This is a genomic window from Comamonas sp., from assembly GCF_009360615.1.
Lineage (GTDB): Bacteria > Pseudomonadota > Gammaproteobacteria > Burkholderiales > Burkholderiaceae_C > Comamonas.
Map to the genome: position 1 here is coordinate 1 of NZ_SPEY01000018.1, position 57,671 is coordinate 57,671.

Annotated in this window: 46 protein-coding genes, 1 pseudogene and 1 riboswitch (1 of these 48 running past the window's edge); of the genes and pseudogenes, 37 read left to right on the top strand and 10 right to left on the bottom strand. The window is 64.4% G+C overall.

What is annotated here, in order from left to right:
- The 11 genes from E2583_RS04760 to E2583_RS04810 all read left to right on the top strand — a co-directional run.
- Positions 1 to 1,445: carboxyl transferase domain-containing protein (locus E2583_RS04760; RefSeq protein ID WP_291593592.1), on the top strand; the 1,445-nt coding region annotated here is incomplete at its 5' end.
- 18 nt (positions 1,446 to 1,463) lie between these two features.
- Positions 1,464 to 2,399 carry an alpha/beta fold hydrolase gene (locus E2583_RS04765; RefSeq protein WP_291593594.1) on the top strand — a complete coding sequence of 312 codons (936 nt, stop codon included), beginning with the start codon at positions 1,464 to 1,466 and terminating at the stop codon, positions 2,397 to 2,399.
- The gene (locus E2583_RS04770) at positions 2,396 to 3,178 is read left to right on the top strand and encodes an enoyl-CoA hydratase/isomerase family protein (RefSeq protein WP_003059063.1); all 783 of its coding nucleotides are present in this window, start codon (positions 2,396 to 2,398) and stop codon (positions 3,176 to 3,178) included. Before E2583_RS04765 ends, E2583_RS04770 begins: the two co-directional genes overlap by 4 nt.
- A 60-nt stretch (positions 3,179 to 3,238) precedes the next feature.
- Entirely contained in the window at positions 3,239 to 3,991 is a 753-nt protein-coding gene (locus E2583_RS04775; RefSeq protein WP_291593599.1) for a DUF4126 domain-containing protein, read from the top strand.
- 58 nt (positions 3,992 to 4,049) lie between these two features.
- The gene (locus tag E2583_RS04780) at positions 4,050 to 6,086 is read left to right on the top strand and encodes an acetyl/propionyl/methylcrotonyl-CoA carboxylase subunit alpha (RefSeq protein ID WP_291593601.1); all 2,037 of its coding nucleotides are present in this window, start codon (positions 4,050 to 4,052) and stop codon (positions 6,084 to 6,086) included.
- A 178-nt stretch (positions 6,087 to 6,264) separates the two neighbouring features.
- Positions 6,265 to 7,188 (top strand): glyoxylate/hydroxypyruvate reductase A, encoded by a 924-nt coding sequence (locus E2583_RS04785; RefSeq protein WP_291593602.1) that lies wholly within the window; start codon positions 6,265 to 6,267, stop codon positions 7,186 to 7,188.
- Between the two features lie 167 nt (positions 7,189 to 7,355).
- A complete protein-coding gene (locus tag E2583_RS04790; protein WP_291593603.1) occupies positions 7,356 to 8,264 on the top strand; it encodes a hydroxymethylglutaryl-CoA lyase in 909 nt (302 codons plus the stop codon).
- A gap of 23 nt (positions 8,265 to 8,287) precedes the next feature.
- Entirely contained in the window at positions 8,288 to 8,854 is a 567-nt protein-coding gene (locus E2583_RS04795; RefSeq protein ID WP_291593604.1) for a DUF2799 domain-containing protein, read from the top strand.
- Between the two features lie 46 nt (positions 8,855 to 8,900).
- Positions 8,901 to 9,398 (top strand): YbaK/EbsC family protein, encoded by a 498-nt coding sequence (locus tag E2583_RS04800; protein ID WP_291593606.1) that lies wholly within the window; start codon positions 8,901 to 8,903, stop codon positions 9,396 to 9,398.
- Entirely contained in the window at positions 9,395 to 9,676 is a 282-nt protein-coding gene (locus E2583_RS04805; RefSeq protein ID WP_043005389.1) for a DUF1289 domain-containing protein, read from the top strand. Before E2583_RS04800 ends, E2583_RS04805 begins: the two co-directional genes overlap by 4 nt.
- A 22-nt stretch (positions 9,677 to 9,698) precedes the next feature.
- Positions 9,699 to 10,334 (top strand): 2-hydroxychromene-2-carboxylate isomerase, encoded by a 636-nt coding sequence (locus E2583_RS04810; protein WP_291593613.1) that lies wholly within the window; start codon positions 9,699 to 9,701, stop codon positions 10,332 to 10,334.
- Between the two features lie 34 nt (positions 10,335 to 10,368).
- Here the strand turns inward: E2583_RS04810 and E2583_RS04815 are convergent, their stop codons facing one another.
- Positions 10,369 to 11,490: an NADH:flavin oxidoreductase/NADH oxidase gene (locus E2583_RS04815; RefSeq protein ID WP_291593615.1), complete on the bottom strand. Its 1,122-nt coding sequence runs from the start codon at positions 11,488 to 11,490 to the stop codon at positions 10,369 to 10,371.
- A 120-nt stretch (positions 11,491 to 11,610) separates the two neighbouring features.
- Entirely contained in the window at positions 11,611 to 11,766 is a 156-nt protein-coding gene (locus E2583_RS04820; protein WP_291593616.1) for a hypothetical protein, read from the bottom strand.
- A gap of 82 nt (positions 11,767 to 11,848) precedes the next feature.
- On the opposite strand from E2583_RS04820, the gene E2583_RS04825 reads away from it, so the two are divergent.
- Positions 11,849 to 12,769 (top strand): LysR family transcriptional regulator, encoded by a 921-nt coding sequence (locus tag E2583_RS04825; protein ID WP_291593618.1) that lies wholly within the window; start codon positions 11,849 to 11,851, stop codon positions 12,767 to 12,769.
- Positions 12,770 to 12,861: 92 nt separating this feature from the next.
- Here the strand turns inward: E2583_RS04825 and E2583_RS04830 are convergent, their stop codons facing one another.
- The gene (locus E2583_RS04830) at positions 12,862 to 14,595 is read right to left on the bottom strand and encodes a cation acetate symporter (protein ID WP_291593620.1); all 1,734 of its coding nucleotides are present in this window, start codon (positions 14,593 to 14,595) and stop codon (positions 12,862 to 12,864) included.
- The gene (locus E2583_RS04835) at positions 14,592 to 14,900 is read right to left on the bottom strand and encodes a DUF485 domain-containing protein (RefSeq protein WP_291593622.1); all 309 of its coding nucleotides are present in this window, start codon (positions 14,898 to 14,900) and stop codon (positions 14,592 to 14,594) included. The genes E2583_RS04830 and E2583_RS04835 overlap by 4 nt, the downstream gene beginning before the upstream one ends.
- 293 nt (positions 14,901 to 15,193) lie before the next feature.
- Here E2583_RS04835 and E2583_RS04840 point away from each other — a divergent pair, with 293 nt between their 5' ends.
- The 8 genes and pseudogenes from E2583_RS04840 to E2583_RS04870 all read left to right on the top strand — a co-directional run bounded on the left by E2583_RS04840 (position 15,194) and on the right by E2583_RS04870 (position 30,760).
- Positions 15,194 to 16,876 carry an MFS transporter gene (locus tag E2583_RS04840; RefSeq protein ID WP_291593623.1) on the top strand — a complete coding sequence of 561 codons (1,683 nt, stop codon included), beginning with the start codon at positions 15,194 to 15,196 and terminating at the stop codon, positions 16,874 to 16,876.
- Positions 16,877 to 17,136: 260 nt separating this feature from the next.
- The gene (locus E2583_RS04845) at positions 17,137 to 18,153 is read left to right on the top strand and encodes a porin (RefSeq protein WP_291593625.1); all 1,017 of its coding nucleotides are present in this window, start codon (positions 17,137 to 17,139) and stop codon (positions 18,151 to 18,153) included.
- Positions 18,154 to 18,375: 222 nt separating this feature from the next.
- The gene (locus tag E2583_RS04850) at positions 18,376 to 18,513 is read left to right on the top strand and encodes a hypothetical protein (protein ID WP_003059044.1); all 138 of its coding nucleotides are present in this window, start codon (positions 18,376 to 18,378) and stop codon (positions 18,511 to 18,513) included.
- Positions 18,514 to 18,662: 149 nt separating this feature from the next.
- Positions 18,663 to 24,599, top strand: coding sequence for an excinuclease ABC subunit UvrA (gene uvrA / locus E2583_RS04855; RefSeq protein ID WP_291593635.1), 5,937 nt, complete (start codon positions 18,663 to 18,665; stop codon positions 24,597 to 24,599).
- 15 nt (positions 24,600 to 24,614) lie between these two features.
- Positions 24,615 to 25,376: a hypothetical protein gene (locus E2583_RS04860; RefSeq protein WP_291593637.1), complete on the top strand. Its 762-nt coding sequence runs from the start codon at positions 24,615 to 24,617 to the stop codon at positions 25,374 to 25,376.
- A 148-nt stretch (positions 25,377 to 25,524) separates the two neighbouring features.
- Positions 25,525 to 25,638 (top strand): annotated as a pseudogene (locus E2583_RS24650) (IclR family transcriptional regulator); the annotation flags it as partial.
- A gap of 404 nt (positions 25,639 to 26,042) precedes the next feature.
- Positions 26,043 to 30,149 (top strand): Pls/PosA family non-ribosomal peptide synthetase, encoded by a 4,107-nt coding sequence (locus E2583_RS04865; RefSeq protein ID WP_291593639.1) that lies wholly within the window; start codon positions 26,043 to 26,045, stop codon positions 30,147 to 30,149.
- Complete coding sequence (locus E2583_RS04870; RefSeq protein WP_291593641.1) at positions 30,149 to 30,760, top strand: hypothetical protein; 612 nt, start codon at positions 30,149 to 30,151, stop codon at positions 30,758 to 30,760. The genes E2583_RS04865 and E2583_RS04870 overlap by 1 nt, the downstream gene beginning before the upstream one ends.
- Positions 30,761 to 30,835: 75 nt before the next feature.
- On the opposite strand, the gene E2583_RS04875 is transcribed toward E2583_RS04870, so the two are convergent.
- From E2583_RS04875 to E2583_RS04895, 5 genes are all read right to left on the bottom strand, one after another.
- The gene (locus E2583_RS04875) at positions 30,836 to 32,122 is read right to left on the bottom strand and encodes a TRAP transporter large permease (RefSeq protein ID WP_291593643.1); all 1,287 of its coding nucleotides are present in this window, start codon (positions 32,120 to 32,122) and stop codon (positions 30,836 to 30,838) included.
- Positions 32,123 to 32,306: 184 nt separating this feature from the next.
- Positions 32,307 to 32,822: a TRAP transporter small permease gene (locus E2583_RS04880; RefSeq protein WP_291593645.1), complete on the bottom strand. Its 516-nt coding sequence runs from the start codon at positions 32,820 to 32,822 to the stop codon at positions 32,307 to 32,309.
- 200 nt (positions 32,823 to 33,022) lie between these two features.
- Positions 33,023 to 34,009 carry a TRAP transporter substrate-binding protein gene (locus E2583_RS04885; protein WP_291593646.1) on the bottom strand — a complete coding sequence of 329 codons (987 nt, stop codon included), beginning with the start codon at positions 34,007 to 34,009 and terminating at the stop codon, positions 33,023 to 33,025.
- Between the two features lie 248 nt (positions 34,010 to 34,257).
- Positions 34,258 to 35,061 carry an HAD-IIB family hydrolase gene (locus E2583_RS04890; protein ID WP_291593647.1) on the bottom strand — a complete coding sequence of 268 codons (804 nt, stop codon included), beginning with the start codon at positions 35,059 to 35,061 and terminating at the stop codon, positions 34,258 to 34,260.
- Between the two features lie 151 nt (positions 35,062 to 35,212).
- Positions 35,213 to 36,841: a peptide chain release factor 3 gene (locus E2583_RS04895; RefSeq protein WP_291593648.1), complete on the bottom strand. Its 1,629-nt coding sequence runs from the start codon at positions 36,839 to 36,841 to the stop codon at positions 35,213 to 35,215.
- A gap of 286 nt (positions 36,842 to 37,127) precedes the next feature.
- On the opposite strand from E2583_RS04895, the gene E2583_RS04900 reads away from it, so the two are divergent.
- From E2583_RS04900 to E2583_RS04955, 12 genes are all read left to right on the top strand, one after another.
- A complete protein-coding gene (locus tag E2583_RS04900; protein WP_291593649.1) occupies positions 37,128 to 38,381 on the top strand; it encodes an MFS transporter in 1,254 nt (417 codons plus the stop codon).
- A 108-nt stretch (positions 38,382 to 38,489) separates the two neighbouring features.
- On the top strand, positions 38,490 to 38,585 hold the full coding sequence (kdpF, locus tag E2583_RS04905; protein ID WP_003059029.1) for a K(+)-transporting ATPase subunit F: 96 nt from the start codon (positions 38,490 to 38,492) through the stop codon (positions 38,583 to 38,585).
- 115 nt (positions 38,586 to 38,700) lie between these two features.
- The gene (kdpA, locus tag E2583_RS04910; RefSeq protein WP_291593652.1) at positions 38,701 to 40,407 is read left to right on the top strand and encodes a potassium-transporting ATPase subunit KdpA; all 1,707 of its coding nucleotides are present in this window, start codon (positions 38,701 to 38,703) and stop codon (positions 40,405 to 40,407) included.
- 64 nt (positions 40,408 to 40,471) lie between these two features.
- Entirely contained in the window at positions 40,472 to 41,185 is a 714-nt protein-coding gene (gene kdpC, locus E2583_RS04915) for a K(+)-transporting ATPase subunit C (RefSeq protein ID WP_291593653.1), read from the top strand.
- A 3-nt stretch (positions 41,186 to 41,188) separates the two neighbouring features.
- The gene (kdpB, locus tag E2583_RS04920; protein ID WP_291593654.1) at positions 41,189 to 43,279 is read left to right on the top strand and encodes a potassium-transporting ATPase subunit KdpB; all 2,091 of its coding nucleotides are present in this window, start codon (positions 41,189 to 41,191) and stop codon (positions 43,277 to 43,279) included.
- Positions 43,280 to 43,366: 87 nt separating this feature from the next.
- Positions 43,367 to 44,254 (top strand): TorF family putative porin, encoded by an 888-nt coding sequence (locus E2583_RS04925; RefSeq protein WP_291593655.1) that lies wholly within the window; start codon positions 43,367 to 43,369, stop codon positions 44,252 to 44,254.
- A gap of 29 nt (positions 44,255 to 44,283) precedes the next feature.
- On the top strand, positions 44,284 to 46,977 hold the full coding sequence (locus E2583_RS04930; protein WP_291593656.1) for a sensor histidine kinase KdpD: 2,694 nt from the start codon (positions 44,284 to 44,286) through the stop codon (positions 46,975 to 46,977).
- Positions 46,978 to 47,012: 35 nt separating this feature from the next.
- Positions 47,013 to 47,720: a response regulator gene (locus E2583_RS04935; protein ID WP_291593657.1), complete on the top strand. Its 708-nt coding sequence runs from the start codon at positions 47,013 to 47,015 to the stop codon at positions 47,718 to 47,720.
- 18 nt (positions 47,721 to 47,738) lie between these two features.
- Positions 47,739 to 47,835, top strand: a riboswitch (S-adenosyl-L-homocysteine riboswitch).
- Positions 47,836 to 47,910: 75 nt separating this feature from the next.
- Positions 47,911 to 49,341 carry an adenosylhomocysteinase gene (gene ahcY, locus E2583_RS04940; protein WP_291593659.1) on the top strand — a complete coding sequence of 477 codons (1,431 nt, stop codon included), beginning with the start codon at positions 47,911 to 47,913 and terminating at the stop codon, positions 49,339 to 49,341.
- Between the two features lie 302 nt (positions 49,342 to 49,643).
- On the top strand, positions 49,644 to 50,840 hold the full coding sequence (locus E2583_RS04945; RefSeq protein WP_291593660.1) for a TlyA family RNA methyltransferase: 1,197 nt from the start codon (positions 49,644 to 49,646) through the stop codon (positions 50,838 to 50,840).
- A gap of 117 nt (positions 50,841 to 50,957) precedes the next feature.
- Complete coding sequence (gene metF / locus E2583_RS04950) at positions 50,958 to 51,785, top strand: methylenetetrahydrofolate reductase [NAD(P)H] (protein WP_291593766.1); 828 nt, start codon at positions 50,958 to 50,960, stop codon at positions 51,783 to 51,785.
- A gap of 139 nt (positions 51,786 to 51,924) precedes the next feature.
- Complete coding sequence (locus tag E2583_RS04955; protein WP_291593768.1) at positions 51,925 to 52,602, top strand: septal ring lytic transglycosylase RlpA family protein; 678 nt, start codon at positions 51,925 to 51,927, stop codon at positions 52,600 to 52,602.
- Between the two features lie 113 nt (positions 52,603 to 52,715).
- Here the strand turns inward: E2583_RS04955 and E2583_RS04960 are convergent, their stop codons facing one another.
- Positions 52,716 to 53,582 (bottom strand): 23S rRNA (adenine(2030)-N(6))-methyltransferase RlmJ, encoded by an 867-nt coding sequence (locus E2583_RS04960; RefSeq protein WP_291593661.1) that lies wholly within the window; start codon positions 53,580 to 53,582, stop codon positions 52,716 to 52,718.
- A 332-nt stretch (positions 53,583 to 53,914) separates the two neighbouring features.
- Between E2583_RS04960 and rplM the strand changes: the two genes are divergently transcribed.
- From rplM to xdhA, 5 genes are all read left to right on the top strand, one after another.
- A complete protein-coding gene (gene rplM, locus E2583_RS04965) occupies positions 53,915 to 54,343 on the top strand; it encodes a 50S ribosomal protein L13 (protein ID WP_003059004.1) in 429 nt (142 codons plus the stop codon).
- A gap of 10 nt (positions 54,344 to 54,353) precedes the next feature.
- Entirely contained in the window at positions 54,354 to 54,746 is a 393-nt protein-coding gene (gene rpsI, locus E2583_RS04970) for a 30S ribosomal protein S9 (RefSeq protein WP_003059002.1), read from the top strand.
- 211 nt (positions 54,747 to 54,957) lie between these two features.
- A complete protein-coding gene (gene erpA, locus E2583_RS04975) occupies positions 54,958 to 55,323 on the top strand; it encodes an iron-sulfur cluster insertion protein ErpA (RefSeq protein WP_003059000.1) in 366 nt (121 codons plus the stop codon).
- A 112-nt stretch (positions 55,324 to 55,435) separates the two neighbouring features.
- Positions 55,436 to 56,860 carry a multidrug transporter subunit MdtD gene (mdtD, locus tag E2583_RS04980; protein WP_325801187.1) on the top strand — a complete coding sequence of 475 codons (1,425 nt, stop codon included), beginning with the start codon at positions 55,436 to 55,438 and terminating at the stop codon, positions 56,858 to 56,860.
- A 318-nt stretch (positions 56,861 to 57,178) separates the two neighbouring features.
- On the top strand, positions 57,179 to 57,671 hold the beginning of the coding sequence (gene xdhA / locus E2583_RS04985; protein WP_291593668.1) for a xanthine dehydrogenase small subunit. It continues 1,118 nt past the right edge of the window; only the first 493 of its 1,611 coding nucleotides appear in the window; the start codon lies at positions 57,179 to 57,181; its stop codon lies beyond the right edge, outside the window.

Genomic DNA, 57,671 nt, shown 5'->3' on the forward strand with positions numbered 1-57,671 from the left:
TGCCGCGCGAGCGCGTGCAGCGGCTGCTGGACCCCGGCACGCCATTCCTGGAGCTGTCGCCGCTGGCCGCGCTCAATATGTACAACAACGATGCACCAGGTGCCGGCGTGATTGTCGGCGTGGGCCGCGTCAGCGGCGTGGACTGCATGATCGTCTGCAACGACGCCACCGTGAAGGGCGGAACCTACTACCCGATGACGGTGAAAAAGCATCTGCGCGCGCAGGAAGTGGCCGCACAGAACCGTCTGCCCTGCATCTATCTGGTTGACTCGGGCGGCGCCAACCTGCCCAATCAGGACGAGGTCTTCCCCGATCGCGAGCATTTCGGCCGCATCTTCTACAACCAGGCCAATATGAGCGCCCAGGGCATCGCCCAGATCGCCGTGGTCATGGGGTCATGCACGGCTGGCGGCGCCTATGTGCCGGCCATGAGCGACGAGTCCATCATCGTCAAGAACCAGGGCACCATCTTTCTGGGCGGCCCTCCCCTGGTCAAGGCCGCCACCGGCGAGGTGGTCAGCGCCGAGGACCTGGGCGGCGGCGATGTGCACACGCGCCTGTCGGGCGTGGCCGACCATCTGGCCGAGAACGATCTGCATGCGCTGGCGCTGGCACGCCAGGCAGTGGCAAACCTGAACAAGGGCAAGCCCCAGTCGCAGACCGACCATGCGCCGGCCGCGCCTCTGTTCGAGAGCGAAGAGCTGTATGGCGTGATTCCCGTCGATACGCGCAAGCCCTTCGATGTGCGCGAGATCATTGCCCGCATCGTGGACGGCAGCCAGTTCGACGAGTTCAAGGCCCGCTTCGGCAACACCCTGGTCTGCGGCTTTGCGCGCATCGAGGGCATGCAGGTCGGCATCATCGCCAACAACGGCATCCTGTTTTCCGAGTCGGCCGTCAAGGGCGCGCACTTCATCGAGCTGTGCTGCCAGCGCAAGACTCCGTTGGTGTTCCTGCAGAACATCACGGGCTTCATGGTGGGCCGCAAATACGAAAACGAAGGCATTGCCCGACACGGCGCGAAACTGGTCACGGCCGTGGCCACGGCGGCGGTGCCCAAGTTCACCATCATCATCGGCGGCAGCTTTGGCGCGGGCAATTACGGCATGTGCGGTCGCGCCTATTCGCCCCGCTTCCTCTGGATGTGGCCCAACGCACGCATCAGCGTCATGGGCGGCGAACAGGCGGCCAGCGTGCTGGCCACTGTCAAGCGTGACGGCATCGAAGCCAAGGGCGGCAACTGGAGTGCGGAGGAGGAGGAGCGCTTCAAGGCGCCCATCCGTCAGCAGTACGAGGACCAGGGTCACCCCTTCTACGCGACGGCGCGTCTCTGGGATGACGGCGTGATCGATCCCGTCGACACGCGCCGCGTGCTGGCGCTGGGCCTGGCTGCTTCGCGCAACGCGCCGATTGAGGACACCCGCTTTGGTGTCTTCCGCATGTAAGCACACGAAGGCCCGAACATGATGCGCTGCTCCGTCTCCGCCCTGATGCAAGCGCTGCTGTGTGCAGTGCTGGCATGGCCGATGGTGGAGCTGGCCCGGGCCGAGGTGCAGCAGTTCGATGCACGCATTCCGGTCTGGGTGCCGGAGGCAGGCAGTGCGCCCGCACACACTGCCCAGCTCGCGGGCCATGTCTATCGTCCGCAGGGACTCGGCCCCTGGGGGCTGATCGTGCTCAGCCACGGCACACCCAGCGGCACGGAGGCCCGCAAAGCCATGACCGATCGCTACGGCGCGCAGGCCCGCGCACTGGCCGAACTGGGCTATGTGGTGGTGACGGGCTTGCGCCGCGGCTATGGCGCATCGGACGGTCCTCTGGCCGACCGCTACGGCAGCTGCGATGACCCCGACTATGGCCATGCGGCCCAGGAGGCCGCGCGCGATGTGGCGGCCATCATGGCTTACGGGCAGAAGCTTCCCTATGTCGATGGCACGCATGTGGTGCTGCTGGGCAAGTCCGCCGGCGGCTTTGCATCGCTGGCTCTGGCGGCGCAGCAGCCCGCAGGCCTGCGCGGCGTCATCAACTTTGCCGGCGGCCGGGGTTCACAGCCGCAGATGCGCGAGAAAGCAGCGGTTTGCGGCGAGGCGCAACTGCTCAAGACCGTGGCCGGCTTTGCCGCCACCAGCCAGGTGCCTCAGTTGTGGATCTATGCCGAGAACGATAGCTACTTTCGCCCGCCGCTGGTGCGCAAGATGGCTGAAAGCTATCTGGCCACAGGCCAGAATCTGAAGCTGGTGTTTGCTCCATCCAGTGGCGCGGAGGGACACCAGTTCTTTGACCGGGCCGCCCATATCGGGCAATGGTTGCCGCAGGTCCGTGAATTCCTGATGCAGCAGCTGCCGGGTACGGCGGCTGCGCAACTGCAAAGCCCTCACTCACTGGGAGACAAGCCATGACTGCTTTGACTTTGACCGTGGATGGCGGCATCGCCCGCGTTACGCTGGCTCAGCCTGCCATTCGCAATGCCTTCAGCGATGCGGCGATTGCCGAGATCACCGCCGCCTTCCTCCAGGTCGGCGAGCGTGCCGATGTGCGGGCCGTGGTGCTGGCCGCCGAAGGTCCCGCATTCTGCGCGGGCGCGGACCTGAACTGGATGCGCCGCATGGCCGATTACTCGCGCGACGAGAACCGCGTCGATGCGGGTCTGCTTGCCGAGATGCTGCGCGTCATCTACGAATGTCCCAAACCCACGATTGCGCGTGTGCAGGGCGATGTCTATGCGGGAGGCATGGGCCTGGTGGCCTGTTGCGATATGGCGGTGGCGGCCGACACGGCGGGCTTTTGCCTCAGCGAGGTCAAGATCGGCCTGATTCCCGCCACCATCAGTCCCTATGTGATCCGCGCCATGGGGGCCAGGGCCGCGCACCGCTACTTTCTCACGGGCGAGCGCTTTTCGGCGCAGGAGGCGCATCGCATCGGCTATGTGCACGAGGTGGTCGATGCCGACGGGCTGGACGCCGTGGTCGACGGCTGGCTCAAGCATTTGCTGAGCGCTGGCCCGGCCGCGGTGCGGGCCTGCAAGCGCCTGGTGCTGGACATGGCCGAGCGCGAGATCAGCGAGCAGCTGATTGCGGCGACCGTGGAGTCGATTGCCACCATCCGCGCCAGCAGCGAAGGCAAGGAAGGCGTGCAGGCCTTTCTCAACAAGCGCAAACCCAACTGGCTGCCCGGATGAGATGACAGACCTGGCGACCGGGGCGCTTCAGCCTGCGGGCTCGCATAGGAAATGAACACCATGGATATCTGGCAAACCATCATCGACTGGCTGCACCGCACCGGCCTGCATATCGACCCCGATACAGCCAGGGCCGTGGGCGATGCTGCGGGCCAGGTCGGAGAGGTGGCCGCCAGGGCCGGGCAGGCCGTGGGACAGATGGATATGACCTCCATGCTGGCGCTGGCCGCAGCCCTGGGCTGGGCCAGCGGCTTTCGCCTCTATGCGGTGGTGTTTGTCGTGGGCCTGCTGGGTGCCAGCGGCCTGATGCCACTGCCCGGTGGTCTGCATGTGCTGCAGCACCCCATGGTGCTGGTCATCAGCGGCGGTCTGCTGTTCGTGGAGTTCTTTGCCGACAAGATACCCGTGGTCGATTCGGTCTGGGACCTGTTCCAGAGCGTGCTGCGCATTCCGGCCGGTGCGGCGCTGGCGGCCTCGGTCTTTGCTGCCGACAGCACCACCATGGCCATGGTGGCCGCCTTGATGGGCGGAACGCTGGCCGCGACCAGCCAGGCGGCCAAGACCACGACGCGTGCCCTCATCAACACCTCGCCCGAACCGTTCTCCAACGTGGGAGCCAGTCTGGCCGAAGACACGGTGTCGCTGGGCGCCATCTGGCTGGCGCTGACCCATCCGCTGGTGTTTGCCGCCGTGCTGCTGGTCGTGGTGGTTGCGATGTGGCTGGTGATCTGGGCGCTATGGCGTTTTCTCAAGGCGATTTTTCGACGCCTGCGCGGCAGTGGCGATGCGCAGGAACCATTGCAAAAAACATAGCTGCTTGCGTTTGATGGATATGCGCTGAGCGGTGATTTGACCGATAACCGGAGACGATATGTTCAAGAAAATTCTGATTGCGAATAGAGGTGAAATCGCCTGCCGCGTAGCCGCCACCGCCCGTCGCATGGGTGTGAAGACCGTGGCCGTGTATTCGGATGCCGATGCCCGGGCCAAGCATGTCGCGGCCTGCGACGAGGCCGTGCATATCGGCGGTAGCGCGCCCAAGGACAGCTATCTGCGCTGGGAACGCATTCTGGAGGCCGCCAAGGCCACGGGTGCCGAAGCCATCCACCCCGGCTATGGCTTTCTCTCCGAGAACGAGGACTTTGCCAATGCCTGCGCGGCGGCCGGTCTGGTCTTCATCGGCCCGCCCGCCAGTGCGATTCGCGCCATGGGTCTGAAGGCCGAGTCCAAGCAGCTGATGGAAAAAGCTGGCGTGCCGCTGGTGCCCGGCTACCACGGCGCAGGCCAGGACCCTGCCATGCTGCACAAGGAGGCCGACCGCATCGGCTATCCCGTGCTGATCAAGGCCAGCGCGGGTGGCGGCGGCAAGGGCATGCGTCTGGTGGAAAAGAGCGAGGACTTCGCAGCCTCGCTGGAGTCCTGCAAGCGCGAGGCCATCAACAGCTTCGGCAACGATGCCGTGCTGATCGAGAAATACGTGCTGCGTCCGCGCCATATCGAGATTCAGGTGTTTGGCGATACACAGGGCAACTGCGTCTATCTGTTCGAGCGCGACTGCTCGGTGCAGCGCCGCCACCAGAAGGTGCTCGAGGAAGCGCCGGCGCCCGGCATGACGGCCGCGCTGCGCCAGAAGATGGGCGAGGCTGCCGTGGCCGCCGCCAAGGCCGTGAACTATGTGGGCGCGGGCACGGTGGAATTCATCGTCGAGCAGCCCGGCGGCTACGACCAGCCCGAAGCCATGAAGTTCTACTTCATGGAAATGAACACCCGGCTGCAGGTGGAACACCCCGTGACCGAAGCCATCACCGGCGAGGACCTGGTGCGGTGGCAACTGCTGGTGGCTTCGGGACAGCCTTTGCCCAAGGCACAGTCGGAACTCCGTATCCTGGGCCATGCGATCGAAGCACGCATCTGCGCCGAGAACCCCGAGAACAACTTCCTGCCCGCCACCGGCCATCTGGCTGTCTATCGCAAGCCCGTGTGCAGCAGCTTCGAGATCAGCGATGTGCGCGTGGACGACGGCGTGCGCGAGGGCGACGCGATCAGCCCCTTCTACGACTCCATGATCGCCAAGCTCATCGTCCATGGCGAGGACCGTGCCCAGGCGCTGGCGCGTCTGGACGCGGCACTGGCCCAGACCCATATCGTGGGCCTGACGACCAATGTGCAGTTTCTGCGCCAGGTGGTGAAGAGCCAGGCTTTCTCCAATGCCCTGCTCGATACCGCGCTGATCGAGCGCGAACGCGAGGCCTTGTTCGGCAAGGATTTCGTGGGCCGCGACCTCGCCGTCGCCGCCGCCATGGCCTGGCAACTGCAGGGCGAGCAGGCAGGCCAGGGCAGCGACCCCTTCAGCCGCCGCGACGGCTGGCGCCTGTCGGGCCGCTATGTGCGCTCCTTCGGCTTTGCCTACCGCGGCGAGGACTTCACGGCCGGCCTGGCCTATGGCCGCGGCACGCAGGCGGCGCAGACCTATCAGCTCGGCATTGGCGAGGGCGAGAGCCGCAGCGATGCCGCGCTGCAGTGGCGCGCACTGGCCGACGGGCGGCTGGAGCTGAGCCTGGACGGCAAGCGCACGGTGGTCGTGGTCCATGCCCAGGGCGACCAGCTGTCCATCTTCACCGAGGCGGGCAGCACCCAGATCACCGTGGTCGACCAGCTGGCCCACGCCGGCGATACCGGCCATGAAGGCGGCCGCCTGACGGCGCCCATGCCCGGCAAGGTGGTGTCTTTCACCGTCAAGGCCGGCGACAAGGTCAGCAAGGGCCAGCCGCTGGCCGTGATGGAGGCCATGAAGATGGAGCACACGATTGCCGCCCCCGGCGATGGCGTGGTGCTGGAGCTGCTGTATCTGCCCGGCGACCAGGTCAGCGAAGGCGCCGAGCTGCTGCGCATCGAGGTGGCCGCCTGATCCGCCCAGGGTTGAACTGTTTAACAAAAAGAGCGGCTTGCGCTGGACTACCCATGAATTCAGTCACTTTCAATGATGAAATCAATACAGGTACAGCGCAAGAAGCTTCTTTTTTGATAGCGGTCCATTTGTCATCTGCGTCTGCAGCGCGCATGGCAAAGCGTTAGGCTTGGCATCCATGAAAGTCTTATTTTGCTGTGACGATACGCGGCCGGAGCCCTGGCTCAAAGGTTTGCATGACGCGCTGCCGGGCGCGGAGATTGCCATCTGGGAGCCGGGCGCGCCCCAGGCCGACTATGCACTGGTCTGGGCCCCGCCCCAGCAGTTCCTCGACGAACAGGCGGCCGGCCTGAAGGCCATGTTCAACATCGGCGCGGGCGTGGATGCCTTGCTGCCGCTGCGCATTCCCTCCGCGCTGCCCGTCTACCGCCTCGAAGATGCAGGCATGGCCGTGCAGATGGCTGAGTACGTGGCCCAGGCCGTGATCCGCTTCTTCCGCGGCCTCGATCAGTACGAGGCCGATATGGCGCAAGGCCTGTGGCAGCATCAGCGCAACCCCAGGCGGGCGGACTATCCCGTGGGCGTGATGGGCCTGGGCAAGATGGGCGAGCGCGTGGCCAGGGCGCTGACGGTATTCGATTTCAAGGTCAATGGCTGGAGCCGCTCGCCGCGCGAGCTGCAGGGCGTCGAATGCTTCAGCGGCATGGAGAGCCTGGACCGCTTTCTGTCCGAGACGCGCATTCTGGTCAATCTGCTGCCCCTGCACGACGAGACCCGCGACATCATCAACGCCCGCACGCTGGCGCTGCTGCAGCCCGGGGCCTATGTGATCAACGTGGGGCGCGGCGGCCATGTGGTCGATGCCGACCTGATTGCGCAGATCGAGTCCGGCCATGTCAGCGGCGCCATGCTGGATGTGTTCCGCGAGGAGCCCTTGCCCGAGAATCACCCGTTCTGGAAGCAGTCCAGAATCATCCTCACCCCCCATACCTCGGCCCGCACGCTGGCAGCGGACAGCATTGCCCAGATCGTGGGCAAGGTCGCCGCCCTGAGCCGGGGCGAGCCCGTCACAGGTCGGGTCGACCTGAGAAAAGGGTATTAACCCCCTGAGCCGTTGCGCCTAGGCGGCTTAACGGCTTCCCCCTTTCTCTGCGGAAGGGGGACGACGCCAACGCTGCGGGACGGCGGGGCCGCCCAGGCCCTTGCTGGGCGTCTCTTGCGACGGGGGATTGTTCAGTGGTTAAGGTAATGAAGCGACAGGAGAACGAAATGAAATACCCCGCACGCGTCAGGATCATTGATGTGGGCCCGCGCGACGGCCTGCAGAACGAAAAGCAGCCTGTGCCTGCCGCCGTCAAGATCGAGCTGGTGCAGCGCCTGCAGGACGCAGGCCTCAAGGAGATCGAGGTCACCAGCTATGTGTCGCCCAAATGGGTGCCGCAGATGGCGGACAACGCCGAAGTCATGGCTGGCATGGTGCGCAGAGCCGGGGTGCTGTATTCGGTGCTCACGCCGAATCTCAAGGGCTTCGAAGCCGCGCTGGCCAGCAAGCCCGACGAGATCGTGGTGTTCGGCGCGGCCAGCGAGGCCTTCAGCCAGCGCAACATCAACTGCTCGATTGCCGAGAGTATCGAGCGCTTTGCGCCCGTGGTGCAGGCGGCCCTGGAGGCAGGCATTGCCGTGCGCGGCGCCATGAGCTGCACCGTGGGCTGCCCCTACGAAGGCGAGATCGCGCCCGAGAAGGTGGGCTATCTGGCCGGGCTGATGAAGAGCATCGGCGTGCAGCGCGTGGATGTGGCCGACACCATCGGCGTGGGCACGCCCGTCAAGGTGCAGAAGGCGCTGGAGGCCACGCTGGCGCACTTCGATATCGACCAGGTGTCCGGCCATTTCCACGATACCTACGGCCAGGCCCTGAGCAACACGCTGGCGGCGCTGGACCTGGGGGTCTGGAACTTCCAGTCATCGGTCGCCGGATTGGGCGGCTGTCCCTATGCCAAGGGTGCCACGGGCAATGTGGCCACCGAAGACGTGGTCTATCTGTTGCAGGGCATGGGCATCGAGACCGGCATCGACCTCGACAGGCTGATCGATGCGGGCCAGTTCATCAGCGAGCATCTGGGCCGTCCCACGCAGTCGCGCGTGGCCAAGGCCTTGCTGACCAAGCGCGCGGGCTGAGGCCAGGCGCAGTCCGGGCATGCATGGGCATTGTTACCATCGCCGCCATGCAAGCAAGATCACGTTTTTCGCGGGCCCTGTGTCTGGCGGCTGCGGCGCTGCTGGGCGGCTGCGCCGGCATGGATGCCCAGGAATGCCGGGACACGGACTGGGCCTATCTGGGCCAGCTCGATGCCATGGACGGCAGGCTGGACCTTTCCACCCGCGCCAGGCGCCATTTCAAGGTCTGCAAGGACCAGGGCGTGCAGATGGATGCGCGGGCCTATCAGCAGGGCTGGTTGCGCGGCCTGCAGGATTTCTGCACTCCCGAAAGCGGCAAGTCCTTTGCGGAAGCAGGCCGCAAGTTCCAGCCGGGCTATTGCCCGGCGCCGCTGGAGGCCGCTTTTCTGCAAGGCTATGCGCCGGCGCGCGACCGCTATCAGGACAGGCAGTCGGTGCGCGAGCTGGAGCGCCGCATCGAAGCCAAGAAAAACGAGCTGCGCGAGGCGCGTGACGCCAAGAACAGTGCCAGCCATATTGCCTATGTCCAGAGAGACCTGCGTGATTTGCAGCTGGAGCTGGCACAGCTCAGGCTCAAGCTGGCACAGTAGGGGCCGTGACGCTGCCGGATGGCAGCGAGATTTTCAGGAAACAATCATGTGTGGGTCAGAACTTCATGCGCTGCCGGAAGGCGTGCAGCGCGTCAGCCGCTTTTTGCACGATGCCGGTCATCCTCATGCGCCGCAGATGCTGGACGGCGCGGCGCGTACCGCCCAGGAGGCGGCAGACCAGCTCGGCATTCTGGTCGGCCAGGTGGCCAAGAGCATCATCTTCAAGCGCAAAAGCGACGACGCTGCCGTGCTGGTCGTGACCTCTGGCGACAAGCGCGTCGATGAAAAGAAAGTGACGCAGCTGGTGGGCAGGGTCGGCCGCGCCGATGCGGACTTCGTCAAGTCCCGCACCGGTTTCTCGATTGGCGGCGTCAGCCCCGTGGCGCATGTAACCAAGGTGGTGACCTTGATGGATGCCGAGCTGCAGCGCTTCGAGACGGTATGGGCCGCGGCAGGCCATCCGCACGGTGTGTTTGCCGCATCGCCCGCGCAGCTGCAGGCGCTGACGGCCGCTCCCTGGTCGGACGTGGTGGAGCAGGCATGAGTACGGAACTTCTTCAGGAGCAGCAGGCTCAGCAGCTGGCGCAACTGGCCGCCAAGGCCGAGGTGGCCCTGGTCTGGGCCGAGGCCGACCAGCCCGTGGCTTCGCCCTGCATCAACGTCTGCCGCATGACGCAGGACCGCAGTCATTGCCAGGGCTGCTTCAGAACCATTGACGAGATTCGCGCCTGGTCCAAGGGCGATGCCGAGCTGCGCCTGGAGATCTGGGGCCGGCTGCTGCAGCGCGCCGGCCTCAAGGACCCGCGCCAGGCCGAGATCTGATCCCCCTTAGAGGAGAGTCGACATGAAGCACATCACCTGTTACCTGGACTTTGTGTCGCCCTATGCGTGGCTGGCGCTGGAGCAGATGCCCAAGGCGCTGCAAGGGCTCAGCTATCACGTGGACTATCGCCCGGTGCTGCTGGGCGCCTTGCTGCAAGGCAATGCCAACCCGGGCCCGGCCGGCATTCCGGCCAAGAGGCTGTGGACCTACAGGCATGTGAGCTGGCTGGGCCAGGCGCTGGGCGTGGAGCTGCAGATGCCGGCCCGGCATCCGTTCAAGCCGCTGCCGCTGCTGCGGCTGGCGCTGGCCCATGGACGCGAAGGCCGCATCAACCGCTTTGTGGCGCAGGCCGTGATGCAACATGTCTGGCAGGGCGGCCATGAGGCCAATGATGCGCAGCGTCTGCAGGCGCTGCGCGCGCAGCTCAAGGAGCAGCTGCGCCAGGAAGAGGACAGTGCCGAGGTCAAGCAATGGCTGCGCGGCAACACCGAACAGGCGCAGCAGGCCGGCGTGTTCGGCGTGCCGGCCTGGGTGGTGGACGGCCATGCCTTCTGGGGACTCGATGCCTTGCCCATGCTGCGCAGCTATCTGGAGGGCGATGCCTGGTTCGATACGCAATGGCAGGCGGCGGCCCAGGTGGAGTCCGGCCTGGGCTGAAGCCTGATTCGGGCCCGGCCTGCCGCTCACTCTCTTACTGCGCGGTGACCTGCCTGGCGGCGCCGCGATAGCGCTCCAGCCAGTGGGCATAAGGCGCGGGCAGCGTCCAGTCGGGGCGGTCCACGCCCAGGCTTTGCGCCAGCTGATAGGCGTAATGCGGATTGGCCAGATGGGCGCGCCCGATCATGACCAGTTCGACCTGGCGCTCGGCCACGATGCGCTCGGCAGTCTGCGGGTCGTCCATGCCCCAGCCAGATGCCACGGGCAGCCCTGCACTGCGGCTTACGCGCTGGGCGATCGGTGCCAGGAAGGCCGGCGTCCCCCAGGGGATCTTCACATCGGGAATCACGAAGTTGACGCTGACGTTGAGCAGGTCCAGGCCGCGTTCGCGCATCTGGCGCGTGACGGCAATCGACTCCTCCAGCGTTTCTTCGTCGCGGCCGTCGTACTCGATGACACCGAAGCGCGCGGTCAGCGGCAGATGCTCGGGCCAGACCTCGCGCACCATGGCCACGGTCTCCAGCAGAAAGCGGGCGCGGTTGCTGAAGCTGCCTCCATAGGCATCGTCGCGCTGGTTGCTGTGGGGCGAGAAAAAGCTCTGCGCCAGATAGCCGTGGGCAAAGTGCAACTCCAGCCACTCGAAGCCGGCCGCAAGCGCGCGGCGCGCCGCCGCGACAAAGTCGGCCTGCACGCGGGTGATGTCCTCCAGCGTCATGGCGCGGGGAACACGCGGCAGGCCGCCGCCAAAGGCGATGGCCGATGGCGCAATCGGCTGCCAGCCGCGGGCATCGCCTTCGGCAATATGGTCGTCGCCCTCCCAGGGCCTGTTGGCGCTGGCCTTGCGTCCGGCATGGCCGATCTGGATGCCGGGCACGGCCCCTGCGGCCTTGATGCCGGCAGCAATGCGCGACATGCCTTCGATCTGGGCGTCGTTCCACAGACCGGTGCAACCGGGCGAGATGCGGCCCTCGGGCGACACGCCCGTGGCTTCGACGATCACCAGTCCTGCGCCGCCGCGTGCCATGGAGGCATAGTGAACCTGGTGCCAGTCATTGGTGAGGCCGTCCACGGCGCTGTACTGGCACATCGGCGGAATGGCGATGCGGTTGCGCAGGGTCAGGCTTTTGAGAGTGAAAGGGGTAAAGAGTGCAGACATTTGGAGTATCGGTGGTGTGAATGAAATGAGTCAGCCGTCCTGCGGCAATGCAGGACGCAACCGGTTGGGTAGCGCCTGGCACTGCTCATCCCTTGCCGTGAGCGAAGGTGCCGGCAGCCGTCAAGAAATCAAGGTTGGCGGGGCGGAAGGCGGCGTCCACAGTCCTATGGAGCCGCCGTGGGAACCGCCAGCGCCCTGGCGCTGCCCGGAGGGCTCGGAGAGGGGCTTGTCGGAGATGCCCGGCAGGTAGCTGGCGGGCCAATGTGTGCGGTGCATGCAGGGCTTGTGTCGGGGGAATGCCGGGATGATGGGATCTGTGATGAAATAAATCCAATCGATATTTATGATTTATGAAATCATGCCTGCTGATATCAAGAGCCTGGACCTGAATCTGCTCAAGGCCCTGGATGCGCTGCTGGACGAGCGCAGCGTGACGCGCGCCGCCGAGCGTCTGTCACTGACCCAGCCTGCGGTCAGCGGCATGCTGATGCGGCTGCGCGAGAGCTTCGATGACCCCTTGTTCGTGCGCACGCAACGCGGCATCGCCCCGACGTTGCGCGCGCTGGCCCTGGCCGGCCCGCTCAAGGAGTTGCTGTGCAATGCCGAGGCCTTGTTGCGCCCTCAGGCGTTTGATCCGGCCACGGCGCACATGACGCTGCGCATTGCTGCCACGGATTACGCGCTGCAGGCGGTAGTGCTGCCATTTCTGGCCGTGCTGCGCCAGCATGCGCCCGGGCTGTGCGTGGCCGTGGTGCCGGCCCAGCATCTGCCGCTGCACGAGCGGCTGGAGCGCGGCGATATCGACCTGGCGCTGGTCACGCCCGAACGCACGGCCCCCGATCTGCATGCGCGTCGCCTGTTCGACGAACGCTATGTCTGCGTGATGCGCAGCGGACATCCCGATGCGCACCGGCGCGGACTGACGCTGGCGCGTTTTTGCGCGCTGGAGCATGCACTGGTGTCTTACGGAGGCGGCAGTTTCCACGGGGTGACGGACGAGGCGCTGGAGCGCCTGGGCCGCAAGCGGCGCGTGGCGCTGTCCGTGACCAGCTTTCTGGTGCTGCCCGAAATCCTGCGCAGCAGCGATCTGATTGCCGTCGTGCCCAGGCGTCTGGTCAAGCCCGACTCGGGACTGGTGGTACTGGAGCCGCCGCTGGAGATTCCGGGCTTCACCAAGACGGCCGCCTGGCATGCGCGCACCCATCGCTCTCCCGGGCACCAGTGGGCGCGCCAGCTGCTGTTCGAGCTGGCGCAGTCAGGCGGGCTGGACGTGGAATGAGCAAGGCCCGCAGAAACCGTGGTGGTCTCTGCGGGCCGAGGTGAGGTCGGTTCGCTCGCGCGACCCGGCGGGGCGCCGGGCCATTCACATCATCAGTGGCCCGATGCGCCTGCGGCACCCAGGCCGGTTTCCGAGCGCACCTGCTGCGCGGGGAACACGGCGCGCTCCTTGGCGGCCTGCGCGCTCTTGTCGAGCACGGAAAACAGCCACACGCCGAAGAAGCCGATGGCCATGGAGAACAGCGCAGGCGAGGCATAGGGGAACCAGGCCGAGCCGGCGGGGTGGCCCAGAGTCGCTTCCCACACCGAGGGCGAGACAATGGTCAGCCCCACGGAGGAGACCAGGCCCATGAAGCCGCCGATCACGGCACCCTTGGTGGTGCAGTTCTTCCACAGCACCGACAGCAGCAGCGGCGGGAAGTTGGCGGAAGCCGCCACGGCAAAGGCCAGCGAGACCATGAAGGCGATGTTCTGCTTTTCGAACACGATGCCCAGCAGCACGGCCACAAAGCCCAGGCACAGCGTGGTGATGCGCGAGACCTTGAGTTCGGAGGCGCTGTCGGCCTTGCCCTTCTTGATCACGGTGGCATAGAGGTCGTGCGAAACGGCCGAGGCACCGGACAGGGTCAGCCCTGCGACCACGGCCAGAATCGTGGCAAAGGCAACGGCAGAGATAAAGCCGTAGAACACATCGCCGCCCACGGTCTTGGCCACCAGAACGGCCGCCATATTGGCCGTGCCCGCACCGCCGTGGATCACGCCCTTGGCGGTGTCCGCCATCTCCGGGTTGGTGAGCACCAGGGTGATGGCGCCAAAGCCGATGATGAAGATCAGCACATAGAAGTAGCCGATCCAGGTCGTGGCCCAGAACACGCTCTTGCGCGCTTCCTTGGCATCAGGCACGGTGAAGAAGCGCATCAGGATGTGGGGCAGGCCCAGCGTGCCGAACATCAGTGCCATGCCGAAACTGATGGCGGAGATCGGATCCTTGATGAAGCCGCCCGGACCCATGATGGCCAGACCGAGCTTTTCCGCCACGGAAGGCTCTGCACCTCCATTGGCGGCGATCTGGGTGCGCACCTTCACGCCATCGGCAAACAGTGCCTCGGGGCTGAAGCCGTACTTGGCCAGCACCATGAAGCCCATGAAGGTCACGCCTGCGAGCAGCAGGCAGGCCTTGATGATCTGCACCCAGGTGGTGGCGGTCATGCCGCCGAACAGGACATAGATCATCATCAGCGCGCCCACCAGCACCACGGCGATCCAGTAGTCCAGGCCGAACAGCAGCTTGATGAGCTGACCGGCACCGACCATCTGGGCAATCAGGTAGAAGGCCACCACGACCAGGGTGCCGCAGGAGGCAAAGATGCGGAACGGCGTCTGTGCAAAGCGGTAGCCGGCCACGTCGGCAAAGGTGAATCGGCCCAGATTGCGCAGGCGTTCTGCTAGCAAAAAGGTGAGCAGAGGCCAGCCGACCAGAAAGCCGATGGAGTAGATCAGACCGTCATAGCCGCTGGCCATGACGGAGGCCGAGATACCGAGAAACGAGGCGGCAGACATGTAGTCGCCCGCAATCGCCAGACCGTTCTGGAAGCCGGTGATGCCGCCGCCTGCGGTGTAGAAATCGGACGCAGACTTGGTGCGACCCGCCGCCCACTTGGTGATCCACAGGGTGCCCACCACGAAAGCGGTGAACATGATGATGGCCGTCCAGTTGGTGGCCTGCTTGGCGGCATTGCCGACATCGCCGCCGGCGGCCAGCACGGGGGCTGTCGCGGCCAGCGCCGCTGCGCCCGCCAGCCATTGGGAAGAGATGCGCTGCTTCATTGCTTGATGCCTTTGAGAATGTCGCGGGTGAGCTGATCAAACTCGCTGTTGGCGCGGCGCACATAGAGGCCGGTGATGATCACGGAAAAAATGATGACGCCCATGCCGATGGGAATGCCCAGCGTGGTCACGCCGGAGCCGATGGGCCGCGCCAGGAACTCCTTGTCGAATGCGATCAGCGCGACATAGCCGTAGTACACGGCCAGCATCAGAACGGTCAGCGCCAGACCCAGTCGATTGCGCTTGCGGCGCAGCTGCTGGTAGGCGGGGTTGCTTTGGATTGTCTCTATCACCGGGTCTCGCACAGCGTTGTCTCCTTTGAAGTTTTCCAGCCTGCCATCGGGTGCTCCTTGGCTTGCTTGCGATGCATTCTGAGAACCCCGTCTGACCGTCTCCTTACTTACGATATCGGTGTTTGCCCCCGGTTTTTCACATCGGAAAAAAACGGATCCGGGTAAGTGCGGAGAGGGTCGGGTAATGCCCAGTCTTGAATTTTTGCGCAGCGATTTTTTGTAAGTTAGCGGTCAGTTGTCGCTTTGATATTGGGCAAGCAGGTGGGTTGGCAGCGCCTGAAATTCCAAAAACCTAGGAGACAAACATGGCCATCAATGCGACAGCAAACATGGGAGGTAAATCGACCCCAAGGCCGATGAGCCCAGAAGAGCGCAAAGTCATCTTTGCGTCTTCACTCGGAACCGTTTTCGAGTGGTACGACTTCTATCTGTACGGATCTCTGGCAGCCATCATCGCCAAGCAGTTCTTCAGCGGCCTGGATGCCGGCTCGGCCTTCATCTTCGCCCTGCTGGCCTTTGCGGCAGGTTTCATCGTGCGCCCCTTCGGCGCGCTGGTGTTCGGCCGCCTGGGCGACATGATCGGACGCAAGTACACCTTCCTGGTGACGATTCTGATCATGGGCCTGTCCACCTTCATCGTGGGCATCCTGCCCAACTACGCCAGCATCGGCGTGGCCGCTCCCGTCATCCTGATCGCGTTGCGCATGCTGCAAGGCCTAGCTCTGGGCGGTGAGTACGGCGGCGCAGCCACCTACGTGGCAGAGCATGCGCCGCACGGCAAGCGCGGTGCCTACACCTCGTGGATCCAGACCACGGCGACCCTGGGTCTGTTCCTGTCGCTGCTGGTGATCCTGGGCGTGCGCACCATGCTGGGCGAAGAGGCGTTTGCCGACTGGGGCTGGCGCATTCCCTTCCTGGTGTCCATCCTGCTGCTGGCCATCTCGGTCTGGATTCGCATGACGCTGTCCGAATCCCCCGCCTTCCAGAAGATGAAGGCCGAGGGCAAGGTCTCCAAGGCGCCTCTGTCCGAATCGTTCGGCCAGTGGAAGAACCTCAAGGTCGTGATCCTGGCCCTGCTGGGCCTGACCGCAGGCCAGGCCGTGGTCTGGTACACGGGCCAGTTCTACTCGCTGTTCTTCCTGACCCAGCAGCTCAAGGTCGATGCCGTCACGGCCAACCTGATGATTGCGGCTGCACTGCTGATCGGCACGCCCTTCTTCGTGATCTTCGGCACGCTGTCCGACAAGATCGGACGCAAGCCCATCATCATGCTGGGCTGCATTCTGGCGGTGCTGACCTACTTCCCCGCCTTCAAGGCCCTGACCGCAGCGGCCAACCCTGACCTCGCCGCGGCGCAGGCCAGGAACAAGGTGGTCATCGTGGCCGATCCTGCGGAATGCTCCTTCCAGTTCAATCCGACAGGCACCACCAAGTTCACCAGCTCCTGCGACGTGGCCAAGCAGGTTCTGGCCGCCGGTTCGGTCAGCTATGAAACCGAAGATGCGCCGGCTGGCACGCAGGCCCTGATCCGTATCGGATCGACCGAGATCCCCTCGTTCTCGCTCAAGGGCCTGGCCCCTGACGAGGCCAAGGCCAAGGACGGTGCATTCAAGAAGACGGTGGCTGCAGAACTGGCCAAGGACGGCTACCCCACCAAGGCCGATCCCGCCAAGATGAACAAGGTCATGATGATCGTGATCCTGACCTATCTGGTGCTGCTGGTGACCATGGTCTACGGCCCCATCGCGGCCATGCTGGTGGAGCTGTTCCCGACACGCATCCGCTACACCTCGATGAGCCTGCCCTATCACATCGGCAACGGCTGGTTCGGGGGGCTGCTGCCCACCATGTCTTTCGCCATCGTTGCGCAGACCGGCAATATGTACAACGGTCTGTGGTATCCCATCATCATCGCCGGTGTGACGGCCGTGATCGGTACGCTGTTCGTGCCCGAAACCAAGGACCGCGACATCTACGCGGAAGACTGAAGCCGTGTGACGGTGCTGCAATTTATGCAGCACCACATCGAGGACCTGCAAGGCTCGTGCTTTGCAGGTCCTTTGCGTTTTGCAGCAGCACTAATGGGTTACAGCAGTGTGGCAACAAAGCATCATTGCGTTACTTTTTTGCGATGCAAATCATGCTTTTGAGAGGGGGCAACCTAGAATCACACCTAGCCGCGAGAGGGCCGACAACCTACAAGCCGATGCGGTGCAAAAAACACTATCCCAGGATATAGGAGCATTGAATGACCAAGATGACTCGCATCGCTCTGGCCGCACTGGCTGTGATGGGCGCGACCACCGCAATGGCACAGAGCAGCGTGACGCTGTACGGCCGTATCAACACCACCGTTGAGCGTCAGAAGATCAGCGGCCAAGGCTCTGTCAGCGGCCTGTACAACAATGCATCCCGCTGGGGCATTCGCGGTACCGAAGATCTGGGCGGCGGCCTGAAGGCTGGCTTCACGCTGGAGTCCGGCTTCAACTCCGACACCGGTACCGGCTCTGCCTGGACCCACCCCACCAGCGGCATGTCCTTTGCCCGTCAGAGCGAAGTGAACCTGTCCGGCGGCTTCGGCATGATCCGTCTGGGCAACTTCGTGCCCGAGTCCTACTATGCAACCGCTGACTACATCAGCATGCACAACCACGACACCGGTTCTTCTTCCGATGCGCTGTACTACGATCCCGTCTGGTTCGGCGGTCTGAGCACCAAGAACAAGGTCGGCTACCGCACCCCCAACATGGGTGGCCTGACGGTGGACGCCTCCGTGTCGCTGCACGAGAAGGATCCCACGGTCGGTCCTCGCAAGAACGGCTACGACCTGGCTGCCAACTACGCCACCGGCCCCGTGCACCTGGGTGCCGGCTTCAGCAAGGTGGGCGACAACTGGCAAGCTGCCCTGCGCGGTCTGTACACATTCGGTCAAGTGACCCTGGGTGCCTACTACCAGCGCAACAAGGACGACAACCAGATCACCGGCACTGGCGCTGGCTCGCGCAACAACTTCCGCCTGTCGGCCATGTACACCATGGGCGCTTCGGAATTCCATGCCAACGTGGGCCACGCCAACAAGTGGAGCCATATCGCCGACTCCGCCGCCACGCAGTGGACTCTGGGCTACAACTACAACCTGAGCAAGCGCACCAAGGTGTACGGCTACTACACCAAGGTCAACAACAGCAAGGGTGCCAACTATGTGACCGGCATCTCTGGTGCCGACTTCAGCTCCTTCGCTCTGGGCGTGCGCCACAACTTCTAATGTGTGCACCGCGCAAGCGGTGTCTCCAGCAGCTGCAGCTGATAATGCAGACCATTACTCCAAGTTCATACCCCATGTCGCGAGGCATGGGGTTTTTTCTTATGCGCTGCCTGACCGGCAGTAAGCCACGCGCAAACTCGCTGGGGCTCAATGGCCTTGCCGACGGGCTGGCGCAAGCTGTCGTTCCGGCGGCCTCTGTTCATAACGACTGTGGAGACTGATATGTGGAAGCTGGCGATTGGTTTTGTGGTGTTTGCCGCCGTGGCGCTGTTTGTCATCATGAAGGCCGGTGACAAGGTGGATATGAGCGGCGAAAAACATGGTGCGGACGCGATTCATGCCCCCGCTGAATCCAAATGAAGAAAGCCGCAATGGATCAAAGCCCCGCAGGTCGGGGCTTTTTTGTAGCGATCTTTTCTGCTGCGGCACAACCGAAATGCACATGCATTCTCGAGGTGCATGCCCGGACTGCCTAGAATGTTTGGCCTCCATAGAAAAGACCGCAGAACATGACGCAGGGCCTGATTCGTATCCGTGGTGCTCGCCAGCACAATCTTCGCAATCTGGACATCGATATCCGTACCGGTGAGCTGACCGTGGTCACCGGCCCCAGCGGCTCGGGCAAGTCCAGCCTGGTGTTCGACACCCTCTACGCCGAAGGTCAGCGTCGCTATGTAGAGACTTTCTCTGCCTATGCGCGACAGTTCCTGGACCGCATGGACAAGCCGGCCGTGGACAAGGTCGAGGGTGTGCCGCCCGCGATCGCCATCGATCAGACCAACCCGGTGCGCAACTCGCGTTCCACCGTGGGCACGATGACGGAGATCAACGATCACCTCAAGCTGCTGTTTGCACGCGCGGCCCAGTTGTTCGACAGCAGGACGGCCCTGCCGGTGCGCCATGACACGGCAGACAGCATTTATGCCGAACTGGCCCGGCGCTGCGAGGCGGAGGGTGACCCGCGCATTGCCATCACCTTCCCCGTCGAGCTGCCGGCCAACACCACGGCCGATGAGGTGGAGCAATGGCTGTCCGCCAGCGGTTTCACCAAGGTACAGGCCGAGCGCGAGGTGGAGCGGGCTCATGCGGCCAGTGACGAGACAGTCAAGGGCAAGAAAAAAGCCAAGCCAGCCCCCGAGAAGATCAAGGTGCTGGATGTGATTGCCGACCGTTTTCGGCTCGGCAAGGCCGAGCGTGCCCGCGCTCTGGAGGCGATCGAGGTGGGCCTCAAGCGCGGCAGCGGCAGGCTCACGGTGTATGTGCTGCCTGAAAGCACCGCCGAGGCGGCCGAGCCCGAACTGTGGAAGTTCTCGCTGGGTCTGCATTGCCCCGAGAGCAATCTGAGCTATCAGGAGCCGATTCCCTCGCTGTTTTCCTTCAACTCCGCAGTGGGGGCCTGCGATGCCTGCCGTGGCTTCGGGCGCGTCATCGGGGTGGACTGGGGCCTGGTGATCCCCAATGAAAAGCTCACGTTGCGCACCGGTGTCATCAAGCCGATCCAGACGCCGGCCTGGAAGGAGATTCAGGACGACCTGATGCGTCACTCCGAGGCGGAGGGCATTCCACGCGATACGGCCTGGTCCAAGCTGACCCAGGCGCAGAAGGACTGGGTGATCGAAGGCTCGCCCCACTGGAACGGAAAGTGGAGCCAGACCTGGTATGGCATTCGCCGCTTTTTCGAGTACCTCGAAAGCAAGGCCTACAAGATGCATATCCGGGTGCTGCTGTCCAAATACCGCAGCTATACCGAATGCCCGAGCTGCGGCGGTGCCCGCCTCAAGACCGAAAGCCTGCTCTGGCGCATCGGCAGCAAGCAGGCTGCCGATGCCGTGCTGCCGCCCGGCGACGAGAGCGGCAGATACCAGCGCTTCATGCCGCAGGCAGTGGGCTGGAGCCGCGAGCAGCTCGACAGCCTGCCGGGCCTGTGTCTGCATGACCTGATGCGTCTGCCGATCGCGCGCCTGCGCGACTTCTTTGCACAGCTGGCGCCAGACAGCGATGCCGTCAAAAATGATGGCGAAGCCCAGGCACTGAAGATGCTGCATGCCGAAGTCATGACGCGGTTGCAGTATCTGTGCGATGTGGGCATAGGCTACCTCACGCTGGACCGCCAGAGCCGCACGCTGAGCGGCGGCGAGGTGCAGCGCATCAACCTGACCACCGCACTGGGCACGTCGCTGGTCAACACCTTGTTTGTGCTCGACGAGCCATCGATCGGTCTGCACCCGCGCGATATGGAGCGCATCACCGAGGCCATGCAGCGCCTGCGCGATGCGGGCAATACGCTGGTGGTGGTGGAGCATGACCCCGCCGTGATGTTTGCCGCCGACCGCATGATCGACATGGGCCCGGGCCCCGGTGCGCGCGGCGGCCAGATCGTGTTCGACGGCACGCCCGAGGATTTGCGCCAGGCCGATACCTTGACCGGCGCCTATCTGGGCGGGCGCAAGCAGGTGGGTTTCGGTCTCAAGCGCATGGTGACCGAAAGCACGCCGCGCCTGATTCTCGAAGGCGCTCGCGAGCACAATCTGCGCGATATCAGCGTGGACTTTCCGCTGCAGCGCCTGGTCACCGTCACCGGTGTTTCGGGCTCGGGCAAGTCCACACTGATCCAGGACGTACTGGTGCCTGCGCTGATGCGTCACTTCGGCAAGCCCACCGACGCGGCGGGCGCGTTCGAGCGCCTGCTGGGCGCAGACCATCTGGCCGATGTGATGTTCGTGGACCAGTCGCCGATCGGCAAGACGGCGCGCTCCAACCCGGTCAGCTATGTGGGCGCCTGGGATGCGATCCGCGAACTGTTCGCCGTGGCCCCGCTGTCACGCCAGCGCGGCTACACGGCGGCCAAGTTCAGCTTCAACAGCGGCGACGGCCGCTGCCCGACCTGCGGCGGCTCGGGCTTCGAGCATGTGGAAATGCAGTTCCTCTCGGACGTCTACCTGCGCTGCCCGGACTGCAATGGCACGCGTTATCGCCCCGAGATTCTGGAAGTGAGAATCGAGCGCAACGGCCAGTCGCTGAATGTGGCCGACGTGCTGGAGCTCACGGTGGCCGAAGCCGCGCTGCTGTTTGCGCAGGACCGCGACGTGATCCGCGCGCTCCAGCCCATCGTCGATGTGGGCCTGGAATACGTGAAGCTGGGCCAGCCCGTTCCCACGCTGTCGGGCGGCGAGGCGCAGCGCCTCAAGCTTGCCGGCTTTCTGGCCGAGGCGGCCAAGGCGCAGTCCAAAACCAAGCAGTCGCTGGCCAGGAAAGGCACGCTGTTCCTGTTCGACGAGCCCACGACCGGCCTGCATTTCGAAGACATCGCCAAGCTCATGCGCGCATTGCGCAAGCTGCTCGAAGCCGGCCACTCGCTGATCGTCATCGAGCACAACCTGGACGTGATTCGCGCCAGCGACTGGCTGATCGATCTGGGCCCTGAAGGCGGTGATGGCGGCGGTCTGATCGTCGCCGAGGGCACGCCCGAGGAGGTGCGCCATGTGAAGGAATCGCACACGGCCCAGGCCCTGCGCGAATACGACCTGGCCATGGGCGTGGGCGGCGAGGCGGTGCGCGAAGTCGCTCCGATGCTCTACAAACCCCAGCGCAAGGCCCAGGCCGAAAAGGCGCCGCAGGCCAAGAACGCGATCGAGATTGTCAATGCGAAGGAGCACAATCTCAAATCCCTGAGCGTGGATGTCCCTCGCGGCAAGTTCAATGTGGTGACCGGGGTGTCTGGCTCGGGCAAGTCCACGCTGGCTTTCGACATCCTGTTCAACGAAGGCCAGCGCCGCTATCTCGAATCGCTCAATGCCTATGCACGTTCCATCGTGCAGCCTGCGGGCCGTCCCGAGGTCGATGCGGTCTACGGCATACCGCCCACGGTGGCCATCGAGCAGCGCCTGTCGCGTGGCGGTCGCAAGTCCACGGTGGGCACGACCACCGAGGTCTGGCACTTTCTGCGCCTGCTTTACGTGAAGCTGGGCGTGCAGCACTGCATTCACGACGATGCCATCGTGCAGCCGCAGACCGAGGAGAGCATTGCCGCGCAGCTGATGACGAATTTCCGGGGGCAGACCATTGGCCTGCTGAGCCCGCTGGTCGTCAACCGCAAGGGCGTCTATACCGAGCTGGCCGACTGGGCCAGACCCAAGGGCTACACCCATCTGCGCGTGGACGGCGAGTTTCTGCCGACCACCGGCTTTCCGCGGATTGACCGCTTCAAGGAACACACCATCGAGCTGCCCGTGGCCAGCGTGACGGTGACCGCGGCCAACGAGAAGGAGTTGCGCGGCCATCTGCGCCAGGCGCTGGAAATCGGCAAGGGCGTGCTGCATGTACTGTCCGGCATCGAGAACCTGGCCGATGCCATGCAGGGCGGCCGGAGCACGGCCGGCATCGGCGCGCTGCGGGTGTTCTCCACCCAGCGTGCCTGCCCGGTCTGCGCCACGAGCTATGCCGAGCTGGACCCGCGTCTGTTCTCCTACAACAGCAAGCATGGCTGGTGCCCCGACTGCGTGGGCACGGGCGTGAAGCTGACCAAGGACCAGCGCAAGGTCTATGACGACACCTTGCTGGCAGACGACAACCGGGGCCGGGAGGTGAAGTTCGAGGGCCAGGAAGTGGAAGATCTGGCCGAGGTGGAATGCCCCAAGTGCCACGGCACCCGTCTGAACCCCGTGGCGCGAGCCGTGAAGTTTCACGACGAGGCGATTACCGATATCGCGCAGCTGTCGGTCAGCGATGTGCGCCACTGGATACAGAGTCTGGAGCTTACGGGCCGCGAAGCCGACATTGCGCGCGACCTGATTCCCGAGATCCAGAGCCGTCTGGAATTCCTGGAAGAAGTCGGTCTCAACTATCTCACGCTGGACCGCGGCGCCCCCACCCTGAGCGGGGGCGAGGCCCAGCGCATCCGCCTGGCCGCACAGCTGGGCAGCAATCTGCAAGGCGTCTGCTATGTGCTGGATGAGCCCACCATCGGCCTGCATGCGCGCGACAACCAGATTCTGCTCAATGCCTTGCACAAGCTCGGCGACAAGGGCAACACGCTGGTGGTGGTGGAGCACGACGAAGACACGATTCGCCGCGCCGACCATGTGATCGATATCGGTCCCAGCGCCGGCATTCGCGGCGGCCGTCTGGTGGCTGAAGGCACGGTTGCCGACATCATGGCGGCCAAGGACTCGGTCACCGGGCGCTATCTGCTGCACGCCATGCGCCACCCCTTCAAGCCGCGTCTGTGGGTGGGAGAGGGCGAGTCTCCGGTGCAGCCGGCTGCTATCAATGCAGAAGCTTCTGACGCTGGCGATATGGAGGTTTCAGATAAAAAACCATCTAAAACCAAGAAAAAGAAAGCGGTAGCTGCTACTGAAAATGTGGTGCAGCAAGACAGCGATGCATTGCACTGGCTCACGGTGCTGGGCGCGAATCTGCACAATCTGCAGAATGTGGACGCGCGCGTTCCGCTCAAGCGCCTGGTGGCCGTGACCGGCGTTTCGGGCTCGGGCAAGTCCACGCTGGCGCGCGATGTGCTGCTGAGCAATGTGGCGGCCTGGGTGCAGCAGCGCTCGACCAAGGCCGGCCGCGATGCCATGGATGCCGGCAAGTCGCCGGCACTCGTGGGCTGCAAGGGGCTCAAGGGCTTCGAGACCATCGACCGCGTGCTCGAAGTCGACCAGACGCCGATCGGCAAGACACCGCGCTCCTGCCCCGCGACCTATATCGGCTTCTGGGACACGATTCGCAAGCTGTTCGCCGAGACCCTGGAGGCCAAGGCCCGCGGCTATGCGGCCGGCCGCTTCTCGTTCAACACCGGCGAAGGCCGCTGCCCGGCCTGCGAGGGCCAGGGCGTACGCACCATCGAGATGAGCTTTCTGCCCGATGTGAAAGTGCCTTGCGAAGTCTGCCACGGCGCACGCTTCAACCCCGAGACGCTGGCCGTGACCTGGCGCGGAAAGAGCATTGGCGATGTGCTGCAGATGGAGGTCGACGAGGCTGTTGAGTTCTTCGCCTCCATGCCCTCGATTGCTCATCCGCTGCAGTTGCTGAAAGACGTGGGTCTGGGCTATCTGACCCTGGGCCAGCCATCGCCCACGCTGTCGGGTGGCGAGGCCCAGCGCATCAAGCTGGTGACCGAGCTGACCAAGGTGCGCGACGATATCGGCCGCCGCGGGCAGAAGGCTCCGCACACGCTGTATGTGCTGGACGAACCCACCGTGGGCCTGCACATGGCCGATGTGGACAAGCTCATCCATGTGCTGCACCGCCTTGTCGACGGCGGCCACAGCGTGGTGGTCATCGAGCATGACCTCGACGTGATTGCCGAGGCGGACTGGATCATCGATCTGGGCCCCGAAGGCGGCAAGGACGGCGGGCGCATCGTGGCCTCGGGGACTCCCGAGGATCTGGTCGGCATCGGCACCCACACCGGCAAGGCACTGGCGCCGGTGCTGGCGCGGTAAGAGGCGGCGCGTACCATGTCCTTCTCGCGCAGCAACTTTCCTGCACCGGCGGAGCTGGCCGCCTCGCGTGTCGCGTGGATGGCGCAGATCGCGCACCCACCGCTGCCGCCGGCGGTGCAGGCCTGGATGACGTGGGCGCGTGGCTGGAAGGATGCGCTGCCGTGGCTGCAGCTTCCTGCATGGCGTGAAGGCGCGGGCAACCGGCTCGCGATGCAGCGCGCCACCGATGCGGCAGGGCTGTGGTCTCAGACTGGTGAGTACCGCTTCGGCCTGGACCTCAAGGCCAGCACGCCCGGTGATCTGCGCTGGATCGATGGTGCGGTGGCGGATGGCTGGAGCCCGCACTGGCTGGTGCTGACCCATGGCCTGGATGGCGACCCGCTGATCGGTGACATGAGCCGGCCCGAAGTGCCTGTGCTGTGGAAGTGGCATGACGAGCCTCACCGCGCGGCCAGGCCGTTGTTTGCCTCGCTCGAGGAGTTGATGGCGCATGTGCAGGCCAAGGCCGCCAGAGCGCCACTTGTGCCGCGTGAAACGCGCTCTTCCACCATCTTCTACACCGTGCGCCTGCTGGAGCTGGGGCCCGACCCGGCCAGGGTCATGCTGGCGCTCAGGAAAATCTTCACGACGCTGTCTGCACAGGAGCTGCTGAAACTCAAGACACGGCTGCCGCTGACGCTGCTCGACGATAGCGTCAGCGCCTTGCAAAAGGACCGCCTGGTGCAGCATTTCGAGGGTCTGGGCGCTCGCGTGGAAGTGAGTGAACGTCGCTTGTAGCGCTCACGCAAAGGCGTGCCGATACGGCACATGCAGCGCGTCCTTCCAAAACACACCTCGCCATCATCACGCATCACACGCACCGCTTCTGCAAATGCAGGCTCATGGTGTTCATGGGGCAGCGGCAGCGATTTCTGATCGAAAAAACCGTGCAGCGCTGGCGGTGCACGCGCCGCAGGCACGGATGTCGCTGGAGCAGGCGCTCAGGGGCTTGCCGCATTTGCAGGCCGCTGCACAGCGCATGGGCAGGCTTCTGTTCTAGTGCCAGCATCGAACGCACGGCGCGCGCTCCGCTGGACGCGGGCTGAGCTGGGTGTAGGGCATGGCGCCATGCGCTCGACGATCTCGCCCAGGGACAGGCCCCCTCAGGCACGGTTATCTTCCGCACGGAAGCTGCGTCCGGTGGCATGTGCCGTGAACCGGCCCGTGGCACCGGGGCGGCGCTTGCGTTTGCGGTGCCCCCGATGATCCCCTGGCTTGCGCCATGGCAGATCGCCGCCGACGAAGCGCAGCGCGGTCCTCCATCAATGTAAGCATTGTGCAACGCAGGGGTGCGAGGTCGGTAGCGCCAGCCCCAAAACGGGTGCTCCGCTCAATAATGACGGACTGAAAAGAGCGGTGCCACCAGGTTCGGAAGCATGGTTGCTCCGGGTAAGCCGCTGATCTATGTCTGACACTGTTGTTTTACGCGGGCCCGAGCGGCCTGACCTGCTGCGCCGCGAGGTGCTGGCCGATATCTTCGAGGCGACTGCCGCAGCCTACCCGGAACAGATCGCGTTGATCGAGGGGCAGGGCGAGGGCATGCGCCAGTGCAGCTATGCGGAGCTGGACGCCAATGCCAGCCGTGCCGCGCACCGGCTGATCGAGGCCGGCATACGCCCTGGAGACATGGTGGGCCTGTGGCTGCCACGCGGCATGGAACTGCTCACGCTGCAGCTGGCGATCGCCAAGACCGGCGCTGCCTGGCTGCCCTTCGATGCCGAAACGCCCACCGAACGCATCGCCACCTGTCTCGACGATGCGAATGCCAAGGCGATCTTGATTGCCGAGCGGCTGGCCCAGCGGGTGCAGTCCCAGGCAGGAATTTCAGCACAGGTCTTCAGCGACAACGCACTGCTGGAGCCGCTGCCGGCAGGCGCGGTGCTGCGCCGGCGCGAGGGCGCGCTGCCGAGCCACCCGGCCTATGTGATCTATACCAGTGGCTCCACGGGCAAGCCCAAGGGCATCGCCATCACCCAGGGCAGCATCTGCCACTTTCTGCGCAGCGAGAATGCGCGGCTGGGCGTGCACCGCGGTGACAAGGTCTACCAGGGCTTCTCGGTGGCTTTCGACATGTCGTTTGAGGAGATCTGGATCAGCTACCTCGTGGGCGCAACGCTGTGGCTGGCGCCGCGCGAGATCGCCGGCGACCCCGAGGCCCTTCCGCGCGCGCTGATGGAGCAGCAGGTGACGGTGCTGCATGCCGTGCCCACCTTGCTGGCGCTGTTCGCACAGGACGTGCCGAATCTGCGCCTCATCAATCTTGGCGGCGAGATGTGCCCCGAAGCGCTGGTGGCGCGCTGGGCCCGCCGGGAGGACGGTGGCCAGCGCCGGATGTTCAACACCTATGGGCCGACCGAGGCCACGGTGTCGGCAAGCCTGGCCGAGCTGAAGGCCGGCGAGCCCGTGACCATCGGAACACCCCTGCCGAACTACGGCCTGGTGGTGGTGCAGGTGATCGAGGCCGACAGCTTTGCGGCCGGCACCGCACCCGCTCTGGTCGGCCTGCCACAGGGCGAGGTCGGCGAGCTGTGCATCACCGGACCCGGGGTGGCGGCGGGCTATCTGGGTCGTCCCGATCTGACGGCCGAGAAATTCCTTGCCAATCCCTGGGCCCAGGGCCCGCACGATACGAGGCTGTACCGCACGGGGGATCTGGCACGTATTGACGAGCACGGCCAGATCCACTGCCTGGGCCGGGCCGACGATCAGGTGAAGATCCGCGGTTTTCGTGTCGAGCTGGGCGAGATCGAGGCCGTGCTGGCGCAGCAGCCGGGCGTCGGAACCACGGCCGTTCTGCTGCGCCAGGACGAGGGCATGGACCAGCTGGTTGCCTTCTATGTGCCCGCCGATGCAGATGCGCTGCCGATGCATTCCGCACTGCGCAATGCCCTGGCCGGGCACCTGCCTCCCTATATGGTGCCCGCGCGATTCGAGGCACTGGCCGAGATGCCGCGCCTGACCTCGGGCAAGATAGACCGCAAGGCACTCAAGGTCCGGCCGCTGTCCGCCGCGATGGATGCTTCCGGCTCCGACCGGCCCGAAACTCCGGCCGAGGAAGTGCTGTTCGCTGCCCTGGCACAGCTATTCCCGGGGCAGCCCCTGCGCCGCGGGCTGGATTTCTTCAGCGACCTGGGCGGGCATTCGCTGTTTGCGGCGCGGCTGACCTCGCTGCTGCGCGCCGATGCGCGCTTTGCCCGGGTTACCGTGAGCACCATCTACCAGCAGCGTCACATCGGCCGGATCGCCGATGCGCTGCAGGCCACCATGCTGGCCGACGATGAGGCTGCAGCCGGTGTTCCGCAGCGGCCCTTCCGCATCCATTCCGCGTGGCGGCGCTGGCGCTGCGGCGTGGCCCAGGCGGTGGCGATTCCTATGCTGGTGCTGATCAAGATGGCGCAGTGGCTGGCGCCTTTCTTCACCTACCACTTCTTTACCGGCGACGAGAACGACTCGGTATGGTTTGCCGTGGCCATGTCGGTGCTGGCCTTCGCGATCGCCACCCTGGCCGAATTCGTGATTGCCTGGGCCGGCAAATGGCTGGTCGCGGGGCGCCTCAAGCCGGGACGCTACCCGCTGTGGGGATGGACCTATTTCCGCTGGTGGTTAGCCGACCGGCTCGTGGAGGCCGTGCCTATCGCGATGATCACAGGCTCCTCGCTGCACCCGCTGTGGCTGCGTGCGCTGGGCGCGAAAGTGGGGCGGGAGACCAATCTCGGCTCGATGACGGTGCGTGTGCCCGACCTGCTGGCCATCGGCGACGGCGTGAGCGTGGGCAATGCCGTGAGCATGGAGAACGCGCGCGTCGAAGGCGGCGAGCTGGTGCTGGGCCGTATCTCCATCGGCAACGAGGTGTGCATCGGCTCGTATGTGGTCGTGGAAGGCAATACCTGTCTCGAAGACTGGGCCCACCTCGAGGGGCAGTCGGCGCTGGCCGACGGCATGGTCCAGCCCGCGCGCAGCATCTGGGCAGGCTCGCCGGCGCGGGCAGTGGGAGAGTTCGATCCTGCCAGCCTGCCGCCGCGTCAGACTGCGGGCCGGCTGCATCAGGTCTTGGAAATGCTGGTCTTTCTCGCGGGCGGCCTGCTGGTGGCCATGCTGTTCTTCATGCCCGTGTTCCCGACCTTCATGCTCATCGACGTTCTCGACGTCGAGGCGATCTCGGTGCGGCCGTTGCTGGAGCAGGGTGTCGTCGATGCGGGCGGCGCCTTCCTGCTGCGCCTTCTCAAGTTCTTTGTGCTGGCCCTGCCATCCAGCGTGGTGCTGGTGGCCTGTACGGTGTTGGCGGCGGCATTGGTGCGCTATCTGTTCCTTCCGCGCACGCGGGCAGGCACCTGGTCGGTCCACAGCCGGCGCTACCTGGGCAAATGGCTGGTCAACCAGATCCAGGAGGCGAGCCTGTCCACGTTGCACGGCATCTACGCCACGGTCTACTCCTCCACCTGGTACCGCCTGCTGGGCGCCAAGGTCGGCAGGCAGACCGAGCTGTCCACGGCACTGGGCGTGGTGCCCGATATGCTGACCCTGGGTGATGAGTGCTTTGTGGCCGATGCAGTGATGCTCGGCGACGAGCTCATTGACGGTGGCTGGATGACGGTCAAGCCCACGGTGGTGTCGCGCCGCAGCTTCATCGGCAACGGTGCCTATGTGCCCGATGGCTCGACCATCCCCGAGAATGTGCTTATCGGCGTGATGACAGCCGTGCCGCGCAATGTGGACATGGAAAGCGGCGATACCTGGCTGGGGGCTCCCGCGATCAATCTGCCGGCGCGCGAGGTGGCAAAGGGCTATCCCGAGCACCTGACGTTCGCCCCTTCGCCTTGGCGGCGGGTCGCACGAGGATTCGTGGAGGCTGTTCGGATTGCCGTTCCACATGCTCTGGTGATTGCCGTGGGATATGCCATCGTGTTGGATGCGATGCCTCTGGCATCGGAAGAGCGCTGGGGGGCCGTGGTGCTGGATCTGGCCATTTCGGGAGTGGCCTTCGGGATCATGGCTTTCTTTCTGATCGCGCTGTTCAAATGGCTGGCGATCAGACGCTACGGCAAGACGGCCGTGCCCATGTGGACACCTTTTGTCTGGCTCTCCGAGGCAGCGACCAATATGTACGAAGGCCTGGCCGTGCCCAACTTCCTGCGCTATCTGCGCGGCACGCCCTGGCTGCCCCTGGCCATGAACCTGATGGGCAGCAAGATTGCATCGAGCGTCTACCTGGATACCACCGATATCACGGAGCATGACTGCGTGACGATCGGCGCTCACAGCGAACTCAACGCGTTGTGCTGCCCTCAGACCCACCTGTTCGAGGACCGGGTGATGAAGATAGACCATGTGTCCATCGGCAGTCGCGTGACCATGGGGGCGCGCTGCACGGTGCTCTACAGCGCCAGCGTGGGCGATGATGTGCAGCTTGGTCCGCTGACCCTGGTGATGAAGGGCGAGACCTTGCCCGCGCGCACCCGCTGGGAGGGGGCGCCGGCCGCACCGGCGAAGCGCCGCACGGGGGCTGCCTGATGCGTATCCTGCCCTGCCTTCTGGCGGGCGGGCATCGAGCCGGTGCACCGCAGTTGCGCTTGGTGCAGGGGCTGGACGTCACCGACCGAGACAGGGCACGCAGCCAGGCTCGTGCGGCGCTGCGTGCCTGTCTGGCCCCGGAGTGGGGCTGCACCGACGCCGAGCTGGAGATCAGCAACCTGCGCAACCAGGCGCCGCGCCTGCGCCTGCGCGGCAATCCGCTGACAGCGCCGCACTGCTCCATCAGCCATGCGCCAGGCCTGGCGCTGCTGGCCTGGCATGGCTCGGGAGCGGTAGGAGTCGATATCCAGGCGGTGGACCCCGCAGTGCCGCGCTGCGAGCTGGAGGATGTGGCCCGGCTGTACCTGGAGCCGGAAGTCGCCCGGGCGTTGCGGGATACCGTGCCGGATACCTTGTTTTTTGTCGCGTTCGCGCATGCCTGGACGCAGCACGAGGCCCGGCTCAAGTGCGCGGGCCTGGGCCTGGAGGAATGGAGCGGTGCGCTGCAGCGGCGGCTGGCGGGGATGGACTGCGCACCGCTGCAGCCGGCGGCGGGCTATGCGGGCGCCGTGGCCTGGCACGCTGCTGCCGGCATCGGCGGCGGGCGCTGAAAAGGCCGGACATCAGGAGTGCGAACGCCCGAAAAAAAGGCTGCCGGAGGCAGCCTTGGCGGGTGGGCGCGGTGCTTACTGGAAGCCCAAAGTATGCGGCAGCCAGGTGGACAACGCAGGGACGAAGGTCAGCAGGCACAGCACGACGAAGTGGGCCAGCAGGAACAGCGGCATCTCGCGCGTCAGATCGGTGATGGATACGCGCGTGGACACGGCGGTCACGAACAGCAGGCCGCCGACCGGCGGTGTGATCATGCCCAGCGTGAGGTTGACGATCACCACCATGGCGAAGTGCGTGGGATCGATGCCCAGGCTGAAGGCGATGGGCGCGAGAATGGGCACCAGAATCATCACGCCGGGCAGCGGCTCCATGAAGATGCCGAAGACCAGCAGCAGAATGTTCACGGCAATCAGGAACATCACGGGCGAGAGTTCCCAGCTCACGATCAGCTCCGACAGATACTGCGGAATGCCTTCCACCGTGAGCACCCAGGCAAACGCGGCCGAGGTGGCCATCACCAGCAGCACCGAGGCCGTGAGCATGGCCGAGCGCGCGAGGATGCCGGGCAGGGCGGACCACTTGAGCGTGCGGTAAACCCATTTGCCACAGACCAGTGCATAGAACACGGCCACCACCGACGCTTCCGTGGGCGTGAAGATGCCGAAACGGATGCCGACCACGATGAGGACGATGAGCATCAGCGCGGGGATGGCCTTGAAGCTGGTGCTCCACATCTCGCGGGCCGAGGGGCGTGGCTCGGTGCTGCGGTAATTGCGCTGTTTGCAGACCCACCAGTTCACGGCCGCCATGGCCAGCGCGATCAGGATGCCGGGGATGAAGCCGGCCATGAACAGGCCGCCCACCGACACGTTCTCATCCTGCAGCGCATAGATGATCATGCTGACCGATGGCGGAATGATGGGGCCGACGATGGCGGTGCTGGCCGTCAGCGCGGCCGCATAGGGGCGGCTGTAGCCCGCCTTGTCCATCATCTTGACCATCATGGAGCCGGGGCCGGCCGCATCGGCCAGGGCCGAGCCCGAGATACCCGAGAACAGGGTCAGCGACAGCACATTGGCATAGCCCAGGCCGCCGCGCAGATGGCCGACGAACTGGGCGGCAAAGCGCAGCAGCACGGCAGTCAGCGCACCGCCCGACATCAGCTCTGCGGCCAGGATGAAGAAGGGCACGGCCATCAGCGGAAAGCTGTCGATGCCCGTGAACATTTCCTTGAAGACGATCAGCTGCGGATAACGTCCGCCCACAAAGACCGCCAGGGCGGCCGAGATGGCCAGCGCAAACGCCACCGGAAAGCCCAGCGCGAGCAGGGCGATGATGGCAACAAATAAAGTGATACCCATGATGTTTCAGTCAATCAGTGATTCGTGGCGCAATGCATAAAACTGGCCTGAACCAAGCCAGGGACAGCGAGCAAGGGCCTATGCCGGCCGCGCCGCCCCGCAGCGGGGGCTGCCCCAGCGAGGCTGTCGTCCCCCTCCCGCGAAGCGAGAGAGGGGGAAGGCGCGCAGCGACTCAGGGGGTGTTTCATATAGACGCTGCGGCATCCGCATCCATTTCATCCGACTCTGCGAAGCTGCCTGCGGTGATGTAGCCGCGTGCGATGAACAGCAGATGGATCAGCATCAGCACAAAGCCCACAGGCATGGCGCCATAGATATAGGAGATCGGGATGTCCGTGGCCGCCGTGGTCTGAAAGCGCGTGGCGTACACATACTGCGACGAGGTCACGGTCATGACGGCAAAGAAAACTGCCAGGACCAGCACGACAAAACCACGCATGGCCTGCGCCTTGCGGGTGCTCACGCTGCGGTGCAGATTGTCGATGGCCACATGGCCGCCAAAGCGCAGCACCAGGCCGGAGCCCAGAAAAGTGACCCAGATCATCATGTGGCGGGCGACTTCTTCGGCCCAGACGATGGAGTCGCCCGTGGTGTAGCGCAGCACCACGTTGGCAAAAACGATGCAGGCCATGGCCAGCAGCAGCAAGATCAGCAGCCAGCGATTGCCGGCCACGAGAATGCGTTCGATACGATCAAGCATAGGAGTGGGGGTGAGCAGAGGCCGCAGCGAAAATGGCCGCGTGCGCCGGCTGCGTCACGGAGTTGAAGGCTGCGTCATCATCAGCGGGAATTGGCGCAAGTCCATTCGTGCTGACCGCAGCCGGGCAAGGATAGGCCTTGCCCGGGAGGAGGAAGAATATACGGGCCACGCCTTCGTGGAGGCAAGCCCGTGGCCAGTGCTTACTTGACGGCGATGATGGAGTCCAGCGTCTTCTGGCCGAACTTCTTGGCGTATTCCTTGTACGCGGGCTCCAGCGCGGTGCGGAAAGCGGCCTGGTCAACCTTCTCCACGACCTTCATGCCGTTGGCCTTGGCTTCTTCAACGCCCTTCTTCTCCACGTTGTCCACAAAGGCGCGCGAGGCCAGCGCCCCCTTCTTGGCGGCTTCGGTGAACGCGGTCTTCTGGGCGGCGTTCAGCGATCCCCAGAACGAGGGCGACACGATCAAGGCCATGGGGGCGTAGACGTGGGAGGTCAGGGTCAGGTGCTTCTGTACCTGCCACAGCTTGGCGGACACCAGCACGGAAATGGGGTTCTCCTGGCCGTCGATCGTGCCTTGCTGCAACGCACCGATGACTTCGGGCCAGGACATGGGAGTGGGCGATGCACCCAGGGTGCGGAAGGCCGTGATGTGCACGGGGTTCTCGGTCACGCGGATCTTCAGGCCCTTGAGATCGGCCACGCCATTGACCGCATGCTTGTTGTTGCTCAGGTGGCGAAAGCCCTGCTCGCCCCAGGCCAGCGCGATCAGGCCGCGCTTCTGGAACTTGGCCAGCAGGTCCTGGCCGAAGGCACCGTCCATCACGGCACGTGCGTGCTGGGTGTCGCGGAACAGGAAGGGGATGTCCACCACGCCCACATCGGGCACGAAGTTGCTCAGGGCGCCGGTGGAAACGATGGCGGCTTCCACGGTGCCCAGCTGCAGGCCTTCGATCAGCTCACGCTCGCCACCCAGGGCGGAGGCGGGGAACTGCTTGAACTTGTAGGCCCCGTTGGTGCCTTTTTCCACGCCTTCGGCCCAGGCGTTGGCAGCAGCGCCGTAATGGGAGTTGACGGCCAGCGCATAGCCGATCTTGACTTCCTTGCCCTGGGCAAATGCAGTGCCTGCGGTCAGGGCGGCTGTTGCTGCCACGGCCGTGGCGACAAAGGTGCGGCGAATCATGCGCATGGTGTGGGTCTCTCAGAAATGTTTTGAAATGAATCAAAAATTGTAGTGAGTGCCAACCGTGGGTTTTTACGCATCCGGGGGTCGTCTTGTACGGGTGGATGCATCGTGTTTGGCGATGGATGGACGTCAAAAAAGGCCTCCGTGCCGGCAAGCACAGAGGCCTTTGAAAATGAGAGCTGCTTGCGCTTGTTTTCAAACGATTTCAGATTGTTTTGATGTTGAAATCGTTAAGCAAAAAGCAGTTGCAGCTACTGTTTTTGCGGAGCCAGCAGCTGATCGGCAAGCTGCACGAAGCCATCGCCGCGCTCGGCCGTGGTCACATAGCGCGGCAGATGCCTGAGCTGGGGCACGAAGCGCGCAATATTGGCCACGCCCACGCTGTGGGGCATGTGCTCGAACATCTGCTGGTCGTTGGTCGAGTCACCGATATACACCCAGCGCGCCAGCGTGGCGTCCAGATCGATGTCGAACAGCTCGCGCGTGATCCAGCGCGCACCTTCGAGCTTGTTGTGCTCGCCGAACCAGCCGTTGATGTGGATGGAGCTGACGGTGGCATTCATGCCGGCCGCCTTCATGATGGCCACGCATTCATCGATCTGTGCCTGGGGCATGTTCGTGAATTCGCTGTGGTCCACGGCGATATCGCATTCGCGGCCGGCCGAGTCCGTGGCGCGTTTGGCGCCGGGCACGGCGGCCTCGATCTGCTCGAGCACCTGCTGCATGCGGGCAAAGTTGCGGGCACGCTCGTCGGCAGATTGCTGGTAGAGCTTGTCCAGGCTCCCCTGGGCATTGCGGCGCAGGGCCACGGCACCGTTCTCGGCCACGATGGCGTCCACGGGCCAGGCCGATGCAAACGGTACGCTCCAGCCCACGGGACGGCCGGTGATGGGCACCACTTTCAGGCCCGCATCCTTGAGGCGCGCAATCGCGGCCACCACATGCTCGGGCACCACGCCGTCGGTGGTCAGCGTGTCGTCGATATCGGTCAGCACGCCCAGCAGCTTGGCAGGTGTCTGCAGTTCAGACAAAGGGCGCAGAAATTCTTGGCTCACAACAAACTCTCTCGATGTTGATCCTCGCCTGAAGCTAGCGCGGTCCAACTCAGAGACATCGAGCAAGAGCCGCCTCGCAGCGAGGATGTCGTCCCCCTCCGGCGAAGCCAGAGAGGGGGAAGGCGCGAAGCGCCCCAGGGGGTGATCACGCTCAGTTCGCTGAGCCCAGTGCCAGGCCCGCATGCTCGCGCAGCGGGTGGAAATGAATCTTGGGGAAGCGCTCCTGCGCCAGGCGCACGTCATAGGGGCTGGTGCACAGATAGGCCAGGGTATCGGCCGCATCATGCGCCAGGCGCATGGGGTAGGCGTTCTCGAATTCGCGCAGCTCGGCGGGCGAGTCGGCCGTGATCCAGCGTGCCCCGGTGTACTGGCAGCCTTCCAGGCGGACATCGCAGTCGTACTCGGTCTTCAGGCGGTGCTGCACCACTTCGAACTGCAGCTGGCCCACGGCGCCCAGCAGCATATTGCCGCCGACATCGGGCTTGAAGACCTGGATCGCGCCTTCCTCGCCCAGCTGCATCAGGCCTTGCTGCAGCTGCTTGGTGCGCAGCGGGTTCTTCAGCACCACGGTCATGAACATTTCCGGCGCGAAGAAGGGCAGTCCGGTGAACTGCAGATTGGGGCCGTCGGTGATGGAGTCGCCCAGCTGCACGCCACCGTGGATCGTGAAACCGATGATGTCGCCCGCATAGGCCTCGTCGACGGCCTCGCGGCGCTGCGACATGAAGGTCACCACGGACGTCGGACGCAATTCCTTGCCGGTGCGCTGCACCTTCATCTTCATGCCGGGTGTGTACTTGCCGCTGGCCACGCGCACAAAGGCAATGCGGTCGCGGTGATTCGCATCCATGTTCGCCTGCACCTTGAACACCACGCCCGCGAAGGTCTTGTCTTCGGGGTGGATGGTGACCTCTTCGCGCTGCCGGTTGACCTCGGTGAAGGCGATGCGCGGACCGGGCGGGGGCGACATGTCGACCACGGCGTTCAACACCTCCATGACACCGAAGTTGTTCACGCCGGAGCCGAAGAACACGGGGGTCAGCTTGCCTTCCAGAAACGCCTGGTGGTCCCATTCGGCCGAGGCGCCCTGGGCCAGTTCCATGCTCTCGATGGCATCGTCGTAGGCCTGGCCGAAGCGGGCCCGCAGCCTGTCGACTTCCGTCAGCGGGATGACCTCGAAGTCTTCGGGGCGCTTCTCGCTGCCGGCGGCAAACACCGTCATGCTCTGCGTCTGAAGATTGATGATGCCACCGAAGCTCTTGCCCTGGCCCACGGGCCAGGTGATGGGGCAGCAGGGCATGCCCAGTTCGCGCTCGACCTCGTCCATGATGTCCAGCGGGTCGCGCACTTCCCGGTCGAACTTGTTGACGAAGGAGATGATGGGTGTGTTGCGCTGGCGGCAGACCTCGATCAGGCGGCGGGTCTGCGACTCCACGCCGTTGGCCGCGTCGATCACCATCAGCGCCGAGTCCACGGCCGTCAGCACGCGGTAGGTGTCTTCCGAGAAGTCCTTGTGGCCGGGGGTGTCGAGCAGGTTGATCACATGGTCGCGGTAGCTCATCTGCATCACCGACGAGGCCACCGAGATGCCGCGTTGCTTTTCGATTTCCATCCAGTCGGAGGTGGCGTGGCGCGAGGCCTTGCGGCCCTTGACGGCGCCGGCAATCTGGATCGCGCCCGAGAACAGCAGCAGCTTTTCGGTCAGCGTGGTCTTACCCGCGTCCGGGTGGGAGATGATGGCGAACGTACGACGGCGCCGGGTTTCTGGGGCGTATGACACAGTATTGAGAGCTGTAAATACAGCCGGAGAAGGCCGGCTGTGACAACAAAAGGTGCAGCGTTCCGTTTGCCGCACCAGGCCCGCACCCATGCAGGGCAGACCTGTGAATAAGTCTTGAGGGCGCTTATTTTAACGGCAGGGCCAATTCTTGGAGCTGCCGCGGAAATGCGGGCCGGTCGACGCCCTTGCCCAAGGCCGCTGGCTCCGGCAACTGGCAGATGCACAGCACAATAGAGGCCTTGTTTCCGGTCCTCATCTTTCCCTCATGAACAGCGCCCCGCAGGAGGTGAATACCTCCTTACCCAACCAGTCTCCTGCCACTGCTGCTCCGGTATGGATCCAGCGCGGCACGCCCGAGTACTGGCGGGTCAGCGTGGCGTTGTTCCTGGCGGGGTTTGCCACCTTCTCCCTGCTGTACTGCGTGCAGCCGCTGCTGCCGCAGCTGGTCCACAGCTTTGCCGTCAGTCCGGCCCAGAGCGCGCTGGCGCTGTCGGTGTCCACGGCCTGCCTGGCCGGATCCATCGTGCTGGCGGGGGCCTTGTCCGAGGGGCTGGGGCGGCGCAAGCTGATGTTCATCTCCATGGCTCTGGCGGCGCTGTGCAATCTGCTGGCTTCATTCATGCCGCAATGGCATGCGCTGCTGGCCGCGCGCGCGCTGGAAGGCTTGCTCCTGGGCGGCGTGCCCGCCGTGGCCATGGCCTATCTGTCCGAGGAGATCGATCCGCCCGGCCTGGGCTTTGCCATGGGCCTGTATGTGGGCGGCACGGCGCTGGGCGGCATGCTGGGCCGGGTCGGCATGAGCGCCATGACCGAGTTCTGGGGCTGGCGCCACGCCATGGCGGTGCTTTCGGTGCTCGACCTGCTGGCCGCCCTGGGTTTTGTCTGGTTGCTGCCCCATTCGCGCAACTTCGTCAGGAAGACCGGGCTGGGCGCCAGATACCACCTGCAGGCCTGGGGCCGTCATCTGCGCCACCCGGGCTTGCCGCTGCTGTTCCTGATCGCCTTCGGCCTGATGGGCGTGTTTGTCAGTATCTACAACTATGCCGGCTTTCTGCTCGGTGCCTCGCCCTATCAGCTGAGCCAGCTGCAGATCAGCCATATCTTCTACGCCTATCTGCTGGGCACGGCGGCGTCGCCGATGGCCGGGGCGCTGGCCGACAGGCTGGGTCGCGGGCCGGTGCTGGTCGCGGGCACTTTGCTGATGGCCTTGGGCGTGGTTCTGACCCTGTTGCAGCCGCTGGCCGCCATCGTGACCGGCATGGTCCTGCTGACGGCCGGCTTCTTTGTCGCGCATTCGGTGGCCAGCGGCTGGGTGGGGCGGCTGGCCACGCAGTCCAAAGGCCATGCATCGTCGCTATACCTCTGGGGCTACTACATGGGCTCCAGCGTGCTGGGGGCCGGGGCGGGCTGGTTCTGGTCGCGCTGGGGCTGGACGGGCGTGGGCTCCGTGGCCCTGGCCGTGCTGGCGTTGGTCGTTGCGCTGGCCCTGCGCGTGCAGCGGCTGGCCAAGGTCGCAGCCGCGAGCCGGGCCGCGTCTTGATGCCGTCTTGATACCGGCAAGCCCAATCTCTACCCGCTCTTGACGGGCGAATTTCTACAGTTCCTCCATCGCAATCAAGCCGCGTGAACGGCTTGCGGGAGGAATGAAATGAGCATCACCTGGATCGAAGCCCTGGCCGCCTTGACGGCGCTGGGGCTGTTTGCCTATTTGGGCTACGCGCTGCTGCGCCCCGAGAAATTCTGAAGGGGCCGCCATGCAAGTGCTTCAAGACCTGATTTTTGTGAGCCTGACGGTGGTCTGCTTTGTCGGACTGCTGGGCTTTGTGCGCGCCGTGGCGCGTCTTTGAAGGGGGTGGATCATGTGGCTACCCTGGATGGAATTTGCCGCCGTGCTGACGGTGGCGACCTTGCTGACCATTCCCACGGGCCAGTGGCTGGCGCGCTGCTTTACCGGCGAACACCATGGCTGGCTGGAGCGCCTGAGCTATCGACTTCTGGGCGTGAATCCTCAGGAGCGCATGGGCTGGCAACGCTATGCCGCAGCCCTGGTGCTGAGCAATGCCGTGATGCTGCTGCTGGGCTATCTGCTGCTGCGACTCCAAGGCAGTCTGCCGCTGAACCCGCTGGAGATTGCGGCACAGACGCCCGATCTGGCTTTCAACACCGCAGTCTCCTTCATCACCAATACCAACTGGCAGGCTTACGCCGGCGAGAACAGCCTGAGCAATGCGACGCAGATGGTGGTCATCACCTTTCTGATGTTTGCCGGAGCGACCACGGGTGTCGCGGCAGGTGCAGGCTTTGTGCGGGGTCTGGCCCGCTCCAGTGCCCAGGATGTCGGCAACTTCTGGGTGGACTTTGTGCGCGTGTTCTGGCGCGTGCTGCTGCCGCTGTCATTCATCCTGGCCCTGGTCTATGTCTGGCAGGGCATTCCACAGACCCTGCACACCGAGGCCGTGGCCACGACGCTCGAAGGCGCGAGGCAGCAGTTGCTGATGGGGCCGGTGGCGAGTCTGGAGAGTATCAAGCACCTGGGCACCAATGGCGGCGGCTTCTTCAGCATGAATGCCGCCCATCCGTTCGAGAACCCGACGCCGCTGACCAATCTGCTGCACATCCTCTCGATGCTGCTGTTGCCTGCTGGCATGACCTATGCCTTTGGCTCCATGCTGCTGCGCCGCAAGCAGGGCTGGGTGCTGTTTGCGGCCTGCATGGTGATGTTCATCGGCTTTCTGAGCCTGGTGTTCGTGGCTGAGCAGAACGGCAGCCAGCTGCTGGCGCGCGCCGGGGCCGATCAGCAGTACAGCCTGACCCAGAGCGGCGGCAACATGGAGGGCAAGGAGCTGCGCTTCGGCATTGCCGATACGGCCTTGTTCGTGACCACCACCACCGCCGCCACCACGGGGTCGGTCAATGCCATGCACGACTCGCTGACGCCGCTGGGCTCCATCACGCCGCTGGCGCAGATGATGCTCAACTGTGTGTTCGGTGGCGATGGCGTCGGGCTCATCAACCTGATCCAGTACGCCATCCTGACGGTGTTTCTGGCCGGCATGATGATCGGCCGCACGCCTGAATTCCTGGGCAAGAAGATCGAGGTGCGCGAGATCAAGCTGGTCATGCTTGCAGTGCTGGTGCCGCCAGCCTGTGTTCTGGGTTTCACGGCGCTGGCCGTGCTCTGGCCGGATGCCGCCGCCAGCCTCGGCAACCGCGGCCCGCACGGCTTCTCGGAAATCCTCTACGCCTATGCCTCGGCCACGGCCAACAACGGCTCGGCTTTCGCCGGGTTGAATGCCAACACGCCGTTCTTCAACACGACCACGGGCCTGGCCATGCTGGCTGGGCGCTTTATGACCCTGCTGCCCATGCTGGCCGTGGCCGGCAGCCTGGCGGCCAAGGCCACCGTGCCGGCGGGGCCGGGAACGTTCCCCACGGCCACGCCGCTGTTCATGGGCCTGCTGGTGTTCGTGGTGCTGGTGGTGGGCGGTCTCACCTTCCTGCCGGCGCTGGCCCTGGGGCCCGTGATCGAGCAGCTGCAAATGCTGGTGGGCCAGTTGTACGCCTGACGCCTTCTTCCCATTGATGCCAATGGCCTGCAGCCGTGATGCGGCAGCAGGCCGGGGAGCAAACATGAAAACATCGATTCAAACTCTTTCCGCTTCCGTGCTGCCAAACCCGGCACAAGCGCAGCCCGAGGCGCAAAACGCCTCCTGGCCCCGTCTGCTGGGCAGCAGCGTGCGCGCTGCCCTGCTGGTGATGGTGGTCTCAGGCATCGCCTACCCCTTGATGACCACAGGGGTCGCGCAGGCGCTGTTTCCCCATGCTGCCAATGGCAGTCTGATCGAACGTCAGGGCCGGATCGTCGGCTCGGCCCTGATCGGCCAGCAGTTCACCGGTCGGCAGTACTTCCAGGGCCGTCCCAGCGCCACTGTGGCTCCTGACCCGAGCCAGGAAGGCGCGAGCGTTGCGGCTCCCTACAACGCGGGGCTCTCTGGTGCCAGCAACCAGGGGGCAACGCACAAGGACTTGTCGGAAGCCGTCGCGCAGCGCGTCGCGCAGTACCGCGCTGACAACGGCCTGGCGGCAGACCAGGCGGTGCCTGTGGATGCGGTCACTGCGTCGGCATCGGGCCTGGACCCGCATATCTCCCTGGCCAATGCCCGGTTGCAACTGCCTCGGGTGGCCCAGGCGCGCCAGATGTCTCAGGCCAGACTGCAGGAAATGATGGCCCAGGCCACGCAGCAGCGCAGTCTGGGCCTGCTGGGCGAGCCGCGTGTGAATGTGCTGCAGCTCAACCTGGCGCTGGATGCCATGCAGCCCGACAACAGCGCAGCGAAGGAGTAAGCCATGAGTGCACGAAAAATGACGGCCGGTCGCAGCCTGCTCGATGCCGCGCTGGTGAAGTCCGCTCTATGGGATGCGGTGCGCAAGCTCTCGCCACGCACGCAATGGGGCAATCCAGTGATGTTCGTGGTGTACCTGGGCGCGATCCTGACCAGCCTTCTGGGATGGCAGAACTTCATGGATCCGGCCAGCGAGAACAACGGATTTGTTCTGGCGATTGCGCTGTGGCTGTGGTTCACCGTGCTGTTTGCCAACTTCGCCGAGGCATTGGCCGAAGGCCGCAGCCGAGCCCAGGCCGCCAGCCTGCGGGGCATGAAGCGTGACACCGTGGCCAAGCTGCTGCAGCAGCCGCATTTCGGCAGTTCCTGGATTCCCATGCGCGCCAGCGAGCTGCGCAAGGGCGTGGTCATCTTTGTGGAGGCCGGCGACACGATTGCCCTGGATGGCACGGTGATCGAAGGCGTGGCATCGGTCGACGAAAGTGCGATCACCGGCGAATCCGCTCCCGTGATCCGCGAGGCCGGAGGCGACTTTTCTTCCGTGACGGGCGGTACACGGGTGTTGTCGGACTGGCTGGTGGTGGAGGTCACCGTCAACCCTGGCGAGTCGTTTCTGGATCGAATGATCTCCATGGTCGAATCCGCCAAGCGGCAGAAGACGCCGAACGAACTGGCTCTGACCATTCTGCTGGTGGGCCTGACGCTGGTTTTCCTGCTGGTCATCGTCACGCTGTGGCCGTTCTCGGCGTTTGCCGTGGCACAGGCCGGCACGGGCTCGGTGGTCGGCATCGCCGTGCTGATAGCGCTGCTGGTCTGCCTGATTCCGACCACGATCGGCGGCCTGCTGTCGGCCATCGGCGTGGCAGGCATGAGCCGCATGATGCAGGCCAATGTCATTGCCACCTCGGGGCGGGCCGTGGAGGCTGCCGGCGATGTGGACGTGCTGCTGCTGGACAAGACAGGCACTATCACGTTGGGCAACCGCCAGGCCTGCGACTTCCTGCCGGCGCCGGGAACGAGCGCCGCGCAGCTGGCCGAAGCGGCCCAGCTGTCCTCGCTGGCCGACGAAACCCCTGAAGGCCGCAGTGTGGTGGCGCTGGCCAGGGAGCGTCATGGCCTTGCCGATCGCAGCAGTGCCGATCAGCCGGGCGAGTCGGTACCCTTTACCGCCCAGACCCGCATGAGCGGCATGGATATCCCGGGACCACAAGGCCTGCGCAGCTTGCGCAAGGGGGCTGCCGATGCCGTGCGCCGCCATGTCGAGGCGCTGGGAGGCAGCTTCCCGGCACAGGTGCAGCTGGCCGTGGACAGTGTTTCGCGCAAGGGCAGTACGCCCCTGGTGGTGGCCGACGGTGCCAGGGTACTGGGTGTGATCGAGCTCAAGGACATCGTCAAGCCCGGCATGCGCGAGCGCTTTGCCGAGCTGCGCCGCATGGGCATACAGACGGTGATGGTGACGGGCGACAACCCGCTGACGGCTGCTGCCATTGCCGCCGAGGCCGGGGTGGATGATTACCTGGCAGAGGCCAGACCCGAGGACAAGCTGCAGCTGATCCGCTCGCACCAGGCGGCTGGCCGTCTGGTGGCCATGACGGGGGATGGCACCAACGATGCGCCGGCCCTGGCCCAGGCCGACGTGGCCGTGGCCATGAACAGCGGCACGCAGGCGGCCAAGGAGGCGGGCAATATGGTCGATCTGGACTCCAACCCCACCAAGCTGATCGAGGTGGTGGAGACCGGCAAGCAGATGCTGATGACGCGCGGCGCCCTGACCACCTTCAGCATTGCCAACGATGTGGCCAAGTATTTCGCCATCATTCCGGCCGCCTTTGTCGGTACCTATCCGCAGCTGGCTTCGCTCAACGTGATGCAGCTGCACAGCGCGGATTCCGCCATCCTGAGCGCCGTGATCTTCAACGCGCTGATCATCATCGCCCTGGTGCCACTGGCCCTGCGCGGCGTGCAGTACCGCGCCGTGGGCGCCGCCCTGTTGCTGCGCCGCAATCTGCTGATCTACGGTCTGGGCGGGCTGATCGTGCCGTTCGTGGGCATCAAGCTCATCGACATGCTGCTGACCGTGCTGGGCCTGGTCTGAGTCATAACCAGGCCCTGCTCTCTCGTCTCTCTGGCTTGTCCGCGCTCCCTGCGGGCGCGGCAAGCCTGATCCGTTTGCTTCATCATCATGCGTCTCTCCCATCCCCAACAACCATTTCACGCATCGCGTTCCCGGGTCATCAGCTCTGCGATGTTGATGATCGCTTTGAACTGTGCAGATTCCTCTGCTGCCGAGGAAACCAAGGCGCAATCTGCTTCTGACATCACAGATGCTGTGCAGGCCGACAGCAAGCCTTCCTTGACCGGCTCGCTGAGCCTGATCAGTGACTACCGTTTTCGCGGCATCTCGCAGACCTGGCAAGGTGCGGCAGTGCAGGGCGCAGTGGAGCTGGCCTTGCCCCAGGGCTTTTATGTGGGCACGTCGCTGTCCAACGTCTCTACCAACAGCTACGGCCGGGGCCAGGGGCTGGAGCACGATATCTATGGTGGCTGGCGCGGCGAGCTCGTGCCTGACTGGTTGCTGGATGCCGGGCTTTTGCAGTACCGCTATCCCGGCGCACGGCTGGGCGCTAGCGATGGCAGCAGCAAACGCTTTGACACCACCGAGCTCTATCTGGGCGCGACTCATGGCGGTCTGAGCGTCAAATGGTCTGTGGCGCTGACGCCTTATTTCGGCCTGGGCCCGAGTACCGCCGACTCGGCGTTTGCCACTGCGCTGCAACCAGCAGGCAGCAGCCGCGGAAGCCAGTATCTGGATCTGAACTATCAGCATCCGCTGGGCGATCTCGCCACTCTGGGCCTGCATGCCGGCTACACCCGGGTGCGCAACTACAGCGATGTTTCCTATGCCGACTGGCGCATCTCGCTCTCCAGGGCCTGGGGGCCATGGACCGCGTCGCTTGCGTACGCTGGGACCTCGGCCGATGCCCGGTACTACAGCGCTGTCAACAGCCGTGGCCAATGGCGTGATCTCGCACGCAGCGGCTGGTTGCTGGGCCTGAGTGCCGGGTTCTGACCGGGCTTGAGTGATACGCTGAGCGTCCGATGCCTTCATCCACTCCATCCTCCGCCGCCCAGCGCCCCGATCCCGACGCATTGCTTGCCCAGTTGCAGGCCGACAGTCAACGCGCCCACCGCGGCAAGCTGCGCATCTACTTCGGCTCGAACGCCGGGGTGGGCAAGACCTATGCCATGCTGGCGGCCGCGCAACGCGAACGCCAGGCCGGACGCGGAGTGCTGGTGGGGCTGGTGGAAACGCACGGCCGCGCCGAGACCGAGCAGCAGCTGCATGACCTGGAGCTGCTGCCGCGGCGCAAGCTGCTCTACCAGGGCCGGCAACTGGACGAGTTCGATCTGGATGCCGCACTGGCGCGCCGCCCGGAAGTGCTGCTGCTCGACGAGCTGGCACACAGCAATGTGAGCGGATCGCGCCATCCCAAGCGCTGGCAGGATGTGCAGGAGCTGCTGGAAGCGGGGATCGAGGTGTGGACCACGCTCAACGTCCAGCATCTGGAAAGCCTCAACGATGTGGTGGGCGGCATCGTGGGCATACAGGTCCACGAGACCGTGCCCGACCATCTCTTTGACGACGCCGACGAAGTCATCGTGGTCGATATCCCGCCCGAGGAGCTGCTCAAGCGCCTGAAGGCAGGCAAGGTCTACCCGCTGGAGCAGGCCGAACGAGCCTCGCGCAATTTCTTTCGCCAGGGCAATTTGCTGGCGCTGCGCGAGCTGGCCTTGCGCCGCACGGCAGACCGGGTCGATGAAGACATGCGTGACTATCGCCGCGAGCGTGCCATCGGCGATGTCTGGCCGACGCGCGAGCGCCTGCTGGTGGGGGTGAGCGGTCGCGCCGGTGACGATGCCCTGGTGCGCCAGGTGGCGCGTCTGGCCAGGCGGCTGGAGGCCGACTGGGTGGTGGTCTATGTGGATGCGCCCGAGCGCCAGCACCGTCCCCGGGCTGCCCAGGAAGCCGTGCTCAGGACCCTGGCGCTGGCCGCGCGTCTGGGGGCTGAAACGGCCACCATTCCCGGAGCCCATGTGGCCCAGGCCCTGGTGGACTTCGCGCGTGAGCGCAATGCCAGCCATCTGGTGCTGGCGCGCGCGCAGCAGGCTGTGAGCCGCTGGCTGCGCTGGCGGACACCCAGCCTGTCCGAGCAGATCGCGGCGCTCGATCCCGGGCTCGACGTGCTGCTGCTGTCCGTTAAGCAGAGCAAGCATGAGGGCAGCATGCGCCTGCCGGCAGAGCGCGAGCAGCCCGTCCCCTGGAAGGGCTATGCAGGCGTGACACTGGCCTGTCTGGCGGCCACGGCGGTGGCGGAGCTGCTGCTGCGGGTGTTCGACCCTGCCAATGTGGTCATGCTGTTCCTGCTGGTGGTGGTGCTGTCCGCCGTGCGCTGGGGGCGCGGCCCCGGAGCATGGGCGGCCCTGCTGTCGGTGCTGCTGTTCGACTTCTACTTCGTGCCGCCGCGCAACTCCTTCAGCGTCAACGATACCCAGTACCTTTTCACCTTCAGCCTGATGCTGGGCGTAGCCCTGGTCTGCGGCCAGCTCACGGCGCGGCTGCGCCACGAGGCGCGTGTGGCTGCAGAGCGCGAGCGCCGGGCCGGCGCGCTGGCCAGGCTGGCGCGCGACCTGTCGGGGGCGCTGACGCAGGAGCAGGTCGTGCGCATCGCGCTGACCACGATGTCAGGCGTTTTCGACGCCCAGACCGGGCTGCTGGTGCCCGATGCCGACGAGCAGCTGCATCTGGCGCAGGGCAGCGAGGGGGCGATCGATACCAGCGTGGGCCGCTGGAGCATGGAGCATGGGCAGATGGCCGGCCACGGCACCGATACCCTGGCGGCAGCGCCGGCGCTGTATGTGCCGTTGATGGCGCCCGTGCGCTCGCGCGGCGTGCTGGTGCTGCAGCTGCGGGCGCCGCAGAAGTTGCGGGTGCCCGAGGAGCGCCGCCTGCTCGATGCCTGTGCCAGCCAGATCGCGCTGGCGCTGGAGCGCGTGCATTTTGTGGAGGTGGCGCAGCAGACCCTGATCGCCATGGAGGGAGAGCGCATGCGCAACACCCTGCTCTCGGCCGTCTCGCACGATCTGCGCACCCCGCTGACGGGCATTCTGGGAGCGGCCCAGGCGGCCTTGCCGCATGCCCCGCAGGGGCCGGCCCATCACATGCTGCTGCAGATTCGCAATCAGGCTCAGGCGCTGCAGCAGCTGGTGGACAACCTGCTGGCCATGGCGCGCCTGCAGCAGGGAGGCGTGCAGCTCAAGCGCGAATGGCTGCCGGTGGACGAGCTGGTGGGCAGTGCGCTGGCACAGATGCGTGAGAGACTGGCCGCGCATGCGCTGCAGACCTCGCTGCCGGCCGGGCTGCCTTTGCTGCAGCTCGATGCCGTGCTCATGGAGCGGGTGCTGGTCAACCTGCTGGACAACGCCATCAAGTACACGCCCGAGGGCACGACGATCACCGTGGCCGCGCGCGTGCTGGACGGCGACTGCGTGCTGAGCGTGCAGGATGCAGGACCGGGTCTGCCCGGGCATCTTTCGCCCGAGCAGCTGTTCGAACCCTTCACCCGGGGTCAGGCGGAGAGCGCCGTGTTTGGCATGGGACTGGGCCTGGCGCTGGCGCAGCGCATCGTGCAGGCGCATGGTGGCCGATTGCAGGTGGCGGCGGCAGAACCCGGGCCGGGAACCGTCTTCAGCATATTGCTGCCTGTGCCCGAGCAACCCTCCATGGACGAATGAGCCGACAATCCCGTGCATCACTTGCAAATCCGAACATGACGAGCGCCGCACCCCGCATCCTGCTGATTGAAGACGACGCCAGCATCCGCCGCTTTGTGCGCCTGGCACTGGAGGACGAAGGCTGGCAGGTGTTCGAGTCCGAAACCGCCAGGCGCGGCCTGATCGAGGCCGCCAGCCGCCAGCCCGACGCCGTGGTGCTGGACCTGGGTCTGCCCGATGCCGATGGCAAGACCGTGATTGCCGAGCTGCGCGGCTGGAGCCAGTTGCCGATTCTGATCCTGTCGGCGCGCGAGCAGGAAGAGGAAAAGGTGGCTGCGCTGGACGCCGGGGCCGATGACTACCTGACCAAGCCCTTTGGCGTACCCGAGCTGCTGGCCAGGCTGCGCGTGATGCTGCGCCGTCGCCAGCAGGTGTCGTCGACGGACAAGCCCGGCAGCTGTGCGCGTTTCGGTGCGGTGACGGTGGACCTGGCGGCGCACGAGGTCCGGCGTGACGGCGTGGCCGTGCACCTGACGCCCATAGAGTTCCGGCTGCTGGCAACCCTGATTGCCGGCCATGGCAAGGTGCTGACGCACCGGCAGCTGCTGCTTCAGGTCTGGGGGGCGGAGTATCTGGACCGCCCTCACTACCTGCGTGTGCACATGGCCAATCTGCGCCAGAAGATAGAGAGCGATCCGGCACAGCCCCGGCATCTGATCACCGAGTTGCAAGTCGGTTATCGACTGGTGGGCCTGGAAGGCTGATTCCCTTATAATCGCTTTCCATCCGAGGAGCGTTGCAGCGTTCCCCAGCCAGCCATGCGCTGGTTTGCGCGGGGCGTGAGGCTCGGATTTCATCCCGCAACGACGCTCGCCCACGCTTTCTGTGCGGTGAGCCGGTTCATTCCCCCTCTGCTGCAGAACGTGGTTTTTCATTCAAGATTTGGAGAAAACCATGAACGCTGCCGTGCGCTTCAATCCCGCCGATTCGGCCATCACCGATATTTCCCTGGCTGCATGGGGCCGCAAGGAAATCAGGATTGCCGAAACCGAAATGCCCGGCCTGATGGCCGTGCGTGAAGAGTTTGCCGCTGCCCAGCCCCTGAAGGGCGCGCGCATCACCGGCTCGCTGCACATGACCATCCAGACCGCCGTGCTGATCGAGACGCTGACGGCTCTGGGTGCACAAGTGCGCTGGGCTTCGTGCAACATTTTCTCGACCCAGGACCACGCGGCTGCTGCCATCGCCGAAACCGGCGTGCCTGTCTACGCCATCAAGGGCGAGTCGCTGGAAGACTACTGGAACTACACCCACGCCATCTTTGAATTCGGTGCCGCCGGTACCGAAGGCGAAGGCCCCAACATGATCCTGGACGACGGCGGCGACGCCACCATGCTCATGCACCTGGGCAAGCGTGCCGAGAAGGACCTGTCCGTGCTGGCCAACCCCGGCTCGGAAGAAGAGCGCATCGTCTTCGCCGCCATCAAGGCCAAACTGGCTGTCGACCCCACCTGGTACAGCCGCAAGTCGGCCCAGATCATCGGTGTGACCGAAGAGACCACCACCGGCGTGCACCGCCTGAACGAAATGTCGGCCAAGGGCACGCTGCTGTTCCGCGCCATCAACGTCAACGACTCGGTGACCAAGTCCAAGTTCGACAATCTCTACGGCTGCCGCGAATCGCTGGTGGACGGCATCAAGCGCGCCACCGACGTGATGATCGCCGGCAAGGTGGCTTGCGTGGCCGGCTACGGTGACGTGGGCAAGGGCTCCGCCCAGGCGCTGCGCGCGCTGTCGGCCCAGGTCTGGGTGACCGAGATCGACCCCATCAATGCCCTGCAGGCCGCCATGGAAGGCTACAAGGTCGTGACCATGGAGTACGCCGCCGACAAGGCCGATATCTTCGTGACCACCACCGGCAACAAGGACATCATCCGCCACGAGCACATGGTCGCCATGAAGGACCAGGCCATCGTCTGCAACATCGGTCACTTCGACAACGAGATCGATGTGGCCTCGATCGAAAAGTACAAGTGGGAAGAAGTCAAGCCCCAGGTGGACCAGATCGAGTTCCCCGACGGCAAGAAGATCACCCTGCTGGCCAAGGGCCGTCTGGTGAACCTGGGCTGCGCCACCGGCCACCCCAGCTTTGTGATGTCCAACTCGTTTGCCAACCAGACGCTGGCGCAGATCGAGCTGTTCACCCGCCCCGATGCCTACGAAGTGGGCAAGGTCTATGTGCTGCCCAAGATCCTGGACGAAAAGGTCGCCCGCCTGCACCTGAAGAAGGTCGGTGCCATGCTGACCGAACTCAGCGACGCTCAGGCCGCTTACATCGGCGTGAAGAAGGAAGGCCCTTACAAGCCTGAAACGTACCGCTATTGATCCCAGCGTCCCCCTGAGTGGCTGTGCCCAGGCGGCCCGCGACTTCCCTCTCTCTGGCTGTGCGTCGGGAGAGGGGCGATGGCCTCGCTGGGGCCGCCCGGGCCCCTGCGCGCGGTCCCTTGCTGGGTGTACGCCAGTATCGGGGGCAGTGTTCACATACTTGATAGCTTTTTACGCTTGCACTGCATTGATTTCAGATGAATTCATGTCTGAAAATAAAGCAGGATAAGCGCAAGCAGCTACAAAAAAGATTCTCTTGCCTGCAGCGTCTGGCTGCGGTTGATTTCAAAGGAAGCGACGCGATGCGCGCAGATGTTTTTCTGGTTGAAGCAGGTCATGCTGCCACCCGTTCCCAGGCCCAGCGCCTGATTGCCTCGGGTGTGGAGTGGCGGCTGACGCCGCTGGCGCCCTGGAAGAAGGTGGCCAAGAACGGCGATGACATTCCTGCCGGTGCCGAGCTGCAGCTGCTGGATGCCGCCGAGGCCAAATACATCTCGCGCGGCGGACTCAAGCTCGAGGGCGCGCTGGCGGCGACCGGGCTGAGCGTCAAGGGCCTGCGCTGCCTGGACGTGGGCCAGAGTACAGGCGGCTTCACCGATTGCCTGCTGCAGGCCGGTGCGGCCCAGGTCATCGGCATCGACGTGGGCCATGGCCAGTTGCACGAGCGCCTGAAGAGCGACGAACGCGTGGTCTGCGTCGAGGGCTTCAACGCCCGCGCGCTGACGCCCGAGCTGCTCGAAAAGGCCTGCGACGAGGCGCTGTGCGAAGTCATCGAGGAAGAAGAGGACAACGATACCCAGCCCATCGCGCCCTATGCCTGGATGCGCAACGGCGGTCAGGTCGATGAGGACTATGACGACAGCGACGATGCCAAGGAGCAGGATGTCGAGAGCTTCAAGGCCGAGCGCGCCGCCAAGGCCAAGGCCCGCGCCGAAGGTCTGGCTCCGGTGGAGCTGCGCCGCAAGCCTGGCACCGAGAATATCGACATCAGCCCGGCCTTCGATTTCGTGACTGGCGATCTGTCCTTTATCTCGCTGACCCTGGTGCTGCCTGCCGTGGTGCAGCTGCTCAAGCCCCACGGCCAGTTGCTGATGCTGGTCAAGCCCCAGTTCGAGTTGCAGCCCGGCCAGATCGGCAAGGGCGGCATTGTGCGTGACTCGGCACTGTACGCCGAGGTCGAGAAGCGCATTCGCGACTGCCTCGGCGATCTGGGGCTGAGCGTCAAGCAGTGGCTGGACTCGCCGATAGAAGGCGGCGACGGCAATCACGAATTCTTTGTCTGGGCGCAGCAGGGCGCTGAAGTCAAGGCTCCGGCCCCCGTCGTTGCAGACGAGGCGGCGCAGGCCAGGCCTGCCGTCAAGGCGGCTGCCAAGCGCCCTTCGCGTGCCGAGATCAAGGCGCAGCGTGCCAAGCAGGAGCTCTATGAAGACCCTGAGGTCGCCAGTTTTGGCCAGCCCGGCCCGGCGCGCAGCAAGCAGAAAAAGCGCAACGAGCGTTGAGCAAGAAGCGCAACGAGCGTTGAGCAAAAAGCGCAACGAGCGTTGAGCACAAAAGCGTGGCGGGCACCGAGCCTTCGGTGCCCGTCCATGACCCAGGATTCAGAGACACAGACCGCCATGAGCTTTCCCGTCAGCTTCGAGTTTTTCCCCACCAAGACGCCCGAAGGCGCTGCCAAGCATGTGGGCGTGCGCCAGGCCCTGTATGCGCGCAGGCCCGAGTTCTGCTCCGTGACCTATGGTGCGGGCGGATCGACCCAGGCTGGCACCTTCACCATGGTGCGCGACATCCAGAACGAGGGCGTGGGCGCGGCCTCGCACTTTTCCTGCATCGGCGCCACGCATGAAAAAGTGCGTGCCGAGCTGAACGAACTCAAGGCCATGGGCGTCAAGCGCATCGTCGCCTTGCGCGGCGACCTGCCCAGCGGCTACGGCCTGGGCGGCGAGTTCCAGTACGCCAGCGATCTGGTGGCTTTCGTGCGTCAGGAGTTCGGCGACTGGTTTCACATCGAAGTTGCCGCCTATCCCGAAACTCACCCTCAAGCAAAGTCCCCTCGCAGCGATCTGGACGCATTTGTTGCTAAAGTGCGCGCTGGTGCAGATTCCGCCATCACGCAATACTTCTACAATGCCGACGCATACATGCGCTTTGTCGATGAGGTGAGGGCTCTGGGGCTCGACGTGCCGGTCGTGCCAGGAATCATGCCGATTACCAGCTCTACACAGCTGATGCGCTTCTCGGATGCATGTGGTGCCGAGATTCCGCGCTGGATTCGTCTGCGTCTGCAGGCGTTCGGAGATGACACCGCTTCCATTCGTGCGTTCGGTCTGGATGTCGTGACTCATCTATGCGAGCAGTTGCGCAGCCAGGGGGCTCCCGGGCTGCACTTCTATACGATGAACCAGAGCGTCGCCACTCTGGAGATCTGCGACCGTCTGGGTCTGTAAGCCAAAAGCTTGCCGGCCGCGAGGCGGCCGGTCTTGGGCGGCTCTCACTTGAGCTTTCAAGGAGATTGCGCCCGTGCAACCGAAATTTTGGCGCCTGCGTTGTTGTCAGTGGATAGGTCTTGCCGTCGTTACCGCGACCATGGCCGGCTGTGCTCCGCTGCCAGAGAAGCCCGAGGAACAGGCCCCCGTCGTTCAGAGCCAGCCCCGAAAGAAGGGCGCGCCGGCCAGTGTCTCCGCGCCCCTGCTGCCCGATGCCTATGCGCGCAGCAACTATCGGGACAAAGGCCTGGGCGTCAAGGCCAACAAGCCTGCGGATGCCGACAAGGCAGACCTGCCCGAAGACAGCAACAAGTACGAGCTGAGCCCCCCGCGTGAAAGCGACCAGGCGGGGCTGGCCTCCTGGTATGGCGAGCAGTTTCATGGGCGCAAGACCGCCAGCGGCGAGCGCTTTGACAGCATGGATTTGACGGCGGCGCACAAGACCCTGCCTTTCGGAACGCGCGTGTGCGTGCGCAGCTCCGTCACCGGCAAGAGCGTGGTGGTGCGTATCAATGACCGTGGTCCCTTTGCGCCCGGCCGTGTCATCGACCTGAGCAAGGCTGCGGCCCAGGAGCTGGGCATGCTGGGCCTGGGTATCAAGCCTGTGGAACTGTGGCAGCTGGATGCCGATGAGGACGAGTGCCCGGCCACGCTCAACGCATCGAGCCGAAAGCGTCACCCCAGCGTGGCGCAGGGCGCTGCCGCCGCCAAGACGCGCGCCGCGTCGGCACATCAGCCCACGCGCAAGGTGTGCCAGACCTCCAGGCGAAAACGCTGAGCTGCACAGCGCGCAACGGGCGCCAGCCGGCCCAGCAAGGAGCAGGGCGGCTCGCCCTGGCATGGGCCGTGCCCGGCCACCAGCAACGGTATTCAGCGCCCTGGCGGACGCAATCAGCCACCCGACTCCAGCGTGAATCCAGCATTGCTGTCCTGACCCAGCAGCTTGACCAGCTGCGGCATGGCGGGCTTGAGCTGCTCCTTGAGACTGAACGGCGGATTGATCAGGAACATGCCGCTGGCGGGCAGGCCGCCGCGCTCCGAGGTCTTGTTGCTCTTGACCGTGAGCGTGGCATGCAGCCAGCTCTTGCCGGCCTTGGTGGCCATGGTCTTGAGCCGCTTGGGCAGGTCATGGGCCTCGGGGCGCGGGATGATGGGGTACCAGACGGCGTAAGTGCCGGTAGGGAAGCGCTTGAGGCTGTCCGCCACCATGTCCAGCACACGACCATAGTCGCTCTTCAGTTCATAGCTGGGATCGCAGAGCAGCAATGCGCGGCGCGAGGGTGGAGGCAGGAATTTCTTCACACCTTCAAAGCCGTCCTCGTGCAGGATGGCGACCTGGCGCCGCACTTCCAGCTGGGCCATGTTGCCGGTCAGCGAGCGCATGTCGGTGGGGTGCAGCTCGAAGGCCTTGAGGCGATCGTGACCGCGCAGCAGCGCCTGGGAGATGAAGGGCGAGCCGGGGTAGTTGCGGATGGCATTGCCCTGGTTGAAGCGGCGCACCATCTGCAGGTAGTCCTGCAGCACCGGGGCCAGCTCTTCCTCCTTGGCGGCAGCCAGACGCAGCACGCCTTCTTCGGCCTCGCCGCTCTTGCTGGCGTAGTCGCCGTCCAGGCGGTACAGGCCGGCTCCGCCGTGGGTGTCGAGCACCGTCAGCGCAGCCTCTTTTTGCGTGAGGTATTGCACGGTGGCAATCAGAACGGTGTGCTTGAGCACATCGGCGTGATTGCCTGCATGGAAGGCGTGGCGGTAACTGAACATAGAGATGGATGGTAACCAGCAGGGCAAGAGGGGAACAGCACTTTTTACCCTGTGGTCTTTAAAGGCTGTCGGCGCCTGGGTGCAGAGGGAGAAACAGGCGCTAGGGGCTGTTTCACAACAGGCTGCTGCACGAAAACACGCAGATTCTGGCGTTTTTGTATAATGGCGGGCTTCGCAGCGATTTTATGGTTCCCGCGGCGAAGGCTTGGGCCAAGTTTAAATGGGTCCGAGTAACCCCGCCTAAGAGGCTTCCTTTAAAAGACCTGTCTTTTTCAAGAAGAAGCACCGACCGCGGAAAAGGGACCGCCAAACCCTCTTGAAAGAGAAAACTCATGTCTACATTCAGCGCAAAGCCCGCTGAGGTGCAACACGAGTGGTTTGTGATTGACGCCACCGATAAGGTGCTCGGACGTGTCGCCAGCGAAGTGGCACTCCGTCTGCGCGGCAAGCACAAGGCCATTTACACACCTCACGTTGACACCGGTGACTACATCGTCATCATCAACGCCTCCAAGCTCAAGGTCACTGGTACCAAGAACCTGGACAAGGTGTACTACCGTCACTCCGGTTTCCCCGGTGGCATCACTGCTACCAACTTCCGCGACCTGCAAGCCAAGTTCCCTGGCCGTGCTCTCGAGAAGGCCGTCAAGGGCATGCTGCCCAAGGGTCCTCTGGGCTACGCCATGATCAAGAAGCTGAAGGTTTACGGCGGTGCTGAGCACCCCCATACCGCACAGCAGCCTAAGGCTCTGGAAATCTAAGGAGACCTAGATGATTGGTGATTGGAACAATGGCACAGGCCGTCGCAAGTCCAGCGTCGCTCGCGTGTTTCTGAAGAAGGGCTCCGGCAAGATTACTGTGAATGGCAAGGACATTCAGCAGTACTTCGGTCGCGAAACCTCCATCATGATCGCAAAGCAACCCCTGGTTCTGACTGAGAACCTGGAGACTTTCGACATTCAAGTGAACGTCCATGGCGGCGGCGAATCCGGTCAAGCCGGTGCAACCCGTCACGGCATCACCCGTGCCCTGATCGACTATGACGCAGCTCTGAAGCCTGCACTGAGCCAAGCCGGCTTCGTGACTCGCGACGCTCGTGAAGTCGAACGTAAGAAGGTCGGTCTGCACTCCGCACGCCGCGCCAAGCAGTTCTCGAAGCGTTAATCCGTTTCGCCTGCAGGAAAGACTCTTCGGAGTCTTTTCAGAAAAAGCCGCCTCGAATGCAAATTCCTGGCGGTTTTTTCATGGGCGGCCGCAGCCTTGTCCAGCGCTTGCGCAAAGCCCCCACTTGCACTGGCGACAAAGAGATACGGCCGGTATTCCCGAGCCCCTTGCTGTACCATTTCAGGCAATCAAGAAACTACGGAGTAATGCCATGAGCGCCGTTGCTGAAACCACGACCACCGAAATGCCTTCCCCCATCGTCTTCACCGACAGCGCTGCTGCGAAGGTGGCCGATCTGATTGCCGAAGAAGGCAATCCCGATCTGAAGCTGCGCGTTTTTGTGCAAGGTGGTGGCTGCTCCGGTTTCCAGTACGGTTTCACCTTCGACGAGATCACCAACGACGACGACACCACCATGACCAAGAACGGTGTCTCGCTGCTGATCGACTCCATGAGCTATCAGTATCTGGTGGGTGCCGAGATCGACTACAAGGAAGATCTGCAAGGAGCCCAGTTCGTGATCAAGAACCCCAATGCCTCGACCACCTGCGGTTGCGGCTCCAGCTTCTCGGTCTGATTCAGATGATGGTCTGCGCGCCGACCGCTCGGGTCTGGTCTGCGCATATTGCTTAAGCCGCTGCCTGTCAGCGGCTTTTTTATGGCCGTGCTGCCTTGTTCCGGAGCTGCCCATGGGTGAGATGCCCGCCGCACACCATAGTGCCCCCCATAAAGAAAGACTGCTGTGGCTGGTGGCCATAGGCTTTTTCATGCAGTCGCTGGACGCGACCATCCTCAACACGGCCTTGCCGGCCATGGCGACCGAGCTGGGCGAGAGTCCGATGAAGATGCAGTCGGTCATCGTGGCCTATGCGCTGACCACGGCCATGCTGATTCCGGCCACGGGCTGGGTGGCCGACCGCTTTGGCACACGGCGCGTCTATGGCTGGGCAATCGGCCTGTTCGTGCTGGGCTCGGTATTGTGCGCGCTCTCGCCCAGTCTGCCGTTCCTGATTGCGGCGCGCGTGGTGCAGGGCGTGGGCGGCGCCATGATGCTGCCCGTGGGACGGCTGGCCGTGCTGCGAACCTATCCGCGTGGCGAGTTCATTCGCGCCATGAGCTTTATCGCCATTCCCGGCCAGGTCGGGCCGCTGCTGGGGCCGACCCTGGGCGGCTGGATGGTGGAGTACGCCAGCTGGCACTGGATCTTCTGGATCAATGTACCCGTCGGCCTGATCGGGCTGTGGGCCACCTGGCGCTGGTTCCCGCGCAGTGCGCCCGTGCCCGTGCACCGCTTTGACGGCACGGGCTATGCCATGCTGGCCTTCGGCATGGTGGCGATTTCCATCGCGCTGGACGGCCTCTCGGGCATGGGGCTGGGCATGGCGCTGGTGGTGGTTCTGATGGTGTTCGGCCTGGCCAGCCTGGCCAGCTACTGGATGCATGCGCTGCGCGTGGAGGAGCCCTTGTTCGCACCGGGCCTGTTCAAGGTGCGATCGCTGCGCGTGGGCCTGCTGGGCAATCTGTTCACCCGTTTCGGCAGCGGCGCTGCGCCGTTCCTGATCCCGCTGATGCTGCAGGTCGGCCTCAAGATGTCGCCCATGAACGCGGGGCTGATGATGCTGGCGACCGTCACCGGCAGCATGCTGGTCAAGCGTGTTGCGGTGCGCACGGTGCAGCGCTTCGGTTACAAGCGCGTGCTGCAGGTCAACTCCGTGATGCTGGCCGTGATGCTGGCCTCGTTCGGGCTGGTGGTGCCGGGAACGCCGGTCTGGTTGCTGCTGGTGCAGCTGTTCATCTTCGGCGGCTTCAACTCCATGCAGTTCTCGGCCATGAATTCGGTCACCCTCAAGGATATGGAGGGCGAGTCGGCCAGCAGCGGCAACAGCCTGTTGTCCATGGTGCAGATGCTGGCCATGAGCATGGGCGTGGCACTGGCCGGAGCCTTGCTCACGGGCTTCAGCGATATGTGGCCGGCGCACAGCGACGAGCGCATGCAGGCCATTCGCGCCACCTTTGCGACAGTGGCTTTGATGACGCTGGCGGCGACGCTGGTGTTCAGCCAGCTCGACGCCGATGAGCCCGTGCGCCCGGCTCCCGATGGTGGTGATGCCTGAAAGCTTGATCGCTGGTGGCGCTTGTCCATGAATGAGCCCAAGTTGTTTGTCCATTGAAGTCATTTCCTGAAAAGCGGCGTCAGCAATGGATGTGGAAGCATGATGGACCTCATGCCGCCTGGGAGTTACCCGTAGGAGACCGGGATTTGTACGGGTTCTCCCTTGATTTTGGCCATGGATATATGACGCGCTACATAGCCCCTATGAGCGCGTCCATATGAGAAGCTGCCCCTGCAGGCGTAGCCTTCGACCTTGACGAATGCTGCGTTTGGAATGCATCTTGCATGCAGGCATTCAATCTCACCCTGTCCCACGATCATGAGCACCACCCAGAACTCTCAACCGATACGCTTCTTCCACCGTGGCGAGGTGGTGGAAGTGCAAGGCCCGCACCCCACACGCTCCGTGCTGCAATGGCTGCGCGAGGATGCCCATTGCACCGGCACCAAGGAAGGCTGCAACGAAGGCGATTGCGGTGCCTGCACGGTCGTCATCGGCGAATTGGCCCAAGCCGGCGACGAGCAGGCCGTCAACGGCCTGCGCCTGCAGACCGTCAATGCCTGCATTCAATTCCTGCCCAGCCTGCATGGCAAGGCCCTGTTCACGGTGGAAGACCTCAAGAGTCAGTGCGCGGGCAAGTCTGCCTGCGCCGGCAAGCCTGCAGGCCCGCAAAGCCTGCATCCGGTGCAGCAGGCCATGGTGGAGTGCCATGGTTCGCAATGCGGCTTCTGCACGCCCGGCATCGTGATGACGCTGTGGTCGGCCTATGAGCACCACCAGCAGCAGGGCAGCGAGCCCACGCGCCAGCAGC

What these genes read in the sequence shown, in the direction of transcription:
- E2583_RS04780 (WP_291593601.1), top strand. Translation starts at nt 4,050, where the DNA reads ATGTTCAAGAAAATTCTGATTGCGAATAGAGGTGAAATCGCCTGCCGC.
- E2583_RS04845 (WP_291593625.1), top strand. Translation starts at nt 17,137, where the DNA reads ATGACCAAGATGACTCGCATCGCTCTGGCCGCACTGGCTGTGATGGGC.
- E2583_RS04765 (WP_291593594.1), top strand. Translation starts at nt 1,464, where the DNA reads ATGATGCGCTGCTCCGTCTCCGCCCTGATGCAAGCGCTGCTGTGTGCA.
- kdpA (WP_291593652.1), top strand. Translation starts at nt 38,701, where the DNA reads ATGTGGCTACCCTGGATGGAATTTGCCGCCGTGCTGACGGTGGCGACC.
- E2583_RS04770 (WP_003059063.1), top strand. Translation starts at nt 2,396, where the DNA reads ATGACTGCTTTGACTTTGACCGTGGATGGCGGCATCGCCCGCGTTACG.
- E2583_RS04875 (WP_291593643.1), bottom strand. Translation starts at nt 32,122, where the DNA reads ATGGGTATCACTTTATTTGTTGCCATCATCGCCCTGCTCGCGCTGGGC.
- E2583_RS04800 (WP_291593606.1), top strand. Translation starts at nt 8,901, where the DNA reads ATGTGTGGGTCAGAACTTCATGCGCTGCCGGAAGGCGTGCAGCGCGTC.
- E2583_RS04865 (WP_291593639.1), top strand. Translation starts at nt 26,043, where the DNA reads ATGTCTGACACTGTTGTTTTACGCGGGCCCGAGCGGCCTGACCTGCTG.
- ahcY (WP_291593659.1), top strand. Translation starts at nt 47,911, where the DNA reads ATGAACGCTGCCGTGCGCTTCAATCCCGCCGATTCGGCCATCACCGAT.
- E2583_RS04830 (WP_291593620.1), bottom strand. Translation starts at nt 14,595, where the DNA reads ATGAAGCAGCGCATCTCTTCCCAATGGCTGGCGGGCGCAGCGGCGCTG.
- E2583_RS04955 (WP_291593768.1), top strand. Translation starts at nt 51,925, where the DNA reads ATGGCCGGCTGTGCTCCGCTGCCAGAGAAGCCCGAGGAACAGGCCCCC.
- E2583_RS04785 (WP_291593602.1), top strand. Translation starts at nt 6,265, where the DNA reads ATGAAAGTCTTATTTTGCTGTGACGATACGCGGCCGGAGCCCTGGCTC.
- metF (WP_291593766.1), top strand. Translation starts at nt 50,958, where the DNA reads ATGAGCTTTCCCGTCAGCTTCGAGTTTTTCCCCACCAAGACGCCCGAA.
- E2583_RS04825 (WP_291593618.1), top strand. Translation starts at nt 11,849, where the DNA reads ATGCCTGCTGATATCAAGAGCCTGGACCTGAATCTGCTCAAGGCCCTG.
- E2583_RS04870 (WP_291593641.1), top strand. Translation starts at nt 30,149, where the DNA reads ATGCGTATCCTGCCCTGCCTTCTGGCGGGCGGGCATCGAGCCGGTGCA.
- E2583_RS04815 (WP_291593615.1), bottom strand. Translation starts at nt 11,490, where the DNA reads ATGTCTGCACTCTTTACCCCTTTCACTCTCAAAAGCCTGACCCTGCGC.
- rpsI (WP_003059002.1), top strand. Translation starts at nt 54,354, where the DNA reads ATGATTGGTGATTGGAACAATGGCACAGGCCGTCGCAAGTCCAGCGTC.
- E2583_RS04925 (WP_291593655.1), top strand. Translation starts at nt 43,367, where the DNA reads ATGCGTCTCTCCCATCCCCAACAACCATTTCACGCATCGCGTTCCCGG.
- E2583_RS04795 (WP_291593604.1), top strand. Translation starts at nt 8,288, where the DNA reads ATGGGCATTGTTACCATCGCCGCCATGCAAGCAAGATCACGTTTTTCG.
- E2583_RS04840 (WP_291593623.1), top strand. Translation starts at nt 15,194, where the DNA reads ATGGCCATCAATGCGACAGCAAACATGGGAGGTAAATCGACCCCAAGG.
- erpA (WP_003059000.1), top strand. Translation starts at nt 54,958, where the DNA reads ATGAGCGCCGTTGCTGAAACCACGACCACCGAAATGCCTTCCCCCATC.
- E2583_RS04810 (WP_291593613.1), top strand. Translation starts at nt 9,699, where the DNA reads ATGAAGCACATCACCTGTTACCTGGACTTTGTGTCGCCCTATGCGTGG.
- uvrA (WP_291593635.1), top strand. Translation starts at nt 18,663, where the DNA reads ATGACGCAGGGCCTGATTCGTATCCGTGGTGCTCGCCAGCACAATCTT.
- E2583_RS04860 (WP_291593637.1), top strand. Translation starts at nt 24,615, where the DNA reads ATGTCCTTCTCGCGCAGCAACTTTCCTGCACCGGCGGAGCTGGCCGCC.
- mdtD (WP_325801187.1), top strand. Translation starts at nt 55,436, where the DNA reads ATGGGTGAGATGCCCGCCGCACACCATAGTGCCCCCCATAAAGAAAGA.
- E2583_RS04885 (WP_291593646.1), bottom strand. Translation starts at nt 34,009, where the DNA reads ATGCGCATGATTCGCCGCACCTTTGTCGCCACGGCCGTGGCAGCAACA.
- E2583_RS04820 (WP_291593616.1), bottom strand. Translation starts at nt 11,766, where the DNA reads ATGCACCGCACACATTGGCCCGCCAGCTACCTGCCGGGCATCTCCGAC.
- E2583_RS04930 (WP_291593656.1), top strand. Translation starts at nt 44,284, where the DNA reads ATGCCTTCATCCACTCCATCCTCCGCCGCCCAGCGCCCCGATCCCGAC.
- kdpB (WP_291593654.1), top strand. Translation starts at nt 41,189, where the DNA reads ATGAGTGCACGAAAAATGACGGCCGGTCGCAGCCTGCTCGATGCCGCG.
- E2583_RS04850 (WP_003059044.1), top strand. Translation starts at nt 18,376, where the DNA reads ATGTGGAAGCTGGCGATTGGTTTTGTGGTGTTTGCCGCCGTGGCGCTG.
- kdpF (WP_003059029.1), top strand. Translation starts at nt 38,490, where the DNA reads ATGAGCATCACCTGGATCGAAGCCCTGGCCGCCTTGACGGCGCTGGGG.
- E2583_RS04880 (WP_291593645.1), bottom strand. Translation starts at nt 32,822, where the DNA reads ATGCTTGATCGTATCGAACGCATTCTCGTGGCCGGCAATCGCTGGCTG.
- E2583_RS04805 (WP_043005389.1), top strand. Translation starts at nt 9,395, where the DNA reads ATGAGTACGGAACTTCTTCAGGAGCAGCAGGCTCAGCAGCTGGCGCAA.
- E2583_RS04790 (WP_291593603.1), top strand. Translation starts at nt 7,356, where the DNA reads ATGAAATACCCCGCACGCGTCAGGATCATTGATGTGGGCCCGCGCGAC.
- rplM (WP_003059004.1), top strand. Translation starts at nt 53,915, where the DNA reads ATGTCTACATTCAGCGCAAAGCCCGCTGAGGTGCAACACGAGTGGTTT.
- kdpC (WP_291593653.1), top strand. Translation starts at nt 40,472, where the DNA reads ATGAAAACATCGATTCAAACTCTTTCCGCTTCCGTGCTGCCAAACCCG.
- E2583_RS04775 (WP_291593599.1), top strand. Translation starts at nt 3,239, where the DNA reads ATGGATATCTGGCAAACCATCATCGACTGGCTGCACCGCACCGGCCTG.
- E2583_RS04960 (WP_291593661.1), bottom strand. Translation starts at nt 53,582, where the DNA reads ATGTTCAGTTACCGCCACGCCTTCCATGCAGGCAATCACGCCGATGTG.
- E2583_RS04945 (WP_291593660.1), top strand. Translation starts at nt 49,644, where the DNA reads ATGCGCGCAGATGTTTTTCTGGTTGAAGCAGGTCATGCTGCCACCCGT.
- E2583_RS04935 (WP_291593657.1), top strand. Translation starts at nt 47,013, where the DNA reads ATGACGAGCGCCGCACCCCGCATCCTGCTGATTGAAGACGACGCCAGC.